Genomic DNA, 46289 nt, shown 5'->3' on the forward strand with positions numbered 1-46289 from the left:
TAGTTTCAATAGAGTCAGTTAGAGAGATATTGGCAGATGAGAAGCTAAACTCCTGATTTGATTCCCTGTTAAGTACAATTAATTCTTTATTTTGAGTATTCATGATTATTACAAATTACATATTAGAGATTGTATTTCTTAACTTCCATAAATCCTGACCCGATTTTACATCTTCTTGTGGAGTATTTTTATCTATGAAATCGTTTACAACAAATAAAGCAGCCAGGAACTCTTCTTCTTTTTCTCGATACACCATGGTATCCATATCTTTCTCGATAAAAGATGTATCAAAAGTTCCACTTTTAAATACTTTGTTTTGAAGAACTGCTTTATCAAAAGGAATAGTTGTTTTCACACCCTTTATATGAAAATTATTCAAAGCTTTCAGAGTTTTATCAATAGCTGCATTTCGGTCTTTAGCATGTACAATAAGTTTCGCAATCATGGAGTCGAAATAAGGTGTAATTTCTGAACCAACTACAATTCCTGTGTCTATTCTCACGCCATCATCCTGAGGTAATCTCAAAGCTTTTATAACACCAAGGCATGGTGAAAAATCAGATTGTGCATCTTCAGCATTAATACGACACTCGATAGCCCATCCATTTAGTTTAACTTTGTCTTGTGTAATCGGAAGCTTCTCACCATTGGCTACTCGAATTTGGAGTTCTATTAAATCCAAACCTGTTATTATTTCCGTTACAGGATGTTCTACCTGAACACGAGTATTCATTTCCATAAAAAAGAAATTCTTATTCTTATCTAATAGAAACTCTACAGTACCTAAACTTAGGTATCCGGCTTCTTTTGCTAGAGCTACGGCTGCTTCGCATATTTTTTTGCGAAGAGTTTCATCCAAAGCTGATGAAGGAGCTTCTTCTAATAACTTTTGATGTTTTCGTTGAATGGAGCATTCCCTTTCTCCTAAATGAATAACATTACCGTGGCTATCGGCTACGATTTGAACTTCTATATGTCGTGGATTTTCTAAATATTTTTCGATAAAAACAGCAGGGTTATTAAAAGCTGCGGATGCTTCTGATATTGCAGATAAGTACATTTGCTTCATTTCCGACTCCTTATACACGATACGCATACCTCGACCTCCACCTCCGGCACAAGCTTTTATGATAAGAGGAAAACCAATCAGCTTTGCAACCTCTTGAGCCTCATCGAAAGTTATAACACAGCCTTTACTTCCTCCTAACATTGGTACTTTCCCCTTAGCCGCAATTTCTTTTGCGATCACCTTATCTCCCATATTTTTTATAACACGGGGTGATGGGCCGATAAATATTATCCCCTCTTCAATACAACGCACTGCAAATTGTGAGTTTTCGGAGAGGTAACCATAACCGGGATGTATTGCATCTATCTTGTTTCTTTTTGCCAGTAAGACTAGACTTTCTATATCCAGAAATTCCGGAATATTACTCTGCTCTCTATCAGGGAAATCCAAGATCTTATCCATTTTTGTTAAGTAATATGCATCAGGTTCTTTCACTGTTCTGATACCAATTGTTTCTATACCCATTTTCTTCGATGTACGAGCTATTCTTACAGCTATTTCACCTCTGTTTGCAATTAGAATGGACTTAATTTTATCTTTTGTTTTCATTATAACTTTACTTTTAAATTAAAGAGGAAGATTCCCGTGTTTACGTTTAGGACGTAATTCTGTTTTACGTTCCAAAACTTTTAAGCAGTTGATTATTTTACTTCGGGTGAATGCGGGATCAATCACTTCATCAATATATCCTTTTTCATCTGCGATATAAGGGTTGGTTACTTCTTCCCGATATTTTAGAGTCAATTCTTTTTTCAAAGCAACAGGATCTTCCGATTCGGCTAATTCTTTTCTATATAAAATAGCAATAGCCCCATCTGGTCCCATTACGGCAATTTCAGCAGTAGGCCATGCAAAACTGAAATCGCCGCCAATACCTTTACTATTCATTACAATATATGCTCCTCCATATGCCTTGCGTAGAATAATAGTTATTTTAGGAACAGATGCAAAAGTATAGGCATATAGAAGTTTTGCTCCATGGCGAATAATCCCGTCATGTTCTTGATCAGTTCCGGGTAAGAATCCGGGAACATCTTCCAATGTTATAATCGGAATATTGAAAGCATCACAGATATTGATAAAACGAGCAGCTTTGACAGACGAATCGATGTCTAGTGTTCCCGCCATAACTTTAGGCTGATTACCGACTATTCCTACTACCTGCCCATCCATTCGGGCAAATGCAGTAAAAATATTCATGGCATGATTCTCGGCAACTTCCAAATAATCACCTTTATCAACTATTAGTTCTACAATATGCTTAACATCATAAGGCTTATCCGGATCTTCAGGAACAATATTTCTTAATCGTTCTTCGGTACGGTTAATTACATCTTTCGATTTTATAAAAGGTGCATCTTCTATATTATTGGAGGGTAAATACGACAATAGTTTCTTAACTCCTAAAATTGTATTTTCATCATCATTATAAACAAAATCTGCTACTCCTGATTTTGTTCCATGCACAGATGCTCCTCCTAAATCCTCGGTGGTAACTGTTTCATTCAAGACTTCTTTTACCACATTCGGACCTGTTACAAACATATAACTGGTGTCGGCTGTCATGAAAATGAAGTCAGTAAGTGCCGGGGAATAAACCGCACCTCCGGCAGCAGGCCCCATAATCACAGATATCTGAGGTATAACTCCGGATGATAATACATTCCGCTTAAAAATTGCAGCATAACCATTCAGGCTGCTGATGCCTTCTTGTATACGGGCTCCTCCCGAATCAATCAAGCCTATTATGGGTGACCCTGTTTTTAAAGCAAGATCCTGTATTTTTGCGATTTTAGAGGCATGCATAGAACCTAATGAACCTCCCAATACATTAAAATCCTGAGAGTAAGCACATACTAATCGTCCGTTTACCCTTCCGAATCCGGTAACGACACCATCACCTAAGGCTTTGACTGTTTTTCCAAACGAAGCATTTGCCGGAGGTGTATAAGCATCCGTTTCTTCAAATGTCCCTTTATCAAAAAGTAATATGATACGTTCTCGGGCAGTCAGCTTTCCTCGCTTATGCTGTTTCTCAGAATATGCTTCGTCGTATTGCTTTGCTAATAATGCCTGACGATGCAAAAATTGTCTGTACGATTTTTTCATTCTTTTATTATTGATTAAGTAATTCTAATACTAATCAGAATCAGACATAACAAAGCCTGATCTCAAATGATCGATCGCTTACAAAAAATAAATTATATGAAGATTTTAAATAGGCACACTCCTACTAATACAACAGAAAGCCTGCTATTCATGTTCTTCAGCTTTATTTCCCGAAAGCTTTAAAACTAATTAATCTTGGCAGGTCTTCTGACTTGCTCCATCTTTGAACGTCCTTCCCATTCTTTGCTCGAACAGTGGATTTGAGTATTGTTCAAAGATGTTGGTGGAGCTTACAGCAGCGGGTCTGTTCAGGATTTGCACCTGATTCCCTTTTCACCACATGCTACGATCGTAGTATGCGGCACCAAAATCTGGATGCTAAGATACCATTTTATTATAAAAAAAGAGATAATAAAACGAATAATGTAAAAGAGTATTATTGTGAAGGAGAGTTTCACGAGCTAAGAGATGAATTAATCCCATCTTTTCTAATCTTTGAATTTCAACTCCAATTTATTCTCTATCTGAAAGATGAGTAGTCTTTGTATAAAAAGTCTAGCTTTGTTGGTTTCCAGACCGCAAGTTTATATTCAACATTTGACTACATCATTTTTCATATTGTATACGAGCAAAATAAGAAGGATCGTCTTTCTTTATTCAGAGTAATATCATTATATCTAATTATATTTCTGATTATTATTAAAATCAGAATGTTATGAAAAGTACGTAAAGTATTCTCTATTTTATTAGAGCAACACTCTGGTAGCGTCAAAGGTTTTATTTTACTGTATTACAATGTTTTACATAGTGGCTCTAAGGGCTTGAAATTATAACTTTATAACCAAAAATTTTCAAGATTATGGGACAGAAAATGAGTAAAAAGAAAAACACGTTTTATTTATCGTGTTATCTGAAAAAATCGAATGCTTTAAAAACAGGAGAAGCCCCTATTTACCTTCGCATTACCGTAAATAAGAAAATAGCAGCAGTTAGCCTACAAATCAAATATAATATTAAAATTAATAGATTAAATATTGGATAATATTTACAGTATTTTCTATAAAATATTTCGTCTTTCTACTAAAGTCACGTATATTAGCATAAGTCATTGGTACAAAATAGAATGCATACAGAACTTGTTTTCGAATTTGTACCGTAGAAACAACTAAATAGCTGATTAAACATAGTTTATGCATTCTGTATCGAAAAGATTATAGTATCGAAGAAGTTGAAGATTGGGCTTCGTGTGGTAACGATCTTAAACATATAGCAGAATTGGTCAATAACTTGTATTTTATTGTTGCCGAGAACGAAAAATCACAAATTGTGGGATTTGCATCTATTCGCAAAGATGGATATTTGCATTCGATGTTTATTCATAAAGATCATCAAAAGCTAGGAATAGCTTCATTGCTCTATCAAGATATTGAAGATTTCGCTTACAGAAATAATATTCAATCAATAACTTCAGAAGTGAGTATAACAGCAAAAGGATTCTTTGAAAAACAAGGGTTTAAAGTGGATGAAGAGCAAATGAGAAAGACAAACGAACTATGTTTAAAAAATTACAAGATGAGCAAAAAGCTTAGTTAAAACTTATTATTTTTATTCTTATATTGAATTGATTAAAGCAGTAAACTGGATATAACAATCTGAAAAACCTCATTAAGCCCATAAAAGAGAACTACGTAGAATAGTATTCATTAAATTCCTAAATAGATATTTCATTTTGAACTAATCCATTCATGGGTTCAGATAATCCGTAATTCCAAGTAACAATTTTGTCTATAGTCTTTTCAACATTGTCAGTATAAGTTGGCTCATCCATAACAAATGGCTCCTCTTTTGAATAGAGATACTCGATTTGTTTTATATTCAAAAAAGGTAAAGAGGATTTTTCTTTCAGGAAAGATTCTAATTCATAGAAATCCGATTGTATACGTACATCTATGTGATTGTTCCATGCTGTTTTATTTATTTCCAAGAAATTTTCATGATATATTTTATTTTTTATAGAATATATGCGAAAGATACGCTCTCTTTATAAACATCAGATTCAATCCATATCCAAGCAAAATGGATGTCCTTCCGGATCAATCATTGTTCGTGAATTTTCGAAATATTGGGAATCGGCAAGCTTTGCACCACATTCTATAGCGTATTTAACCGCCGCCTCAAGGTCTTCAACATGAAAATCCAGATGTAACATTTGTCCTTGTTTTCCAACACTCCAAGGCCACACGGGAGGCTCATACCCTTCAACCTCCTGAAAAGCTATAATAGTGCCTGATGGTGAAGTAATAGCCGCCCAACCATTCGCATGCGGATGTGTCCATACCCATCCAAGTAGGTTGGTATAGAATGCCGCTAGCCTTCCGGCATTAGAGCAATCTATTACAACATTAAACTTTTCAATAGATAGTCTCATAGTTTACAGTCTTTAAATAATTTAAATAAAGGAAAATAGAATCTCCGAATATATATAAAAGTAGCTATCTTTCATAATCTGGAAACCATTTTTAGTACGAGACATCTCGTAATTTCCCAATCATAATTTACAGGATTTTATACTGTAAAATACGAAAATCGGCATATACATAACCATATTGAAGTAGATTTGCTAAAATCAATAGAATAACACGCATCAAAGAGCGGCTATTTAAAATGCCTATAGCGACTTTCGGGAAGAGGGCATCACCGAAACCTCAATGTATTATACTTGATGAGGATACAAGTGGTACATCGGCATATTGCCATGCTTTGTCAAAATCAGCCTTTACTAATTTAGCTTCAGAGTCCCTTTTCTGTGACACTAACGAATTATATAATCCGATCAATGCCCATCCATTCTTTTTCCATATTCGCAGATCCTCGCGAAATATATTTTCCGCCTCTTTCTCTTTTCCGGCTCCAAGGAACACAGCCCCTAAATGGTGTCTGACAGAGAAAAACCAATCGGGAGGTTCGTTATAATTCAGATTATCTTCTATTTGCACTGCTTCTTTGAGCAATGCAATAGCAGGATCGAATTGATTTTTTCTAGCAGCAATTTCTCCAGACAATACCTTCTCTGCAATTTGTACAAGATCTGCTGTAGTATTAATATCCCAAACCGTTATTTGCGCTAAAGAGGTGTCTTTTGCTAATATTTTCAGGGAGTTCAATTCTTTTTGAGCATTCGACAAATCATTTGCACCCAAATAGGCCATACCACGCGCATAATGCCATATAGCATGGGGATATAACAGACCTTTTTGTGGTTGAGGCAAGGAAAAAATAGTATCCCACATTGCAAATTTTACGGCAATATAGAAGGGAATGGCATAATAATGCTGCAATGTGCCCCATCCCGGCTGATCCATAATGTCGGTAGCCGTATGTTCTTGTAGCTTTTTCGCAGCCTTCCATGCAAGTTTTGAGTTCCCCTCAAGACCAGCGGTTGCCGCCAAAAAATGGTAATTATGCGGATAATAGGTGAGCGGATAAACGCCTTGAGCATGACAGGCAGTGGTGTATAGACTATCTACATCTATAGCCCGTAAATTGGAAAGTGTACCGAGATGATAGTCGCCGGTATTAATATAAATATGAGAAGGCATATGTACCAAGTGTCCTGCACCCGGAACCTGTGTTTCCAGTAGTTTTGCACTTGGTAGCGCTTTTTCCGGAGTGGAAGAAGATTCCAGTGCATGGATATAGAAGTGATGTGCACCCGGGTGTATCGGATGGATTTGTATCAGATGTTCTAATACGTCAATCAGTTCCGGTGTCCAGTCTTTGGGCTTTTTTGTTTTTTTCTCATATAAATCCCAAGGGTGTAAATCCATCAACGATTCAACATAAAGTGCTCCAATATCAGGATTAGTAGGATACTGTTCATAGACCTTTTTCATTGCTACAGCATATGCAATATCCAAATGAGATCTATCGTCAGGAGCTTTTGCCTCATATCGGCTTGCCAGAGCTTTAATAAGGGAGATCTCCATCGGCGTACAGTTCCTAGAGAAAGACAGGGCTTTAAGGGTAGCTTCGTATGCGGATTGATAATTTTCGTTTTTCATCGCAGCATTATAATTAGGACCCAAAACGTAAGCATAACCCCAATATGCCATGGCACAGGTTGAGTCTAACCGGCTCGCTTCGTAAAAGGATCTTGCCGCTTCGGCATGATTAAATCCGTAAGACAACATCATTCCTTGATTAAAATAAGCCTGAGCTTCTTCATTATTAGTCGATATTTTGAAGTCGATACCTTCTAATCCCTTGAACAGCGGCGCTTTTTTACCTGAGGTGTACCATTCGTTATCGGTTACTTGCGTGCTATGACAACCAGTCATCACAGAAGTTTTTTCTTTTATCTCTTTCTTGTTATTACACGAAAAGATAAGAAAAACCGAAAGCACGGAAAATATAAATCTGCTCATGTTAATTAGTTGAAAAATTAATATAAAAGGGGAAACAGCAATTATGGACACCAGATTGGTCTTAGCCTACAATCGGATAAAACACTATGATTATTAATCAATTAAACAACGATATATTACAGAATGTTTGCGAAAATAGCGGATTTATCTTCAAATGAGGAAGGCAGATACTGCCAGTTTCAGCCATAGTAATATCCACCTACTTTAGTGTAACTTAAAAATCCATCTTTTCGGTAGATAGCATGCCCTTTTAGCTTTGCCTATAAACAGTCTTTTTCTGAATAGGGTCTACTGACTTTATAGAACAACCCTTCGTCTTACTCCCTTAAAATCTTTTCCATCACTTTCCCTTTAGCTAATTCATCAATCAACTTGTCTAAGTAGCGGATCTTTTGCATCAGTTCATCTTCGATATTTTCTACGCGATAACCGCATATTACACCTGTGATTTTGGAAGCATTCGGGTTAATTTGCGGTGCCTCGGCGAAAAAAGTCTCCAAATCACTATTTTTGTCAATTTGCTGTTGTAAGGATTGTTTATCATAGCCTGTCAACCAGAAGATAACTGTATCCACCTCTTCTTTAGTACGTCCCTTTTTCTCTGCTTTAGCTATATATAAGGGATATACATCTGAAAAGAGTATTTTAAATACTTTTGCTTTATCCATAAAGTTGTCGCTTGTTTACTTCAACGATTCTTTTGCATACCATATTTACACCCTTAGCAAGCCACGGAATCCTCTGGCTGCATAATAAGATTCCGCGCCATTATGATACACAAACACCGTATCATAACGACGATCACAAAAGAGGGCTCCCCCAAGTTTTCTGATACTGGCAGGTGTTTGCACCCAGCTTGATGTTTTGGTGTCGAAATCACCAAGTTGTTGTAACTCCCTGTATTGTGCTTCCGTGAGAAGTTCTATGTCCATAAAATTAGCCATATCCACTGCGTTATTCTCCGGTTTATTTTCTTTTCTCGATTCCAGTGCTTCACGGTCATAACAAAGGCTTCTACGACCTTTGGGGCTTTCTGCCGAACAGTCGCAAAAAATGTATTCCCCTGTTTGGGAGTCACAGCTGATTAGGTCCGGCTCACCACCTGTTCGCTCCATCTCTCCAAGTGACCATAGTTTTCCGGCATCTGCTTCCAATCTGGCTTTTACATTCGCCCATTCAATGCCCGGATGGCGTTGTCTATTTTTCTCAAAACGGGTCTGTAATATCTCCAGTAATGTTTCGCGTTGTTCCGGCGATAGCACGTTTTTATTTACTTTCATAAGAATGAGTTTAACAGGAATACTTTATCTTTCAGTTGCGGATGATTTTGCCGACAGTATTATCTATTGTTGCTTGGAACCTGATAGTTTACCATCCAACAAATTCCAAACTTATCGGTCAGCATGCCATAAAGTTCCGCCCAAAAGGTTTTCTCCAGCGGCATTGTCATTTTGCCGCCTTCGGACAAGCGTCCAAACACTTGTCGTGCTTCATCCGCACTTTCGGTATTGAGTGTCAGCCAAACGTTGTCCCCACGGGTGTTTTTCATGCCCGAAGGACAATCCGCGCCCATCAGGGAAACCTCTTTGCTTATGGGAAGAATAACGTGTACAACACGTTCCCTGTCTGCTTCTGCAACTTCACCTGTGCCTGGAGGAAGGTCTTTATAGTGGGTAAGGAATGCAATCTTTGCAGCGAAAACGATTTCATAAAAGGTAAATGCTTCCGCACACTCACCATCGAAAATTAAATAAGGTTCTGCATTTTTCATAATCTTTTTTGTAAATGTTTATTTACTTATGTCATCTGTTTATTCTCCTTTATACGCTTTTTCTATGATAGCCATATCCAGTTTTTTCATTGGGAGGAACGCTTGTGTAACTCTTTTTACCTTTTCCATATCTGGGTCAGCCATCATCTCGTTCAGAACAGTCGGAGCAACCTGCCACGATACGCCGAATTTGTCTTTCAGCCAGCCGCACACACCTTCCTCGCCGCCATCGGCTGTAAGATGATCCCAATAATAATCTATTTCTGCCTGCGTATCGCAGTTGATGATAAAAGATACCGCTTCGTTGAATTTAAATACCGGACCACCGTTCAGAGCGAGGAACTCCTGACCGTCGAGTGTAAACTCAATAGTCATCACACTGCCAGGTGGCATCTGATGATCTCCTTGCCCTGCCTCAGTATAGCGAATGATCCTGCCGATTTTTGAGCTTTCAAATAGTGAAGTATAGAATTTTACCGCTTCTTCGGCCTGATGATCGAACCACAAGCATGGAATAATTTTTTGTATTGTTGCCATAATTTTTATTCTTTTACATCCATATTGTATTTAAACAAAGCGTACTCTCATAATGTTCTTTTTCACTAATTTATGTTTCTGAGCCAAGCGTGTACAAAACTATGGATGCTATCCTCTTCCTATTCTTCATAATCAACATTGACACCTCCTGCGGATAAACCTAACAGACTATTTTCTTTATTAATGGGCTATAGCGGATAAGAAATAAATAGACGATTTTTGTTTAAATTAAAAAAATAACCTATGATATGGCTTTACAATTGGGGATGTTAGCAGATCGCTATAAATATGAAAATGAGTATCTTGTAATAGTAGAGGAACTATCCAATGAGATTTTTTAACTTTTGATAAAACTGATTGGAAAGATTTATCTTATTGCATCTACGTAATAAGAAATAGTTTAAACTTATATTACAAAAAATAGTAAGAATATAAAGTCGATACAATAAATTCCTATGATAAACGGAGAAAGAGGATGCTCACTTAAAGTATTATTAGCTGCCCTTAATATTCAAAATTTCAGATGCTTTTTCATCCTTCGATACTATTTCCTTAACAGCCTCCACGTCTAATGTCCGAATAGGGCTATTTTTAAATTGATATAAAGTGATCAGATCTCTATTCAGTTCGGGATATAAAGCATAAAAGCTATAGTCACCGGCCGTATAAGTTTTAAATATCCAATACTCTCCATATTTCACACCTTTGATTATTCGTGATTTTCGTTTTACAAAAATCTCCTTCGTATTATCCGGTGTGTAAATCTTTTTACCAGACTCATAAGTCAGTTTTCGAATAGGTAATTGTATATTAACCTTTATTTTTTCTTTTGCTTCTATTGTATCATTATTAAGGTCAATAATAAAGAACTTATATTTTAAGTGAGTTCTTCTCTTAAAATTGAAAGGTTTCATTCCTTGTGTGCGAAATCTATCCATTGCCTCCCTTTGAGTTTGGGCCTGCCTCACCATTCGCGAATGCATATCTAGTTGCGAATAAACAAAAGAAGTAGAAAATAGAACTAATATATTAATAATAAAGAATCTTTTGTAAAGCATAATTTGTAGTTTTATAATAAAGATACTAATAATATTGACTTATATTACCTGTGTTTGTAAGATAAACAATTTTATAAATCCAAAGCTACCAAAATACTATTGAACAAATAATAGTATATTTGCATAAACATCATCAATATGGATAAGATTTCGGAAGATAGGCTATTTCTGAATAATACAAAAGAAGAAATACAGCGCTGGAGTAAGCATTTACAATATTTTCATTATATGCGAGCCAGAGGAGGACATAACTGCGAAGGTGATTCATTTTGTGTTTATTTTAAGTATACAGACTTTGAGGATCTAACCACCAAATTAAGTAAACTTAATATTACTCTAAACCAATTAACCGAGGATCAATTATCATTCGACCCCTTTGCGTCGTATTCTATCGAAGATTTAGATAAAATTAGAATCACTATACCTAATTTCAGTAGGTTTGAACAGCCCCAGTATGTGAAAATATGGGAATACAAAGCACATATATGGGTAATGCCTGATCGTTTCGAAATATCTATATCAGGAACGAAAGACAATAAAATGTATAAAGTATCGGAGCAAGATTTCGAAATATGCCTCCTTTTAGAAAAAGAATTTAGTAATCTAGGTTGGAAATCTATTTTAGACGAGGAAATAAAAGAACAAGCTCATTGCATATCGAAAGAAAAATATCCTGAATTATTCTAATTCAGATATAAACTAAATCTTTGATAGAATTGTTTATATAAAGACACTTAGATATGAGTGTATGTAATTTTACGGTAAAAATAGCAAAGGAAAAACACATTAAATCGCTATATCACAATAATAACCCATTAAGAAACCGATAGGAATATAAAGAATCTACCATAACAGACAACCAGACGATTGTCTGATACTTGTTACTTCTAAAGTCATAAAATACAAGCACTGTAATATTTATTACACCACGTTTGCTAAATATTTTTGAAATTTGTGTATTAACATCGAATAACACTTCAATACAGAGAATTCGATTAATCGTAAAAACGGCAACTAGAAAAACATGAAGAAGTTTCTAAGTCACATACCACAACAATTTGTACTTCCATTATTTATATTGGGAGGTGTTATTGTCGGACTTGGGGCCTACTCGGTATATATGTCGAGAGCATATTCATATTTGTCCGACGAACCTTCGGCATGTATCAATTGTCATATAATGACACCATACTATCAATCATGGAATCATAGTTCACATGCTCAATGGGCAACCTGCAACGATTGTCATGTACCTCACGACAATGTGATCAGCAAATACGCTTTTAAAGCAAAGGACGGCTTATATCATGCAGCCGTATTTACAATGAAAGCTGAACCTCAGGTTATCCGACCACGAGACGAAAGTTATGAAGTAATAATGAATAATTGTATTCGTTGCCATACACAGCTCAATACTGAATTTGTAAAAACGGGAATGATCGACTATTGTGAGGTTCAAGAGGGTAAAGGCAAAGCCTGCTGGGATTGCCATACAGAAATACCTCATACAAAAGTAAGCAATATATCAGCTTCGCCTAATGCTATAGTTCCCCTACCGGCATCTCCGGTTCCTGATTGGTTGAAAAATAAAATGAAAAAATAATATAAAAAATAAAGATCTATGCTTAAGAAATTGACAGAAGCGATAAAGAGGAAACCAATAATTGGATGGGGCATATTTGCCGCAGTCATGGTTGGAGTGTTTTTGTTAGGCCTGTTAGCAGCATCCATAACCGAACGCCGTGCGGAGATAGCTACTTTATACAATAATAAGAAAATAGAAATCTCCGGGATTAATGCACATAACGAGCAATGGGGTGAGAACTATCCTCGTGAGTATAATACTTGGAAAAAGACTCAGGAAATGGATTTCCGCAGTAAGCATCTTGGTAACGCACCGGAAGATATACTTGAACAACGCCCCGAAATGGTCGTTCTATGGGCAGGATATGCTTTTGCTATGGACTATTCTGCTCCTCGCGGACATATGCATGCCATCGAAGATGTTACCGGAACATTACGTACCGGATCTCCCGAAAATGGAGAAGGTGAAATACAACCGGGAACATGCTGGACATGTAAAAGCCCTGATGTACCTCGCATGATGCACGAAGTGGGTATCGCCGAATTCTACAAAGCTAAATGGAGTCAATGGGGAAGTGATATAGTGAATCCGATAGGATGTGCCGATTGCCACGATCCTAAAACGATGAATCTCACAATTACTCGTCCGGGACTGGTTGAAGCTTTCGAACGCCAAGGAAAAGATATCACCAAAGCCACACCTCAGGAAATGCGCTCGTTAGTATGTGCTCAATGCCATGTTGAATACTCATTCCAGGGAGAAGGTAAATACCTTACCCTACCATGGGACAAAGGCATGACAGTAGAAGCTATGGAGAATTTCTATGACAGCATACAGTTTACCGATTATACACATAAACTAAGTAAGGCTCCAATCCTAAAGGCACAACACCCTGACTATGAAATATTCATGATGGGACCTCATGCTCAACGAGGATTATCGTGCGCCGATTGCCACATGCCTTATATGGCCGAGGGTGGAATTAAGTATTCCAATCATCAAATAATGAGCCCTCTTAAAAATATATCAGGAACATGTCAGACTTGTCATCGTGATTCGGAAGAGAATCTTCGGAATTATGTCTATGAATATCAAGATAAAGCATTAGAGATTAGAGATCGCATCGAACAAGAGCTGTCTAAGGCTCACGTCATGGCTAAAACAGCTTGGGATAATGGAGCTACTGATCCCGAAATGAAAGAGTCTTTACAGTTAATACGCCAAGCTCAATGGCGTTGGGACTTTGCTGTAGCATCTCACGGTGCATCATTCCATGCTCCTGTAGAAACACAACGAATATTGGCTCATAGTCTCGACAGAACAATGCAGGCCCAGTTAGAACTTCAGAAAGTATTATTCAAGCATGGGATTGCAGATGTAAAAATGCCTGATATTTCAACTAAAGAAAAAGCTCAGGAATATATAGGTCTAGATATGAAAACGGTAAAAGAAAAGAAAGATAATTGGAAAAAAACAGTGCTTCCTAAATGGATCGAAAAAGCAAAGAAAGAGGGAAAACTAACAGCAAATATTTAAGATAACAATAACTAATTAAAAAGAAAGTGTCAGGACATAATCCGACACTTTCTTCTTTTAAGATATAAGATGAGCGAAGACAAAAGAAGAATGTGGCAATTCCCCTGGCAATATAAAGAGAGTATTGCCTTTGTAGGAGGTATAACTATTATAGGGATCATCTTACAATTAATAATCGGAAAGTTCGATTTCTATCTGCTTTCAGCGCCGGTCAATATAATTATCGGAACAGGAATTATTTTACTACTCCTTCTATTATCCCTTAAACGGAAAAGTGTATTCTACCAATGGCTATCAGGTATTCCTTTCTCAGTAACACTTATTGTAGCGTTGCTTATTATGAGTATGATTATGGGATTGATTCCACAGGTTGTCCGTCTCGATCCTCACGATAATAGTTTTTCTTCCATATTCGGGATAAAACAAATCACGACCTTTTGGCCATTTATATTAGTTTACATTGCAACCCTTCTCTCGCTCGGAGCTTTAATCATCCGTAGACTAATTGCATTCAAAAAACAGGATTATGCGTTTTATCTTAATCATATAGGGTTATGGATTTTATTATTTGCAGCAGGATTAGGTTCTGCCGATATAAAACGATTTGTAATGCATGTGAATGAAGGTGAGGTGGAATGGCGTGTATATAGTGATAGTCAGGATATCATAGATTTACCTATTGCCATCCAATTGAATGATTTCTATATGGAAGAATATTCGCCTAAGCTCACTATCATAGACCGTAATACAGGAGAATCTCAACCGACTAAAAAAGCAGAATACTTTTCTATAGACAATAAACGACCTAAGGGGCAAATTGCAGACTGGGATATAACCCTAAAAGAATATATACATGAGGCTATACGTAATAGCGACAGTACATATCATGAAGTACATATGCCAGGTTCATCTCCTGCTGCATTGGTTACAGCCGTAAATAAGAATACAGGAGTAGAGTGTAAGGGATGGGTATGCGGAGGTAATGTAGCCCAGTTATATATGACTCTCAATCTAGATTCTACGTATTGTATTGTAATGACCCAGCCCGAGCCAAAACGGTTTGTATCTTATATCGATGTATTTACAGAAGATGGAGCCGAGTATAGAGATGTCGAATTAGAAGTAAATAAACCTCTAAAAGTAGGCAACTGGATGATTTACCAATACGGATATGATAACATGGCAGGAAAAATGTCTACCTACAGCAGTATGGAATTAGTATACGATCCTTGGATATATCCTGCTTATCTGGGGATAACATTATTGGCTTTAGGCTCCATATGCCTTTTATGGAGAGGAAACAAGAAAAAAGAATCTACAAATAGTAATATAGCATGACTTGGAGCGAATTTCTTTACTTTGCAATACCCTCTATTATTTGTTGGTTAGGGGCTGCAACACTAATATATAAAAATAGAGCAAGACGGATATCAGAAACACTAATGATTCTCGGTATTCTTATTTTCGCAGCTTTCATCGTAGGTCTATGGATTGGGCAAGCACGTCCGCCTTTACGTACTATTGGTGAAACTCGTTTATGGTATTCATTCTTCTTAGCTCTTATTGGATATCTTACATTCCGTCATTGGAAATACAAGTGGCTATTATCATTTAGCGCGGTTGTAGCCTGCGTTTTTGTTTGTATAAACATTTTTAAGCCGGAAATTCATTCAACAAATCTTATGCCTGCTTTGCAGAGCTACTGGTTTGTACCACACGTTACTGTATATATTTTATCTTACTCTATGTTAGGTGCTGCAACTATTGCCGCCTGCATACAGTTAAACAAGATGAATAAGACCGGGGCTGATGACCGATTGTATCAGTTCATGGATAATATTGTATATGTAGGTTTCGGATTTCTTATGCTGGGGTTACTTATGGGTGCAGTGTGGGCCAAAGAAGCATGGGGACATTATTGGTCTTGGGATCCGAAAGAAACATGGGCTTTTGTTACATGTGCCGCTTATCTTGTTTATATCCATATGCGTATGCAAAGGATAGCTCCACGTTTTACTGTCTGGGTCTTACCTATTGCATTCATCCTGCTTATGATAACATGGATCGGAGTAAATTATCTTCCGGCTGCTCAAAATAGTATTCACACTTATTCGAACTGAGACATTGAGTTAATATAGGCTCTATCCTTTTTTTTAATCAGTGTAAATTATATCTTTGAAGTACTTTAATCAAAGTATTCAATGGCAGAACAACTAGAACTTACGGAACGGCAAATCAATCTCATCCATAAGATCCCATTATTTAGAGGGCTAACGGATGATATGAAGGCAAAGCTATTGGATAAACTTGATTATTCTGTTTCACGCATTCTTAAAGGTGAAGTCATAATCAAGCAAGATACAATATGCTCTCACATGCTTATTCTACTGGAAGGTAAACTTGAGGTCAATATTATCGATATTACCGGAAATTATATAAAAGTAGAGAATATCGTAGCACCAAGGGCTTTTGCCACCCCTCACTTGTTTAACGACAACAATATATTTCCTGCAACATTCTCCGTTGTTGAAGATGGAATACTGTTAAAAGCGACCAAAGAATCTGTATTTAAACTGATCAGCTCAGTACCCGATTTACTAAAGAACTTTCTTAAAGTAACCGGAAATTGCAATGCCTGTACAGTATCACGCTTAAGAATTCTTTCATACAAGAGCATACGCAGCCGTTTTGTTTATTATCTGTTTGAACACAAGATAGAAGATAGCGTTTCCGAAATGAATCACAATCAAACTCAATTAGCTGTATACATTGGTGTATCGAGACCTGCACTGGCTAATGAAATAGCTAAAATGGAAAAGGAAGGATTAATAACAGTCGATGGGGCAATTGTAAAACTACTTTCTTTAACCAAACTATCTCAATACATCTAATAGTTGATCCGATTTATTTTCTAACTTAGCTGCTAATATCTATTACAATACATCCATGAACATAGATAACATAGCTAAATGTAACATCTTTACCGGCTTACAACCTGAAACGATTAAAGACATCTTAGTCTCGGTACAAACAGAGGAACCTTTTTTCAAAAAGGGAGACCTATTAGCCCTACAGGGAGAGCCATGCAACAGGCTTATTATTATAACCAAAGGAAGCGTCAAAGCCGAAATGATCGACCCTTCGGGAAAGGTTGTAAAAGTAGAAGATATATCTGCACCTCAGGCTTTAGCCATACTCTTTTTGTTTGGTAAGAAGAATAAATTCCCGGTACAAGTAACTGCTTGTGAAGATGTCGAAACGCTGATCATTCATAAACAGTCTGTATTGAAGATGCTCACTCAGAATGAACAGCTACTGAAAAACTATCTTGATGTTTCTGCTAATTATGCCTCTGTACTGACAGAGAAACTGAATATAATGTCGTTCCGTACTATTCGACAGAAACTATCCATGTATATCTTAAACTTATCGGAAGGAGAGAACAACCTAAAATTAGACAGAAGCCAGAACGCATTGGCTGAGTACTTTGGTGTTTCCAGACCTTCCTTAGCGCGAGAGTTGCGTAACATGCAAGATGATGGACTTATAAGTGTAGATAACAAGAATATACTAATTGTTGACAGAAATAAACTTATCCATCTAATCAAGTTCTTATAAGAGCATGAGAGGAATCATCAGACATACCTAATAATCCCTCTCCTATAATTTTTCTATATTCTTATATGGTTAACTTGCCAGAAACATCTCTATATCTTTCTCAACTGTAGATATTCCACCAATACCAAAGTTTTCAACAAGTACTTTCGCTACATTCGGAGAAAGGAATCCGGGTAGCGTCGGCCCAAGATGTATATTCTTTACACCCAAATGAAGCAGTGCTAATAATACTATTACAGCCTTTTGTTCGTACCATGCAATATTGAACGCAATCGGTAAATCATTTATGTCTTCCAGTCCGAATACCTCTTTCAATTTAAGAGCAATAACAGCTAATGAATAGCTATCGTTACATTGTCCTGCATCCAACACGCGAGGAATACCACCTATATCACCTAATGGCAATTTATTGTATCTGTATTTAGCACAACCGGCTGTGAGTATAACTGTATCGTTAGGCAAAGCCTCTGCAAAATCAGTATAATAACTCCTACTCTTCATACGACCATCACAACCAGCCATCACAAAGAATTTGCGTATAGCTCCCGATTTTACAGCATCGACAACTTTATCTACTAGGGCCATAACCTGAGCATGAGCGAAACCTCCCACTATTGTACCTTCTTCTATCTGGCGTGGAACTTGTGACTGCTTAGCCATCTCTATAATCTCAGAAAAGTCTTTTTGTGTTCCTTCTTTACGTTCCGCAATATGTTTTGCTCCATCAAGGCCAGCCGATCCTGTTGTAAATATCTTGTGCTTGTATGTTGCATTTGCAGCAGGCGGTACAATACAGTTGGTAGTAAATAAGATAGGGCCATTGAATGCCTCAAAATCCTCTTTTTGCTGCCACCAAGCTCCACCATAGTTCCCTACCAGGTGCTTATACTTTTTCAATTCGGGATAATAGTGAGCAGGAAGCATTTCGCTATGCGTATATACATCTATACCTGTTCCTTCTGTTTGTTGAAGCAATTCCTCAATATCTCTCAGGTCGTGTCCGCTTATCAATATCCCTGGATTCTTACCGACTCCAATATTTACTTCCGATATCTCCGGATTACCAAAACGCCCTGTATTGGCAGAATCGAGTAAGGCCATGGCTTGCACACCAACTTTCCCTGTTTCGAGAGTCAATGCGATTAACTCATCCGCACCTATGTCCTCTCTTGTAATCTGAGCCAAAGCATATTGCATAAATTTGAATAATTCATCATCTGTACTATTCAGATTATAGGCATGCTCTACATAGGCTGCCATCCCTTTTATACCATAATGAATCAATTCTTTCAGAGAACGAATATCCTCATCTTTTGTTGATAAGACTCCTACTTCTTTAGCCTTTGTCATATATTCCGATTCTGCACCGTTCCATGTACAAGCATCAGGCAGATTAGCAGATGAAACGTTTAGCTGTCCGGCTAATTCACTTTTCAAAGCCAAGCCTTGGGTAACTTTCTTCTTAATGGCTTCAAAATCGAAATTGGCATTTGTGATACTAGTAAATAAGGCATCTGTGATAAAAATATCAGCCTCTTTAGAAGCCTTATTTTCTTTTCTCAACAAGTCATTATATACAGCTATTCCCTTTGTAACGAAAAGCAGTAAATCCTGAATATCAGAAACCTCCGGTGTTTTCCCGCAAACTCCTTTAATTGTACATCCTGTTCCTTTAGATGTTTCCTGGCATTGATAGCAAAACATATTCATATCTTTGTCTTTTTAGATTTGAAGCAAAGCTACGAAACATAGTATACCCGAATTTGTATCAAATGTTACAATCAGAGATAAAGTTTTTCAACAAGACGGAAAATATCTCACGGGGGATAAATAAGAATTTTAACTAAAAAGTGACAAACTTGTACTGATTTTACCTCTATTACAGTATAGTAATTCTTACCTAATCGTTGAGTATTATATATAGATAAATTAATTTAATCTGCAAACATATCTAGAATGCAACCATTCTCGGCCCAATAAAGATGAGTATATCCGGCTATCGCATTTTTATATCTCATCAATTTTGCATCTACAGCAGCACCTTTAGCGTTATATTGCTGTACAATGCTGAATGCATCTTTATTCTCTACAGATGAATAATGGAATTCATGTCCTTTCACCGGTATCCCTTTGTACTCAAACTGTCGATATCCCAATTTGAGTTTCATGTTTTCCATACTCGCATTTTGCTTAAATATATCTACCATAGGATATTGTGTCCCATCTTTATCGGCAATGGTAGTTGACAGATACATCATACCACCACATTCGGCGAATAGCTTCCCCCCTGACTCAACATACCTATTGATACTCTGCCGCATCGCTTCGTTAGCAGACAAGTCATTAAGAAACAGTTCCGGATAACCTCCGGGCAAATACACCAGATCGGCATCGGGCAATTCCGTATCTTTTAATGGGCTGAAAAAGGTAACGATTCCTATTTGCTTCAAGTACTCTATATTTTCATGGTATACAAAGTTAAAGGCCTCATCAGAAGCAACAGTAATTCTCATATTTTGAAAAACCTGATCTTTCACCTCTGGAATATCAAATACTACATCACGCCTTGTTATTGAAAGTAGTCTATCAATATTAATATATTTTTCTACTAAAGAGGCAGTATTATCTGCAAATTCGTCGAAACGGTATTCTTTATCAAGGCTTAACCCTAGATGCCTTGAAGGAACTTCTATTGCCGTATTCTTTGGCAGGTATCCCAGTGCTTCTATTCCGACTTCCTGACAAGCCTCTTTCAGAAAATTGTAATGACTCTCGGATGCTACAAAGTTGAAGATAGCGCCAACTATATTTATGTTCTTATAAAAGTTCTTAAAACCATAAAGCATAGCTGCCGCCGAATATGCCATAGACTTAGCATTGATTACCAGAACGACCGGAATATTCAATAATTCGGCAATACGGGCACTACTACCTTCCATTTTATCATAACCATCAAATAACCCCATCACCCCTTCAGTTATATTAACTTCTGATGTTGAAGTATATTTTGTATATATAGACCTTACGTGACACTCTGATGATAAGAATAGATCCAGATTAATCGAATTACGTCCTGAAGCCTGATCATGATATTTTGTATCGATATAATCCGGCCCGCATTTAAACGGTTGAGTTCGAAGACCTCTATTCCTTATAGCTCTCAACAATCCGAGAGTTACAGTAGTTTTGCCGGAGCCGGAAGAAGTCGCTGAAATAAGAAAATGAGAAGAATTTATCATATAACGATAAGTTTTATTTACAAAAGTATAAAAAGCCACGAACCAATTCCAGATTCATTTATTAAATAATTTGTAGAAATTCTTTCTCCTACTATTAAAAAAATTACCTTTGTAACTGTTTAGGTGATGTAAACAGACATCCGTCTTTTACATGAAAAGGGAATCCGGTTAAAATCCGGAACAGTGCCCGCTACTGTGGACTCCTTTAATATATTCTGAACAATTACTTTAGCCACTATTCTTTTTGAGAGAATGGGAAGGCGTTCGGAATGGAGCAAGTCAGGAAACCTGCCAAACTCACAAGTAAATATATATTCTCGGGGTCAGGAATATAATTAACTAACATTATTCTTACATATTTAATGAAAAAGGTGTTTTTTCCTTTATTGCTATCTATAATAGCAGTAACAACTTTTGCTCATGGTGGTAAAAACTTTGAGCCATCTGATATTTTCGCAACGATGCAACCCGGTGATAAACTAGCCATACTCATGGTACACTTTGGCACAACGCATGACGATACACGAAAGCTAACCATAGATATTATTAATGAAAAAGTAAAGAAAGAATTCCCCAACATTGAATTAAGAGAGGCATATACCTCCCGAATAATAATTAAACGGCTAAATGACAGAGGTGTATTAAAAAAGAATCCGCTAGATGCCTTGAAACAATTACACAACGATGGATATACACATATCTTGGTACAAGCCACTACAATTATAAATGGGGTGGAAATGGAATCATTGAATAAAGACGTGGAAGAAGTCAATTCCTTATTTAAGGATATACGCATAGGAGACCCTTTATTGTATTCCCCTCTCGACTATAAGAACGTAATAGACATCCTTACCGAAAATAATGATAAGAAAATAGCTTATGTATGGGTAGGACACGGAACGTATGACGCAACTACAGCGCAATATGCGATGCTCGATTATATGTTAAAATCTGAAGGACATTCAAACTTCTTTGTAGGGACAATAGAAGGTTACCCCGAATTCGACGATACACTGAAACAACTTAAAACATCGGGATTAAAAAAAGTAAAGCTCATCCCCTTCATGTTTGTAGCAGGAGAACATGCTAAAAATGATATTGCAGAAGATTGGAAGAACGATCTCGAAAAAGAAGGGTTCGAGGTAAAAATATCTCTGGAAGGACTAGGGGAAAACATACAGATACAAAACTTATACATTTCTCACCTTAGGTTTATAACAACACATCGTAAACTGGGTATTATGGAAAAGAAGGCTATGTATCAAATAACCGGCGAAAAAATAAAATAATGGAAAAAGGGAAAATAATAGTTGCTGGCATCGGTCCAGGATCACAAGATGATATTACTCCGGCAGTAATCAACGCCATGAAAATATCGGACGTTATAGTAGGTTACAAATACTATTTCCGATTCGTACAAGATATAATCAACCCTGATACACTTTGTATAGATTCAGGAATGAAAAAAGAACGTGAGCGGGCTGAAGAAGCTTTTCGCTACGCTGAAGGTGGCAAAACGGTCTGCGTCATTAGCTCGGGCGATTCAGGCATATATGGCATGGCTCCACTCATTTACGAAATGAGGGAGGAGACCCAGAGTACAATAGATGTCGAAGTCCTACCCGGTATAAGTGCCTTTCAAAAAGCAGCTGCATTGATGGGTGCACCTATCGGTCACGACTTCTGTATTATTTCACTTTCCGACCTTATGACGCCATGGGATAAAATAGAGAAACGAATTATAGCTGCTGCCTCTGCCGATTTTGTAACCGCTGTATATAACCCTAAGAGTAAAGGACGTTACTGGCAATTATACCGCTTAATAGAACTTTTTCAGAAAGACCGTTCTCCAGAAACACCACTCGGTTATGTACGTCAAGCCGGAAGAGAAGAACAAGAAATAAAGATGACTACTCTTGCTGCATTCGATCCACAAGAAATAGATATGTTCACGATTATTATTATCGGCAATTCACAGTCTTATATAGCGAATAATAATATTATCACACCACGTGGCTATTATAGAGAATCGATGAGTGAGGATATAGGTATCGGACAAGATATTATGATCCGTAGCTTCCAGACAATAGAAAGTGAGCTCAAGAATAAGGATATCCCATTAGGCAGGAAATGGGCTTTACTTCATGCCATACATACTACAGCCGATTTTGAAATGGAGAATATTCTCCATACAGACGAGGATGCTGTAGAAACACTTCATAAGCTATTCACTAAGGGGAAAGCACGAACCATAGTAACTGATGTTACTATGGTCGCATCGGGTATCCGCAAAGGAGCTTTAGAGCGACTGGGCGTTGACGTAAAGTGTTATTTACATGACGAACGTGTTGCCTCGTTAGCTAAGAACAAAGGCATTACCCGAACGCAAGCCGGTATCCGTCTAGCTGTGGAGGAACATCCCGAAGCGTTATATGTTTTCGGAAATGCACCTACAGCACTTATCGAATTATGCGAATTGATAAGGAAGGACAAAGCTCATCCGACAGGGATTATTGCAGCTCCGGTAGGTTTTGTTAATGTAAGAGAATCGAAACATATGACCAAGCCTTTTAAAGATATACCGAAGTTGATCATTGAAGGACGGAAAGGAGGAAGTAATCTGGCTGCAACACTTGTAAATTCGATTCTTACATTCGATGATGCAGAACAGTTGAAACCCGGTAGAGATGTATAATATAGAAGACTGGACATGAAATTTTATATCATTGGAATAGACGACAATCGGGAACAATATTTTAGTCCTGAGGTTCTAAATATAATAAATACTCATACAATATTTTCAGGGGGCACACGCCATTATGAAATAATTAAATCTTTTTTGCCTATACCCTATAAATGGATAAATATTACTATTCCTTTAAAAGATGTGTTTCAACAATATGAAGAGTATCGAGAAATAGTCATTTTTGCATCAGGAGATCCCCTTTTCTTTGGTTTTGCCAATACTATACAGCATAAGAAGCCGGATGCAGAAATTATATTGTATCCATATTTCAATTCATTACAATTACTTGCTCATCGAATACTCATGCCATACCAGGATATGCATATTGTTTCACTCACCGGGCGTCCATGGAATAAGTTTGATGAAGCCTTGATTATGGGCTACGATAAGATAGGTGTCTTGACAGATAAAAAAGAGCACACGCCATCGGCTATAGCTTCGAGAATGCTCTATTATGGTTATGACAATTATATAATGTCTATAGGTGAACTCCTTGGAAATAAGGAGATAGAAAACTATTCAACTTATAGTTTGCAAAGCGTAGTCGATAAAGAATTCGCATTTCCGAACAACCTCATACTACAGAAAACGAATCCTCGGGAGCGGCAGTTAGGTATACCTGATAATGAATTTCATCTATTGAACGGTCGGGCCAGAATGATAACAAAGATGCCTATTCGGCTATTATCATTGAGCTTACTCGATCTTCGAAATAAATCCGTATTCTGGGATATTGGTTTTTGCACAGGATCAGTTTCTATAGAAGCTAAGCTCCAATTCCCTCACCTCCAAATATTTGCTTTCGAACAACGTAATGAAGGCGAGGAACTGATAGAATTAAATACCAGAAGATTTGGCACACCTGGTATAAATGCCGTTATAGGTGATTTTACAGAAATTGATATTTCTACTTTGCCAAACCCCGACGCTGTATTCATCGGTGGTCATGGAGGTAAAATGAATGAAATTATAAATATAATTGCGAATATTTTGAATGATGATGGCACAATTGTCTTTAATTCTGTTTCGGATGAGAGCTATACTCTTTTTATAGAGGCATTGACAATTAACAACCTTACTCTATCAGACTCTATAGAAATTAGAATAGACGATTTCAATACAATTAAAGTAATGAAGACCATAAAAAATAAACAATGAGAAAGAATGCGATAATACTCACATCGGAGAGCAGCCTCCCATTAGCTCAGACTATAAAAAGAGAGTTAATAGATACTGATATATATACAAAGGAAAAATTGAACGAAACAATACAAATATCTTCTATCAGAAACTGTATTGCACAAATTTTCAACGAAACCGATGCGATCATATTTATAGGTGCTATGGGGATTTGCATCCGTAGCATCGCACCGTATATAAGGGATAAACATACAGATCCGGCTATTATTAATATTGATAGTACGGGACGGTTTGTTATCTCCGTATTATCAGGGCATGTTGGTGGCGCAAATGATCTGACCAAAGAGATAGCCCGTATTATTGGAGGGGAAGCGATCATAACAACTCAAAGTGATAATACGAACTTATGGTCATTGGACACTATCGGTGAAAAATATGGATGGAAAACAAAATCGAATACGGAGAACTTCAATCATCCGTTAACCACTTTTGTCAACCGAAAACCCACTGCTCTATTACTTGACATTAGAGATGATGGAACTATATATCTCGAAAGGAGTAAGCCCGAACATGTCGATATTTATTATAAATATAGTGACATAAATATGTCACTATATGAATTATTTATCGCAGTTACTCCATACTCTTATCCTCCAGGTATACAAACTATTTATTACCACCCAAAGGTTCTACATTTAGGAATGGGATGTCGTAAAGATTGTAATCCCGATGGAATTGCTCAATACATTGAGAATGAAATTAAATTAAAGAATATTGCAATAGAATCGATAAAAGATATATCTACTATCGATATCAAGAAAGATGAAGCGTTATTAAAAAATCTACAATTCTATTTCGGACAATTGCCTGTACATATATATACAGCTAACGAACTTACAGATATTGATGTACCTAATCCGTCTGAGAAAGTGAAAGAAGTCACATCTGTGAATGGAGTTTCGGAATCAACGGCTATCAGAAGTTCGGATTACGGAATCTTGATATTAGAGAAACAAAAGGGAGTTTTAAGTCAGGGCAATGATTTTACATTCGCCATTGCAATAGACAGGACCGCTATCAGGCAAGGGCATATAGAGATAGTAGGTGCAGGACCCGGCGATCCCGATCTGATATCAGTACGAGGACGCCAGTTTTTAGAAGCTGCCGATCTCATTTTATATGCAGGGAGTCTGGTTCCTAAAGAACTTACCTATTGTGCCAAAGGAGGAGCTATTGTTCGCAGTTCGGCATCAATGGACTTGGAGGAACAGTTTGCTATCATGAAAGAATTCTATGATAAAGGTAATCTGGTTGCGCGTCTTCACACCGGCGACCCGTGCATTTATGGTGCCATACAAGAACAAATGGCATATTTCGACGAACACAATATGGTTTATCACATCACGCCGGGAATATCATCTTTTCAAGCTGCAGCCGCAGCCTTAAAATCCCAATTTACAATACCTGAGAAAGTTCAGACTATTATACTTACTCGAGGTGAAGGGCGAACTCCAATGCCTGATAAAGAAAAGCTTAGTCTATTGGCTCGTTCTCAAAGCACTATGTGTATTTTCCTTAGTGCGACGGTAGTAGACGATGTGCAAAAAGATTTGTTAGAACACTATCCGCCTACTACTCCGGTTGCAGCTTGTTATAAACTAACATGGAAAGATGAACGGATATACAGGGGGCAATTAAAAGATCTGGCTAAAATAGTTAGGGAAAACAACCTTACTCTGACTACAATGATTGTTGTCGGGGACTCAATCGATAACAGAAGAGGTTTGTCTAAACTCTATTCTCATCAATTTAAACATCTATTCAGGAGATAGAAGAATTAAATAATTCTACCCTCTTCATCTATCAACAAAATATTCAATTCCCCTTTAGGCAATAGAGGGGAACATACTTTATGACATTTATCTTTCAATAAAGAAAAGAAAGAGTTTCCTTGTTCGGGAATAATATTCCACAACTGACGAGCCATCGTTATATCTTGGATTGCATCCGCTACATCATCTGCGCATCCTGCTTCTTTTGCTATACCTGATAAGAATTCTTTATTCATTACAACCCTCTTGCTATGAGTATCTAAAGAACCTTCTGCCAGTTTCACTGCTTTTCCGATCATTATACCCATTGTTACACATTTGAAACCAAGTTCAGATGCTATCTTTATCGTCTCTCCTATAAAATTTCCGTAATGAATAAATGCCTGAGAGGGTAAATTAGGATATCTTCCTTTGATAAAACGTTCACTTTTTGCTCCTGAATTTATAACTACCATCTCACAACCCAGCGCTTTTGCAACTAGCATCTCACGACGTATGGATGAAACAAAAGCTTCTGATGAGAATGGTTTTACAATGCCGGAAGTACCTATAATAGATATCCCTCCTACTATACCCAATTTGGGATTAAATGTTCTCAAAGCCAGTTCTTCTCCGTTAGGAACTGATATTGTTATATCCACTCCTGTTTTCAGACTCTTATTTGGCAATTTATCCTGATGATGTCGAAATACTTTATATACTTCCCGTTTCATCATCATACGAGGTGTCTTATTTATAGAAGGTTCACCTATCGCTGAATCCAATCCGGGTAAAGTAACTTTTCCCACACCTCTCCCTTGCAAAAAACGAACTCCTCTATGATTAGTGTTGAGACAAACTGTCGAAACTATTTCTTGCCCATTGGTCACATCAGGATCGTCTCCCGAATCTTTTATAACTGTACTACTTGCATCATTACCATTTATTGTTGTAGAAAAAACAGGGATCCTCACCCATTCTCCATTTGGCAATGTAATGCTAACCTCCGATTGTTCCTCATTTGTAAGTAATGCGATTAGAGCAGCCTTTGTAGCAGCAGTAGCACAGGTACCTGTTGTATATCCGGTTCTAAGCTCAAAGAAATCAGGAAATAATGTTTCTATTTGCTTTCTTAGCCCATTTTCTCCATAAACTGGAATAAATGAAGGTGATAGAGCCGGACGTTTGATCACTAGAACGGGAATATCTAATTTTAAGGCGGAATGTATCTTTTCGTTGAAACCTCCGGATTCGCCACTTTCTTTGGTTATAATAGCCTCTGGTTTTAACTCCTCGAACAAGAGTGCCTCATCCTCACCTTGCTTATAATATATTATCTTTTCGTGTGGAAATTGTTCTTGTAGCGCTATTGAAAGTGAATCTTGTCTTTCTAATATTCGAAACCAACAATTGTGTTTTAGCCAATACGGCTTCAATTTCGAGATCGTATTCACTCCTGTAAGAGCCAGCAGGTTATCAATTTTATTTTTTTCTAAATAATCAATAGCATCTTTATAAGAATCGAACCACAGCAGATTTTCTGCATGCTCGGGATAGTTTCGTTCAAGTCTGATTACAGGGATGCTTAACTGATCGGATACAATTGCAATATTTTGATGTAATGCTTCAGCAAAAGGATGAGCAGCATCGATAATAAGTTTTACGTTTTGTTCGTTACAGAACTTTATCATATTCTCTTTATCCATACCTCCGGTTAAACGAATCGCATGTACACTCTCGACTTCCTGTAAGTTGCCTCTTGTAGAATAATAGTAAGGTTTAGCAGCTTCATCGCATACACGAATAACTCTCCGTCCTTCCGTTGTACCTCCAAATATCAGAATCATTCTATTACTATCTTTTCTAAAAGTTCTTCAATTGTATAAACCGATGCTATACACTTTCCCAACTTTAAAATCCTAATATCATCGCCGACTATTTCGATACAGAAATCGGATTCGATATCACATGAAGCCATTATACCGTTTCTTTGTAGCGCTTTTCTTATCATTGCATACATTTGTCCGTGCCCCAGAATCTTTATCTGTTTTGTATAATCATTCTCAACACGAAACAACCCCGTATGCTGATCCAATATAATGCCTTTACGGGCAAAAAACCGACTAAGGCTTCCATTCAATGATAGATCTTCAGGGGTACCAATACGTATTCCGATTCCTTTATCCATAAGCCATATTTTATCTGCTATTTGCAAAGCCAACTCAAGATCGTGAGTAGATAAGAATATTGTTTTATTCGTTTTTCGTGACAACTGATGCAGAAGCTGCATAATCTCCACTTTACTGGGAAAATCAAGAAACGCTGTCGGTTCATCCAGCAATACAATCGGTGTCTCTTGAGCCAACGCTTTTGCTATCATCACTTTCTGACGTTCTCCGTCACTCAGTGTATGAACCATTCGTTGCCTAAGATTTTCTATCTTAACCAATGATATCGATTTATCCACTATTGCCCGATCCTCTTTGCTAAGTCTCCCCCAAAAACCTGTATAGGGGCTGCGTCCTAAACCAATAAGCTCATGGGTTGTCATATTTTTTATTTCGAATTTATCGGTTAATACGACACTAATCAATGTAGATAATTCTTTCTCTGCATATTCTTCGATCTCTCGATCTTGGATATAAATATCTCCGAATAGCTTTGGTTGAAAAGCAGACAAAGTTCTCAATAAAGTAGACTTACCTATTCCATTCGCCCCTAATAAACATGTTAGCTCTCCGCTGAATATAGAACAATTGACATTTTCAGCAACAACCCTTCTATTTCGCTTGGATGTATAACCTATTGCAAGGTCTCTTATATCTATTGTTTTCTCTCTTTGCATCATCTTAAGCACTTATTTCATTCTTGCGTTTTCCGAAAAGAACAGAGATAACGATAGGTGCCCCGATAAGCGCCGTAACCGAATTGATCGGCAATGCACCTTCGAATCCCGGCATGCGTGCAATCAGATTGCAAAATAAAGCAAGCGAAGCACCTGTTAATGCTACGGCGGGCATCAGTATCCGATGGTCTGACGACATAAAGACAGTACGACACAAATGTGGAACAGCCAATCCCAGAAAAACGATAGGTCCACAATAAGCAGTCACTATAGCTGTAATAACACATGAGCAAGCTATAGTAGACAGGCGGGCACGCTTTATATTCAACCCCAAATTACGCGCATAGTTTTCACCAAGTAACATTAAATTCAATGTCTTTATAAGTAAGAAAGAAATAGGGATAAGTACTAACATAATGCATACAAATGTATTAACCTGGTTACCTGACACCTTCGAAAAACTACCTAAACCCCAAATCACATATGCACGTACATCTTCATCGTTACTGAAAAATTTTAACACCCCTATTATGGCAGAGGCAACATAACCTATCATAACTCCGATAATCAATAGAATAACATTCCCTTTAATTCTTTGAGAGATTGTAATAATAATCGCCATCACAGACATTGCTCCGGTAATAGCGGCAACCGATACGGCAACTTCACCGAAAAATCCGAGCTTGCTAAGTGCAGTACCCGCAATGCTACCCGACAAAAGAATAATAAACGCGACTCCCAAACTCGCACCAGAACTAATACCCAATTCGGACGGACCTGCCAAAGGGTTTCTAAAAACTGTTTGCATTTGCAGTCCGCTAATGGACAAACCTGCTCCTGCAAACAAGGCGGTAATTGTCTGAGGAAAACGTGACTTCCAAATAATATTTTGCCATATATCAGATTCATCAACAGTATTAAATAAGATATTCCAAACAGACTGTATCGGTATAGAGATCGTTCCTAAAATGAGATTTAGGAAGAAGAATACCAGTATAGAAACAAAAATTAAACAAAGAGATATTATTTGACGATTCATTATTTTAGTAATTCGTAATAAACAGGGGTATGCTCCGGCAATAAAGAGGGATGGAATATTTTTATCAAGTCGGCTAACACTATTTCGGGCTCTACCGGGGTATTTTCATAAAAAGGTTTTTCTTTAAGATTACAATAGATTAACCTCTTATTTTTAAACGCCTTAAAGTCAGCATAGCGTGCATCACTTTGTTTTAGTGCTTCGTAACCAAATGGGCCATTATGGCTATTGACCATTCGCCAATAATCGGCATTCGCGCCCTGAGAATAAACAGTCTCAAAATCGAGATAAAACCCTCCCGACTCGTTATCATTCTGCATAAAATAAGAAGCACCGGCATCTCTGAATAATTGAGCCAAATAGCTCTTTCCTCCTACTACATACCAGTTTCCTGAGTGAAGTTCTCCACTAAGGATTGTAGGCTTTTGTTCGGCAGATTCGGCCAAAGCTTTAAGATCATTGTATTTTTGCTCTATTTCTTTAAATTGGATGTTTGCTTTTTCTTCTATTCCCAAAAGCATTGCAGTAAACTTTATCCACTCGACTTGCCCCAATGGAGAACTTTCCTTATAACCAAGAAAACTAACGAGTGGAATACCCAGATTTTTGATAGCGTCGTACCCTCCACGCTTAAAAGGAGAAACTAGTATAATATCAGGATCTAAAGCCATAACCAGTTCACTATCGAACTCACCCTCTATCCCGATCTTTCTGGTTTTAGCGTTTCTCAATTGTTCGTTCATTTGTTTATTAAACAAAAAGCGGGTACTGGTAACGCCAACAACTTTATCAATAGCATCTAACTTAATAAAATTGGACAATTGCAACGTAGTCATACAAATAACTCCCCGCACAGGTATTTCTATTATCTCATAGCCGGAAGGTATACCTGTTCTGTCTGTTCCCCTATTTAATAACGCGTAGCGATATTGTAAGTCACTTTCACCCGATGGATCTTTAATATCTACAAGGCGGTAATTCCCATGATCTGAAATTTTAAAGCCTTTGGCATATCTTATTGTTGCCGTATCTTGATTTATCACCGTAACCTCTTCCGATTTCCTATTTGACTTACAAGATATAAGACCGACAACTATAAGTGTCGTGATAAAATATATTATTTTTTTCATACAGATTTATTTATGAATAATAATAAGAGAGAAGTATGGAAATTTTTGGGAAAGGATTTCAGACTTGTCTTGCGTGTACAACTCTTTATTTACAATTCCTGCATTCTCAAAATAATGAATCGTAATATTTGGAATCTCTATTACAGCCTGCTTTATTACACTTTCGCACTGGGAAGCTTTCATCACAACTAGAGTTTTACCCTTTTCTATCCTATTGAAAAGTTCTTCAAAAGATATAATACCCGGTATAACATTAAGCTCCTCTTCCTGTTTTACTATATGGATATTTGCTAAAGCTCCGCAAGCTATGAAAGCCGGAATACCAGCTATCTGTTGTGTCAAGATATTCCTTGCTATCAAATCTTCTTCTATGTAGTAACTCGATGAATAAAAACCAGCATGTCCTTCTGCTGTCACAGCTATTTCATATCCTTTCCGGTATAAAAAAGCTATTTCATCAGACACCTTACGGTAGCTGTCGATTGCTAAAGAACGATTTTTACTCATAGGAATATCAAACAATTTAATCTTCGATTTGCCAATGCCCAGTTCAAGTAATATATCTAAGGCCCGCGAAGAAATTCTCCCTCCCGAAAGCGATGTAGAAGGACAAAAAATAAAATCTGCCTTTTGTAAAGATTTTAATCCTTTTAAGGATATAAGTTCCGGATCTCCCGGACCAAGAGAAATAAATGTTACATAATCAGACATCTCAAAAACTCATTTTTTAGAGTAACAGATGCTTTTAGAATAGGGTTAAAAGACAACATGGATGCAGTCAGTTAAGTTTTAAGCCTATACCTCGAGCTTTAACTAAATAATTCTGGCAGGTCTTCTGACTTACTTCTTCTTTGAAATGCCTTCCCATTCTTTTGAAACAGTGGCCTGAGTATTATTCAAAGACTTTGGCGAAGCTTACAGCAGCGGGTCTGTTCAGGATTTACACCTGATTCCCTTTTCATTATTTATCCGAGAATACGGAAGAATGACACCAAAACTGGCTACAAAGGTATAATATTTTATTAATTATGCGAATCTGGATTTAGACGTTAAATATTTTATTTTCTTAATATCCTCTCAAAAAACTTCGAAGTGTAACATATGCTACAAATTATCTATCATCACACTCATAACTTTACATCGTAAATTTAAAATACAAGAATCGATGAACGAGATATTTAAAAAAGGAAGTATACTAAACTTAGCTGCATCTGTAGATTACTCGGATGGTGGAATTATAAGTAAACAAGTATTGAAAAGTAATGCGGGTAATATTACTTTATTTTCTTTCGACAAAGGGCAGGGATTAAGTGACCATACCGCTCCGTTTGATGCAATGGTACAGATACTTGATGGTGAGGCGGAAATTAAGATCGGGGGAACACCTGTTGTTGTGAAACAAGGCGAGAGTATTATAATGCCTGCAAATATAACACATGCATTGCTCGCTGTGGAGAAATTCAAGATGTTGTTAACTATGATCAGAGGTTGATTATGAGTGAACTAATAAACAATTCGCAAAAGAGGAAAGAGTTGCTTAAGCACTTAATTCTCCAGCTTCATAACAATGAGGCTCCCGAGGTTGTAAAAAACCGATTGGTAGATTTATTACGCTCTGTTCCATATAACGAAGTGGTAGAAGTAGAGCAAGAACTCATAGCTGAAGGTTTGCCCGAAGAAGAAGTATTGCGTCTATGCGATATTCACACGATGGTATTGGATGGCAGTATAGATACGTCTGCGGCTAAGACAGTACCTCCCGGACATCCGGTAGATACACTTAAACGTGAAAACAGAGCTCTTGAGGAATACATTGATAAAGTAAAAGAGTTGTTTAATAAAGGGAATAAACTAAAAGAGGAAGATGTAAAAGAGTATTTGCTACAACTGAAAGGCGCTTTCAATGCTCTTTCGGATGTAGAAAAGCATTACAAAAGAAAAGAATATCTATTATTCCCTTTCCTTGAGAAAGCCGGAATAACAGGTCCGCCTAAAGTAATGTGGGGTAAACATGACGAAACTCGTGCGTTCCTTAACGCTGCTCATGAAGCTTTATCCTCAAAAGAGCCAATTCTACCGGAAGAAGTCCTGACTCTCATATTAATGGTACTGTTGCCTACCGTAGAAGCTATAGAAGGTATGATAATGAAAGAGGAAGAAATATTACTTCCTATGAGTCTTGATATTTTGACTAATGAAGACTGGTACCAGATTTATACCGAAACTCCACAATTTGGATTTACTCTGTATGATCCACAAACGGAGTGGGTTCCAGAAGGAGCAACTGCTGGTGAACCAATTTATCAATCTGGTGAGGCCATACAACTTTCGTCGGGGAGTTTCAATATAAAAGAACTGGAAGCTTTATTCAAAACATTGCCTATCGATATAACCTTTGTAGATAAGAATGACAAAGTCAAATTCTTTTCACATGGAACAAAAAAAATATTTGACCGGAATCGTTCCATCATCGGACGTGATGTGCGCCTGTGCCATCCTCCGGGTAGCGTACATATTGTAGAACAAATAATCAGCGACTTTAAGAGTGGTAAAGAAAACAAAGCGACATTCTGGATATCTTCGTTTATGGGGCACTTTGTATATATAGAATACACGGCCCTTAGAGGAAATGATAATGAGTATTTAGGTGTGATAGAAGTTACTCAGGACATAACTGAATTGAAAAAGGTTGAGGGAGACCAACGTCTATTATCTTATACAAATAAATAAGAGCCAAATGGATATTACTTTACAGACAAAAGTTGCAGACCTGCTTAAGAATTATCCTGAATTGGAAACTAAATTACTTGAATTATCACCTGCTTTTGCCAAATTAAAAAATCCGATACTCCGGCGTACTGTAGCTAAAATTACTTCTCTACAGCAAGCAGCTGGAGTAGCCGGCATACCACCTGCCCTGATGGTACAAGAGTTAAGAAAAGCTGTTGGATTATCAACTATAGATGTTCAAGATATAGAAGATAGTGGCAATGAAAAATCTGAACCTCCATATTGGTTTGATAAAGAGAAAATAAGAGCAATATTCGATGCTTGTCCGGTTATTGAATCGGGACAAAGTCCTATGCAAGAAATATTAGATTTAGCGAAAGGATTGTCAAAAGATGAAATTTTACAGATTATCACACCTTTTAAACCGGTTCCGATCATAGATAAATTAAAATCTAGGGGATTTACCGTATGGATACAAGATAATAATAACTATTTCACTCTCTTGAATAAAGAAAGGGAATAAGCAACAGCTATATTTTCTTATTCCTCCAAGGCTTGAATACGGATATAATAACCAGGAAAACGTATGACAGACAAAAGGACACAATCTTATATTGATTGAGTCCTTTTCTATATAAAACTTATTTTATTAATCTTCTATATCTTGTCCATTATAACAATGAGTACAAACACATTCCTTTGGTAAACCTATCGATGATACCAAATCTTCAACAGTATTAAATCTTAATGTTGTTATATTGAGTTTTTCACGGATACTGTTTACCATATTTGTATATTGTTCCGAATCCGTGGTAGCATATTTATCCAGATCCTTAGAGTCATCTCCTTCCAGTTCTTTAATAGTCCGTCTGGTGATTAATTCCATTGCTGATTTCGATGCTGTGAAACCCAAGTATGGACAAGTATGTATAATAGGAGGACTTCCGATCCGCATATGAACTTCTTTCGCACCATATCCATAAAGTATATTCACATTATCATTTAGTTGCGTACCACGTACAATAGAATCATCGCAAAAAATAACACGTTTGTCTTTAAGAAGATTACGATTAGGGATTAATTTCATTTTTGCAACCAGATCACGTATATTCTGATTTGCCGGAGTAAAGCTACGAGGCCATGTAGGTGTGTATTTTATAATAGCCCTACGATATGGAATTCCTTTACCTTCTGCATAACCGAGCCCCATTCCTATTCCGGAATCAGGAATGCCGGCTACGTAATCGGCTATCGTATCGTCTTTCTTTGCCATTGTTAAACCGCTTGCATAACGTGCTGCATCCACATTTACGCCTTCATAGTCCGAAACAGGATACCCATAATAAACCCAGAGAAATGAACAAACCTGCATTTTTTTATTCGGTTTTCGCAACTGAGTCATTCGATCTGCTTCAAGCAACAGGACTTCTCCTGGCCCTACATTATATTCAACTTCGAAATCTAGATTAGGAAAACTGCAAGGTTCGCTCGACACAGCATAAGCTCCATATTTTTTTCCTACTAATACAGGAGTACGTCCCCACTTATCGCGTGCTACGATAATACCTTTTTCTGTAAGAATTAGCATAGAACATGATCCCTTGATCTTTTGATAAACCAGCTCAATCCCTTCTAAAAAAGTATCTGCCTGAGATATCAGAAGGGCAATAAGCTCTGTCTGATTGGTTTGCCCTGAATTCAGCTCAGAGAAATGACAGCCCTTTGCGAGCAATTCATTTTCTAGTTCCTCCAGATTATTTACCTTGGCCACCGTGACTACAGCATATTTTCCCAAATGCGAACTGATAAATATCGGTTGAGGATCAGTATCACTAATAATACCTATCCCTGAATTTCCTTTAAACTTGTCGAGATCGGCTTCAAAGCGTAAGCGAAAATAAGAATTTTCGAGATTGTGAATTGAGCGCATAAACTTGCCCTCGTGTAATGTTGCCATTCCTCCCCTGCGCGTACCTAAATGAGAATTGTAATCGGTGCCGTAAAATAAATCCGTAGCGCAAGGTGATTTTGAGATAGTACCAAAAAAACCACCCATTTCTATTATGTTTTCAGTTATAGTTTTTAAGATGTAAAAGTACATGATTTATTTACATCTCACAATTTTGTTCATGTAAGAAAACTACAAATCAACTCGTATAGATATGAAAGAAAAATGATATATTTGTTGTACGATATATACAAGTAGTATATTCATGTTTTTTATTACTGTGGAATTCTTTTTTTGACCTAAATCTACATAACACTATTAAGTGAATTTGTCTGAATATAAAGAGCCTTAGATGAGATACCTCTGCCCGAATAGAGTGGCCTCAACCTATGAGTTAGTATTTTGAACAAATCCTAATATGTATAAAATTTAGTTGACTCAACGTTCAAATATTTAAAATTTTACCATGAAGAAAATTATCTCACTATTTATTATCTCTCTCACTTTAGCAGGATGTGTAAAGCAGCAGACAAAGCCTTCTTCGGTTATTGCAACACCGACACCTGCTCGTGCACAAGGACAAACAGATGTTTTAGCATTGCAGAACGATCCCATACCTACTGTTCGTATAGCATTTATAGGCCTGGGAATGCGTGGTCCCGGAGCTGTGGAACGTATGACACATATACCGGGTGTTGAAATTGTCGCTTTATGCGATGTGGAAGAAAAAAACACGAATAAAGTAAATGCCATGCTCGAAAAGCGCGGATTGGCGAAAGCTCAAGAGTTTTATGGAGATACTTCTGTCTGGCGAAAGGTTACGGCTTTACCGAATGTGGACCTTATTTATATAGCTACAGACTGGAAGAGCCATGCAATGATAGGCATTCAAGCAATGAAAGATGGCAAACATGTTGCTATAGAAGTACCTGCGGCAGTAACAATGGATGAGATTTGGGACTTGATCAATACATCAGAACAGACACGCAAACATTGTATGCAGCTAGAAAATTGCGTTTATGACTTTTTCGAATTGACTACATTAAATATGGTACAACAAGGACTTCTGGGTGATGTTATCCATGGCGAAGGAGCATATATTCATGGATTACAACCATACTGGGGAGAGTATTGGAACAATTGGCGCATGGACTTTAACGAAAACCATCGTGGCGATGTATACCCTACTCACGGACTAGGCCCTGTGTGCCAGGCAATGAATATACATCGTGGCGATAAATTAAACTATCTTGTGGCAATGGATACCAAAGCTATCGGCAACCCTCAATATATTAAAGAGAAAACAGGTAGAGACGCCAAAGATTTCAGAAACGGAGACCATACTTCTACAATGATACGTACCGAAAATGGAAAATCAATTTTAATAGAGCATAATGTCACTTCTCCACGCCCATATAGCAGAATGTATCAATTGACAGGAACAAAAGGTTTTGCCAACAAGTATCCAGTACAGGGGTATGCCTTGGATGGAGGAGAGATAGACTCTACCATTGCAGCTAATCATGAAAACCTGACAGCACATAGTTTTGTGCCTGAAGATGTGAAATCGGCATTAATGCAGAAATACAAACATCCTATCGTTAAGGATATAGAAGAAAAAGCAAAACAAGTAGGAGGCCATGGAGGCATGGACTTTGTTATGGATTATCGTTTGATCTATTGCCTTCAAAAAGGTCTGCCTTTGGATATGGATGTATATGATTTGGCTGAGTGGTGCTGTCTGATACCTTTGACAGAGATATCACTTGACAATAATTCTGCCCCTGTTGAAATACCTGATTTTACACGTGGCGGATGGAAAAAACTGAATGGTTTAAAATTTGCCGAATAAGGCTCATTTACCTATAATATTCTTAAAATAATTGCCATAACTAATAATATTATTATCAGTTATGGCAATTTATATTTTATATATAGCACTATTATTTCGAAACAAGGATATCCACATCATATCCCATAAAAAGCCCACTTTCGAGAACTCCTGTTATTGACTTGAGTTGCCCCTCTAATTTGTTATCTATAGCATCAAACCACGCATCGATAATAAAATTTCCATTCTCTGTTATGACAGGTCCATCTTTTCCTTTTGCCAGCCTTAATTGAACATCTGTTGCTCCAAGATTTTTTATTTCTTGCTCTGCATAGAGTAAGGAGGATGGAAAAATCTCTATAGGTATAGGAAATTTCGATCCCAGTCGCTCCACAAACTTCGACTCATCGACAATAATGAACACCTTTGTACTATTACGAATCAATAATTTTTCCTTAAACATCGCGCCACCTCTGCCTTTTATTAAATTTCGGGCAGGATCTACTTCATCTGCACCGTCAAAGGTCCAATCGGGCTTTTTGTCCAATAAGGTAGTTTGAGGAATTCCCAATTGGATGCAAGCCATAGATATTTCGTGAGACGATGGAATTGCTTGAATCTGTAGATGCTCTTTCTTTAATCTTGCGGCGATTGCGATAAGCGCAAGATATACGGTCGAACCCGATCCTACACCGATAACTTCACCGTCTTTAAGTTTAGCCGATATCTCCTTTGCAACAAGCTCTTTTCCTTCTCTGTTAATTATATTATCTGACCAGCTTAAATTATCAATTATATTGTTTCCCCATTCCATATTAGTATTCTTACAACATTTCTATACATTTTTCGAGTTGTATACTTCGAGAACCTTTGAGTAGGACATAACTGTTTTCTATCGGATTTTTATCCAAAAATTCTTTCAAATCATTCATATCTTTAATCCGTGGATAGTCTGTTTTAACCCTACTAAAATTGTCTCCGATAAATATTGCCTTATTAAATTTGTGATGAGAAACGTAGTCTGCTATTTTTTGATGTTCCATATCCGTATCAGGTCCCAGCTCTTTCATATCACCCAAAATTAGAGTTTTATGGCTTACGTCCATACGATCAAAATTTTCTAATGCAGCAAGCATACTTGTCGGATTTGCATTATATGCATCTATAATTAGCATATTCTTTTCAGTTTCCTTCAATTGTGAGCGGTTGTTAGTCGGTTCATATTCTTCTATAGCCTTGCATATTAAAGAAGATTTCACACCAAGATATTTGCTCACTGTAATTGCAGCCAAAACATTAGGCAAGTTATATTCACCTATCAATCTCGTTTTCACCTTATTACGCTTACTGCCAAATTTCCACTCAAACTCAAGATAAGGACTGATAGACAACACTTTTCCAGAAATAAAGAGATCATCCTCCAACCCATAATGGATAGATGTTATTCCTTCTGCCATCTCACGAAGCAATGCATTATCATAATCGATGAATATCTTACCATCACGTGTTCCACGTATATATTCGTACAGCTCACCTTTAGCCTTAATAACATTCTCAAAAGACCCGAAACCTTCTATATGCGCATGTCCTATATTGGTAATCAGCCCATAATTTGGTTGTGCTATTTCAGCTAGAAGTTTTATTTCTCCTACATGGCTAGCACCCATTTCTACAACGGCTATCTCATGTTCTTTTTTTATCCGAAGTATCGTTAATGGTACACCGATATGGTTATTCAGGTTGCCTTGGGTTGAAAGCACATTATATTCTTGAGATAGAATAGATGTCACCAACTCTTTCGTGGTTGTTTTCCCGTTCGTTCCGGTTATACCTATAATTGGCGTTTTGAATTGTTTCCTATGGTGTTTTGCCAATTCCTGCAATGTTTCCAGGCAATTATTGACCAATATTATATTAGGGCGGGTTGCGTATTTTTCTTCATCTACTATGGCATAGCTACAACCTAAATCTATTGCTTTCTCAGCGTATTCATTTCCATTAAAGTTTGCTCCTTTCAATGCAAAAAAGATAGATCCTTTCGGGCTATTGCGTGTATCGGTAGAAACTTCTGGATATTGTTTGTAAATCTTATATAATTCAGTTATCTCCATGATCATTTAGTATCAAAATATTAGTTTATAAATCAAAACACTATTTGTTACATAATTGTTTTTACTGTATAGTCTATAAGATTATAACTAAGGTGATACGAATGTAAGGCTAATAATTTACACTTCATATACCCCTTAACTTTTTTTACTTTAATATTTTTTACCTTAAAATATACCATAAATATGGTATAAAAATACCTTGTTTTAGCGATTTTACATATATGAAATAGGGCGTATATTTGTGATAGTTAATAACAAAAAATTTTAAAATATAATCTTATGGGAAAAATAGCAAAAAAACTAACTGATCTGATTGGTAATACTCCTCTTCTAGAGCTTTCGAACTATAATAAAAAACATGGACTAAAGGCTAACTTAATCGCTAAACTAGAGTATTTCAATCCGGCGTCAAGCGTAAAAGATAGAATAGCCAATGCTATGATAGAAGATGCTGAAGCATCGGGAATACTAAATTCTGACAGTGAATTGGTAGAACCAACCAGTGGAAATACCGGTATTGGACTTGCATTTGTTGCTGCCGCCAAGGGTTATAAACTAACTCTTACTATGCCGGAAACGATGAGCATAGAACGTCGCAACCTTCTCAAAGCCTTAGGCGCCAATATTGTTTTAACACCCGGGCCTGAAGGTATGAAAGGAGCTATTGCAAAAGCTGAAGAGTTACAGAAGGAAAACCCGAAAGTTGTAATTCTTCAACAATTTACAAATTCGGCTAATCCTGCTGTACACAGACGCACTACAGCTGAAGAGATTTGGCGCGATACAGATGGTAAGGTAGACGTATTTGTTGCAGGAGTTGGTACAGGAGGTACGGTAAGCGGAGTCGGAGAGGTATTAAAAAAATATAATCCGAATGTAAAAATAGTAGCCGTAGAACCGGCCGATTCACCCGTTATATCGGGAGGAAAACCCGGACCGCACAAGATACAGGGTATTGGTGCAGGTTTTATACCTAAAACATATAATTCATCTTTTGTAGACCAGGTTATACAGGTAAGCAACGATGATGCTATCCGTACCAGTCGCGAACTTGCCCGAGAAGAAGGGCTATTAGTCGGTATTTCGTCAGGAGCTGCGGCTTATGTCGCTGCACAGCTGGCAAATAAGGTTGAGTATCAGGGCAAAAACATTGTAGTCCTACTACCTGATTCGGGCGAACGCTACTTATCTACAGTATTGTATGCTTTTGAAGAATACCCGCTTTAATTTTTTATAGGTTATATTGTTTGGTTATCATAAGAGTAATCAGCTACGGCTGGTTACTCTTATTTTTTATCTACAATTCATTGCCAAGATATTACATCTTTATCTATAGTTGAGAAATAGAATTCATATCCTTCACCGGACATGAAACATCGAATATCCTGATAATAGTGTACAACTTTGTCACCTTTTAGTTAAATTATAATTCGGAATGAGTATATTTGAAGATTATCAAATAGAAAGATTGTTAATCTGTTTTTCTGAATTGATACTTGCTCACTTTTATTACTTTTGTAGAAGTAAATTAATTGTTCGACCTGTTCCCTTATTTAACTATTATAATCGATTTATTTGAGCCAGCCTTCTATGACCCAATTACATTATGCCCTAAATAAAGAAAGTATACATCTTCTTGTAAAATCATTCTTGCTTTTACTGATCTGCTTTTCTATAGTGGAGACGACTCAAGCCTCATATAGTCTATATAGGGGCAACAACCTCGATTTGTCTAATAACGCGGTATTGTCTATGCATCAGGATATGGATGGATACATGTGGATAGGAACATATGACGGTTTGAATCTATATAACGGGAAGAGTACTTTCGTATATCGCTCCGAATTAAACAATGAATTTTCCCTTTGCAGCAACATAGTTCACAATATATCGCAGGCTGATAGAGATCATCTTTGGATATCTACCTTCTTGGGCCTAAATAAGTTTTCTTTAAAGAGCAGAAAAGTAGTGGAGTCTTATCCGGAACTGCCCGAAGCAAGGTTGTTAGCTGCCGATGAAAGTGGAAACACGATGGTTATCTGTAAAAGAAATTATATTTCGTATTACATGCCTAAGATTAAGAACTTTATTGATATTCATTTACCAGGAGCAGATATGAATAATGTGAAAGCATTCTTCACTGACGGCAAAAAAAACTTCTTTATAATTACGGCAGACGGAAGTATGAAAATAGTCAATGTCATTGAAGGAACAAAAGTATCTGATATCAGTCTGGGAAGTAAAGATCTTAACCTCCGCCACGGAAATATAATGAATGCCTTTTATGAAGATGGTGTTATATATTATATTACAGCCGACAGGGAATTGTATTTATATGACATTGCTAATTCCAAAAAGACTTATTTGTTAAACTTATCTGCTCTCATAGAGAAATACGGTGCCATATCTAAAGTAACATCTTTTAAAGATAACTTATTCATCGCATTTAGAGAAAGTGGACTGATGAGGCTTGATATGCAAAACAACGACAAGTCAGAACCTATAAATCTAGGAGTCAGAACTTTTTGTTTATTAAAAGATAAAAAACAAGATATACTGTGGATAGGAACAGATGGTCGTGGTGTACAGATGTATTATAAAAGGCATGATCTTTTTGGCAATATAATGTTTGATGATTTACTGCCGGGCACTCAGAAGCCTATACGCTCTATTTATACCGATGAATTTAGTAATTTATGGGTAGGTACAAAAGGTGATGGTATAATGCAAATTAAAAACTACAATCTGCTCAATAATAAAAAAATATCCCAATCCCAGTTTACTTCTTACACTACAAAAAACGGCCTATCCAGTAATCTCGTATTCTGTTTCTTAAGAAGTAAATATCGCAATATTATTTGGATAGGAACCGAAGGTCCTGGCCTTTCTTACTATTCCTATAAAGACAATAAAGTCAAAACTCTATCAGGAAAAGCAGGTACTCAAATAGGACGTGTACACTCTATTTGTGAAATTAATGCCTCTACCTTGTGGATCGCTACAGCCGGTGATGGATTACTAGAGGTCATATTAGAAGACAACAAGTCCGAGTTTTCAATAAAATCAGTTGGGCAGTATATCTTAAAAAAAGGAGATAATGTTTGCAATGAATTTCATTCCATGTCTTATGATGGCAATTCGATTCTCTATGTAGGCAGTAGAGGTGGGTATGGTATAGCCAAATTTAATATTAAGGACAAACAATATGAATTTGTACAAATGGAAAATGCTGAAAATTCAGCTATTGGCGATGTTCTTTCCGTTTATAAAAGTAAAGATTCAACATATTACATCGGAGCTAGTTCAGGCTTGACCCGAATGAGATTTTCAGATGATGGAAGTATTACTATGAAACAATTCGACCGGAGGAATGGGATGATCAATGATATGATACATGGAATATTAGAAGATTTGGACGGATGTATATGGCTGAGTACTAACAAAGGATTGATAAAATATAATCCTCATAACGATTTTTTTCATAATTATTCATCTTCTGATCTGAAGGTTACTGAGTTTTCTGATGATGCTTATCAAAAATGCCTGTATACCGGCAGACTTTTCTTTGGCGGCATAAATGGCCTGACATGGGTAGAGCCCAAGGAGAGTAATTTACAGATCGATTATAAACCGGATTTATATTTTTTCGACTTAAATATATCGGGTGAAAGTCATACATTAAACGATTATTTAAACTCTAAAAACGGTTATCTGGAGTTACCGACCAGTACCTCCATGTTTACCATTTCTTTTGTCGCTTTAGATTATATCAATGGAGAGAATTACGAATACTCGTATATATTAGACAATTACAACACTGAATGGACTGATCTCCAGAAGATAAATAAAATAACTTTTACAAATCTTCCTTATGGAGACTATACCCTGAGAGTAAAGTATAAAAGTGATGTATTCGACTCTGAAGCAAAATACTATAGCCTACATATCAGAAGAATGCCTCCATGGTATCTTACAAGTTGGGCATATATGGGCTATGTCTCTTTATTTGTACTAGCCTGCATTCTCACAATAAATATAATTCGCAAAAGAATACTCAACAAACAAAAACAAATAGCCCGAAAAATAAAAGAAGAACAAAAAGACAAATTACTAGAAGCAAAATTGAATTTCTTTACTAATGTTACACACGAGTTTTGTACTCCGCTTACAGTTATCAATGGAGTTAGTGATCATGTTGAGAGATTTGCCACAGCTGATAATAACCTAAGAAAGTATACCAGCGTTTTGCGTGACAATGTGAATAGTCTGAATAATCTTATCCAAGAGATTCTTGATTTCAGGAAAATGGAAGAAACTAAGTTCGACCTTGGTAATATTGAAGAAGTTTCTGTATCTGACCTTGTAAATAAGCATTTAGGATGGTTTACACCCATCGCTGAACAGAAAAGGATTAAAGTTGATGTTTCTATCTCGGATGATTTGGTATGGAATGTTGATCTGGCCGGTTTTAATAGAGTTCTGGTTAATCTAATTTCTAACGCATTTAAATACACAGTGGAAGACGGTTTAGTTAAAGTTTCATCATACATAAAAGACAATACATTAGAACTGAAAGTATATAATACAGGGAAAGGCATAGACGAATCCATGATACCATTCATATTTGAACGCTACCATGTCCTTGACAATATGACTCCCGGAACATCTTTGATTTCATCTAGTCATGGTATAGGGCTATCTATTTGCCGTGATATAATAGAAGCTTTACAAGGAGAAATCAAGGTAAGTAGTGTGGTTGGAGAGTTTGCTGAATTCGTTGTGACGCTACCATATATTCCAGTGACAACAAATAATATTGTTTCCAGCGAAGATATTACTAATTCGTCTTCAAACACCTCCTCTATATTAGAGAACCTCAGCGCTAAGAAACAACCTGAAAGACCAACTATTCTAGTAGTAGATGATAACAAAGATATAGTTTGGCTAATTTCTGATATGTTGTCTAAAGATTTTGACATAAAGGGGGCCTACAATGTTGAAGAAGCTCAGAAAATGATCGAATCTCAGAGTCCCACTCTTATCATAACAGATATTATGATGCCTGATATTGACGGAATGGAATTTATAAATAGGCTAAAAGCTGATAAATTCACGAAACACATTCCTCTAATTATAATATCAGCTAAAATAAGTGAGAAAGAACAGGCTGCCGGTTTTAACATTGGGGCAGATGCTTATCTGACTAAACCCTTCTCTGCAATAGTACTCAGTTCAGTTGTAAACAGACTGCTTGCCGTAAAAACAGAACTTAAAGATTATTATTATTCTCCTGAAAGTGCTTATGAATATTCTGATGGACAATTGATCCATCAAGAAGACAAAGACTTTATGGACTCTGTGACTTTAATAATCACTGACAATATAGAATCGGAGAACCTCCGTCCCGAATTCATTGCTGATAAGTTAGGTATGAACACGCGTAATCTTTATCGGAAATTCAAAAAAATAACAAGCCTTTCTCCTAATGATTATATTAAAGACTATCGATTTATATATGCCGCAAAACTTCTTATAGCTACTAATCTCACTATTCAGGAAATAATATATAAAGTAGGCATCACCAATAAGTCATATTTCTACAGAGAATTCTTTAAAAAATACAATATGACCCCTAAGGAATATCGGCAAAAAAAATAAGATTCTAGGTATATTCCCTAAAAAAAGTATCTTAATCAGCTTTTAATTGATTAAGATACTTTTTTTGACTAATAGGATACCCTTATTTTCTAATCTATTCCTTAATATTGACATGTTAATATTTATTAAGCTTTACTTAACGAGGAAGGATTCCCCTCTTTGATTTAACGATTAGGAGCTTGACTACAATAATGAGTAACTACATAATTTACCAAATTAATGCTCAATTTAATAAGATATTTTACAATACTAGGATTCATTTTTTCTTCTGAAAATTTGGAGCTTAAGCCTATTTTATTAGAGAGAGAGAGAGAGAGAGAGAGAGAGAGAGAGAGAGAGAGAGAGAGAGAGAGA

At 36.8% G+C, this 46289-nt stretch carries 40 protein-coding genes and 3 riboswitches; of the genes, 19 read left to right on the forward strand and 21 right to left on the reverse strand.

Annotated elements, in window-relative coordinates; translation table 11 throughout:
• Window positions 1-115 precede the first annotated feature (115 nt).
• Together JGH11_RS05700 and JGH11_RS05705 are read right to left on the reverse strand one after the other, a co-directional pair.
• Window positions 116-1618: an acetyl/propionyl/methylcrotonyl-CoA carboxylase subunit alpha gene (locus tag JGH11_RS05700; RefSeq protein ID WP_201110609.1), complete on the reverse strand. Its 1503-nt coding sequence runs from the start codon at window positions 1616-1618 to the stop codon at window positions 116-118.
• An 18-nt stretch (window positions 1619-1636) separates the two neighbouring features.
• Window positions 1637-3178 (reverse strand): acyl-CoA carboxylase subunit beta, encoded by a 1542-nt coding sequence (locus JGH11_RS05705; RefSeq protein WP_201110610.1) that lies wholly within the window; start codon window positions 3176-3178, stop codon window positions 1637-1639.
• Between the two features lie 179 nt (window positions 3179-3357).
• Window positions 3358-3562: riboswitch (cobalamin riboswitch) on the reverse strand.
• A 475-nt stretch (window positions 3563-4037) separates the two neighbouring features.
• Here JGH11_RS05705 and JGH11_RS05710 point away from each other — a divergent pair.
• Both JGH11_RS05710 and JGH11_RS05715 read left to right on the forward strand, forming a co-directional pair.
• The gene (locus JGH11_RS05710; protein ID WP_201110611.1) at window positions 4038-4220 is read left to right on the forward strand and encodes a hypothetical protein; all 183 of its coding nucleotides are present in this window, start codon (window positions 4038-4040) and stop codon (window positions 4218-4220) included.
• A 176-nt stretch (window positions 4221-4396) separates the two neighbouring features.
• Window positions 4397-4771, forward strand: a complete 375-nt coding sequence (locus JGH11_RS05715; protein ID WP_370567568.1) for a GNAT family N-acetyltransferase — start codon at window positions 4397-4399, stop codon at window positions 4769-4771.
• A 118-nt stretch (window positions 4772-4889) separates the two neighbouring features.
• On the opposite strand, the gene JGH11_RS05720 is transcribed toward JGH11_RS05715, so the two are convergent.
• The 8 genes from JGH11_RS05720 to JGH11_RS05755 all read right to left on the reverse strand — a co-directional run bounded on the left by JGH11_RS05720 (window position 4890) and on the right by JGH11_RS05755 (window position 10968).
• On the reverse strand, window positions 4890-5162 hold the full coding sequence (locus JGH11_RS05720; RefSeq protein WP_201110612.1) for a hypothetical protein: 273 nt from the start codon (window positions 5160-5162) through the stop codon (window positions 4890-4892).
• 72 nt (window positions 5163-5234) lie between these two features.
• Window positions 5235-5606, reverse strand: a complete 372-nt coding sequence (locus JGH11_RS05725) for a VOC family protein (protein WP_201110613.1) — start codon at window positions 5604-5606, stop codon at window positions 5235-5237.
• A 277-nt stretch (window positions 5607-5883) separates the two neighbouring features.
• Window positions 5884-7602, reverse strand: a complete 1719-nt coding sequence (locus JGH11_RS05730; protein ID WP_201110614.1) for a M48 family metallopeptidase — start codon at window positions 7600-7602, stop codon at window positions 5884-5886.
• 317 nt (window positions 7603-7919) lie between these two features.
• A complete protein-coding gene (locus JGH11_RS05735) occupies window positions 7920-8270 on the reverse strand; it encodes a DUF2200 domain-containing protein (protein WP_201110615.1) in 351 nt (116 codons plus the stop codon).
• A gap of 45 nt (window positions 8271-8315) precedes the next feature.
• The gene (locus tag JGH11_RS05740; protein WP_370567567.1) at window positions 8316-8864 is read right to left on the reverse strand and encodes a DUF4256 domain-containing protein; all 549 of its coding nucleotides are present in this window, start codon (window positions 8862-8864) and stop codon (window positions 8316-8318) included.
• A gap of 77 nt (window positions 8865-8941) precedes the next feature.
• A complete protein-coding gene (locus JGH11_RS05745; protein WP_201110617.1) occupies window positions 8942-9373 on the reverse strand; it encodes a VOC family protein in 432 nt (143 codons plus the stop codon).
• Window positions 9374-9412: 39 nt separating this feature from the next.
• Window positions 9413-9910 (reverse strand): VOC family protein, encoded by a 498-nt coding sequence (locus JGH11_RS05750; protein ID WP_201110618.1) that lies wholly within the window; start codon window positions 9908-9910, stop codon window positions 9413-9415.
• Window positions 9911-10404: 494 nt separating this feature from the next.
• Window positions 10405-10968: a hypothetical protein gene (locus JGH11_RS05755; protein WP_201110619.1), complete on the reverse strand. Its 564-nt coding sequence runs from the start codon at window positions 10966-10968 to the stop codon at window positions 10405-10407.
• Between the two features lie 138 nt (window positions 10969-11106).
• On the opposite strand from JGH11_RS05755, the gene JGH11_RS05760 reads away from it, so the two are divergent.
• From JGH11_RS05760 to JGH11_RS05790, 7 genes are all read left to right on the forward strand, one after another.
• Window positions 11107-11655, forward strand: a complete 549-nt coding sequence (locus JGH11_RS05760; protein ID WP_236263878.1) for a hypothetical protein — start codon at window positions 11107-11109, stop codon at window positions 11653-11655.
• A 337-nt stretch (window positions 11656-11992) separates the two neighbouring features.
• Window positions 11993-12571: a cytochrome c nitrite reductase small subunit gene (nrfH, locus tag JGH11_RS05765; protein ID WP_201110620.1), complete on the forward strand. Its 579-nt coding sequence runs from the start codon at window positions 11993-11995 to the stop codon at window positions 12569-12571.
• A gap of 18 nt (window positions 12572-12589) precedes the next feature.
• Window positions 12590-14089, forward strand: coding sequence for an ammonia-forming cytochrome c nitrite reductase (nrfA, locus tag JGH11_RS05770; RefSeq protein ID WP_201110621.1), 1500 nt, complete (start codon window positions 12590-12592; stop codon window positions 14087-14089).
• A 69-nt stretch (window positions 14090-14158) separates the two neighbouring features.
• Complete coding sequence (locus tag JGH11_RS05775) at window positions 14159-15427, forward strand: cytochrome c biogenesis protein ResB (RefSeq protein WP_236263879.1); 1269 nt, start codon at window positions 14159-14161, stop codon at window positions 15425-15427.
• Window positions 15424-16209: a cytochrome c biogenesis protein CcsA gene (gene ccsA / locus JGH11_RS05780; RefSeq protein ID WP_201110622.1), complete on the forward strand. Its 786-nt coding sequence runs from the start codon at window positions 15424-15426 to the stop codon at window positions 16207-16209. Before JGH11_RS05775 ends, ccsA begins: the two co-directional genes overlap by 4 nt.
• Window positions 16210-16290: 81 nt before the next feature.
• A complete protein-coding gene (locus tag JGH11_RS05785; protein WP_201110623.1) occupies window positions 16291-16980 on the forward strand; it encodes a Crp/Fnr family transcriptional regulator in 690 nt (229 codons plus the stop codon).
• A 55-nt stretch (window positions 16981-17035) separates the two neighbouring features.
• Window positions 17036-17707, forward strand: coding sequence for a Crp/Fnr family transcriptional regulator (locus JGH11_RS05790; RefSeq protein WP_201110624.1), 672 nt, complete (start codon window positions 17036-17038; stop codon window positions 17705-17707).
• A 69-nt stretch (window positions 17708-17776) separates the two neighbouring features.
• Here the strand turns inward: JGH11_RS05790 and hcp are convergent, their stop codons facing one another.
• Window positions 17777-19417, reverse strand: coding sequence for a hydroxylamine reductase (gene hcp, locus JGH11_RS05795; RefSeq protein WP_201110625.1), 1641 nt, complete (start codon window positions 19415-19417; stop codon window positions 17777-17779).
• 224 nt (window positions 19418-19641) lie between these two features.
• A complete protein-coding gene (locus tag JGH11_RS05800) occupies window positions 19642-20946 on the reverse strand; it encodes a cobyrinate a,c-diamide synthase (protein ID WP_201110626.1) in 1305 nt (434 codons plus the stop codon).
• A gap of 104 nt (window positions 20947-21050) precedes the next feature.
• A riboswitch (cobalamin riboswitch) is annotated at window positions 21051-21257 on the forward strand.
• Between the two features lie 51 nt (window positions 21258-21308).
• Here JGH11_RS05800 and JGH11_RS05805 point away from each other — a divergent pair.
• From JGH11_RS05805 to cobM, 4 genes are read left to right on the forward strand one after another with little or no spacing between them, the layout of a single operon-like run.
• Window positions 21309-22235 (forward strand): sirohydrochlorin cobaltochelatase, encoded by a 927-nt coding sequence (locus tag JGH11_RS05805; RefSeq protein ID WP_201110627.1) that lies wholly within the window; start codon window positions 21309-21311, stop codon window positions 22233-22235.
• Window positions 22235-23641, forward strand: a complete 1407-nt coding sequence (cobJ, locus tag JGH11_RS05810; RefSeq protein WP_201110628.1) for a precorrin-3B C(17)-methyltransferase — start codon at window positions 22235-22237, stop codon at window positions 23639-23641. The genes JGH11_RS05805 and cobJ overlap by 1 nt, the downstream gene beginning before the upstream one ends.
• A 15-nt stretch (window positions 23642-23656) precedes the next feature.
• Window positions 23657-24850, forward strand: a complete 1194-nt coding sequence (cbiE, locus tag JGH11_RS05815; RefSeq protein ID WP_201110629.1) for a precorrin-6y C5,15-methyltransferase (decarboxylating) subunit CbiE — start codon at window positions 23657-23659, stop codon at window positions 24848-24850.
• Window positions 24847-26664 carry a precorrin-4 C(11)-methyltransferase gene (cobM, locus tag JGH11_RS05820; RefSeq protein WP_201110630.1) on the forward strand — a complete coding sequence of 606 codons (1818 nt, stop codon included), beginning with the start codon at window positions 24847-24849 and terminating at the stop codon, window positions 26662-26664. Before cbiE ends, cobM begins: the two co-directional genes overlap by 4 nt.
• A 5-nt stretch (window positions 26665-26669) precedes the next feature.
• On the opposite strand, the gene cbiD is transcribed toward cobM, so the two are convergent.
• From cbiD to JGH11_RS05845, 5 genes are read right to left on the reverse strand one after another with little or no spacing between them, the layout of a single operon-like run.
• Window positions 26670-28490, reverse strand: a complete 1821-nt coding sequence (gene cbiD, locus JGH11_RS05825; RefSeq protein WP_201110631.1) for a cobalt-precorrin-5B (C(1))-methyltransferase CbiD — start codon at window positions 28488-28490, stop codon at window positions 26670-26672.
• Window positions 28487-29491 (reverse strand): ABC transporter ATP-binding protein, encoded by a 1005-nt coding sequence (locus tag JGH11_RS05830; protein ID WP_201110632.1) that lies wholly within the window; start codon window positions 29489-29491, stop codon window positions 28487-28489. The genes cbiD and JGH11_RS05830 overlap by 4 nt, the downstream gene beginning before the upstream one ends.
• 1 nt (window position 29492) lies before the next feature.
• A complete protein-coding gene (locus tag JGH11_RS05835) occupies window positions 29493-30527 on the reverse strand; it encodes an iron ABC transporter permease (RefSeq protein WP_201110633.1) in 1035 nt (344 codons plus the stop codon).
• Window positions 30527-31657 carry an ABC transporter substrate-binding protein gene (locus tag JGH11_RS05840; RefSeq protein ID WP_201110634.1) on the reverse strand — a complete coding sequence of 377 codons (1131 nt, stop codon included), beginning with the start codon at window positions 31655-31657 and terminating at the stop codon, window positions 30527-30529. Before JGH11_RS05840 ends, JGH11_RS05835 begins: the two co-directional genes overlap by 1 nt.
• Window positions 31658-31663: 6 nt before the next feature.
• A complete protein-coding gene (locus tag JGH11_RS05845) occupies window positions 31664-32368 on the reverse strand; it encodes a precorrin-2 C(20)-methyltransferase (protein ID WP_201110635.1) in 705 nt (234 codons plus the stop codon).
• 96 nt (window positions 32369-32464) lie between these two features.
• Window positions 32465-32668: riboswitch (cobalamin riboswitch) on the reverse strand.
• 154 nt (window positions 32669-32822) lie between these two features.
• Here JGH11_RS05845 and JGH11_RS05850 point away from each other — a divergent pair.
• From JGH11_RS05850 to JGH11_RS05860, 3 genes are read left to right on the forward strand one after another with little or no spacing between them, the layout of a single operon-like run.
• Complete coding sequence (locus tag JGH11_RS05850; protein ID WP_201110636.1) at window positions 32823-33149, forward strand: cupin domain-containing protein; 327 nt, start codon at window positions 32823-32825, stop codon at window positions 33147-33149.
• A gap of 2 nt (window positions 33150-33151) precedes the next feature.
• Entirely contained in the window at window positions 33152-34387 is a 1236-nt protein-coding gene (locus JGH11_RS05855) for a DUF438 domain-containing protein (protein ID WP_201110637.1), read from the forward strand.
• A 7-nt stretch (window positions 34388-34394) separates the two neighbouring features.
• A complete protein-coding gene (locus tag JGH11_RS05860) occupies window positions 34395-34910 on the forward strand; it encodes a DUF1858 domain-containing protein (protein WP_201110638.1) in 516 nt (171 codons plus the stop codon).
• Between the two features lie 126 nt (window positions 34911-35036).
• On the opposite strand, the gene JGH11_RS05865 is transcribed toward JGH11_RS05860, so the two are convergent.
• Window positions 35037-36443, reverse strand: a complete 1407-nt coding sequence (locus JGH11_RS05865; protein ID WP_201110639.1) for an amidophosphoribosyltransferase — start codon at window positions 36441-36443, stop codon at window positions 35037-35039.
• Between the two features lie 358 nt (window positions 36444-36801).
• Here JGH11_RS05865 and JGH11_RS05870 point away from each other — a divergent pair, with 358 nt between their 5' ends.
• Window positions 36802-38187, forward strand: coding sequence for a Gfo/Idh/MocA family protein (locus tag JGH11_RS05870; RefSeq protein WP_201110640.1), 1386 nt, complete (start codon window positions 36802-36804; stop codon window positions 38185-38187).
• Between the two features lie 91 nt (window positions 38188-38278).
• On the opposite strand, the gene rpiA is transcribed toward JGH11_RS05870, so the two are convergent.
• Both rpiA and murF read right to left on the reverse strand, forming a co-directional pair.
• Window positions 38279-38980, reverse strand: coding sequence for a ribose 5-phosphate isomerase A (gene rpiA, locus JGH11_RS05875; RefSeq protein ID WP_201110641.1), 702 nt, complete (start codon window positions 38978-38980; stop codon window positions 38279-38281).
• Window positions 38981-38990: 10 nt separating this feature from the next.
• Window positions 38991-40277 carry a UDP-N-acetylmuramoyl-tripeptide--D-alanyl-D-alanine ligase gene (gene murF, locus JGH11_RS05880; protein WP_201110642.1) on the reverse strand — a complete coding sequence of 429 codons (1287 nt, stop codon included), beginning with the start codon at window positions 40275-40277 and terminating at the stop codon, window positions 38991-38993.
• 279 nt (window positions 40278-40556) lie between these two features.
• Here murF and cysK point away from each other — a divergent pair, with 279 nt between their 5' ends.
• Window positions 40557-41504, forward strand: coding sequence for a cysteine synthase A (cysK, locus tag JGH11_RS05885; RefSeq protein WP_201110643.1), 948 nt, complete (start codon window positions 40557-40559; stop codon window positions 41502-41504).
• 363 nt (window positions 41505-41867) lie between these two features.
• Window positions 41868-45935 (forward strand): hybrid sensor histidine kinase/response regulator transcription factor, encoded by a 4068-nt coding sequence (locus tag JGH11_RS05890; protein WP_201110644.1) that lies wholly within the window; start codon window positions 41868-41870, stop codon window positions 45933-45935.
• A gap of 164 nt (window positions 45936-46099) precedes the next feature.
• Here the strand turns inward: JGH11_RS05890 and JGH11_RS20150 are convergent.
• Window positions 46100-46289, reverse strand: a 190-nt coding sequence (locus JGH11_RS20150) for a hypothetical protein (RefSeq protein WP_236263880.1), incomplete at its 5' end; no start/stop codon positions are given.

The sequence above is a fragment of the Dysgonomonas sp. Marseille-P4677 genome, assembly GCF_016652235.1.
Taxonomy (GTDB): domain Bacteria; phylum Bacteroidota; class Bacteroidia; order Bacteroidales; family Dysgonomonadaceae; genus Dysgonomonas.

Bases quoted from the DNA above. Each gene is read 5' to 3' on its own strand.
- JGH11_RS05855 (WP_201110637.1), top strand. From the start codon at position 33,152: ATGAGTGAACTAATAAACAATTCGCAAAAGAGGAAAGAGTTGCTTAAG.
- JGH11_RS05830 (WP_201110632.1), bottom strand. From the start codon at position 29,491: ATGATGCAAAGAGAGAAAACAATAGATATAAGAGACCTTGCAATAGGT.
- JGH11_RS05805 (WP_201110627.1), top strand. From the start codon at position 21,309: ATGAAAAAGGTGTTTTTTCCTTTATTGCTATCTATAATAGCAGTAACA.
- JGH11_RS05835 (WP_201110633.1), bottom strand. From the start codon at position 30,527: ATGAATCGTCAAATAATATCTCTTTGTTTAATTTTTGTTTCTATACTG.
- JGH11_RS05785 (WP_201110623.1), top strand. From the start codon at position 16,291: ATGGCAGAACAACTAGAACTTACGGAACGGCAAATCAATCTCATCCAT.
- JGH11_RS05725 (WP_201110613.1), bottom strand. From the start codon at position 5,606: ATGAGACTATCTATTGAAAAGTTTAATGTTGTAATAGATTGCTCTAAT.
- JGH11_RS05840 (WP_201110634.1), bottom strand. From the start codon at position 31,657: ATGAAAAAAATAATATATTTTATCACGACACTTATAGTTGTCGGTCTT.
- nrfH (WP_201110620.1), top strand. From the start codon at position 11,993: ATGAAGAAGTTTCTAAGTCACATACCACAACAATTTGTACTTCCATTA.
- cysK (WP_201110643.1), top strand. From the start codon at position 40,557: ATGGGAAAAATAGCAAAAAAACTAACTGATCTGATTGGTAATACTCCT.
- JGH11_RS05845 (WP_201110635.1), bottom strand. From the start codon at position 32,368: ATGTCTGATTATGTAACATTTATTTCTCTTGGTCCGGGAGATCCGGAA.
- JGH11_RS05745 (WP_201110617.1), bottom strand. From the start codon at position 9,373: ATGAAAAATGCAGAACCTTATTTAATTTTCGATGGTGAGTGTGCGGAA.
- rpiA (WP_201110641.1), bottom strand. From the start codon at position 38,980: ATGGAATGGGGAAACAATATAATTGATAATTTAAGCTGGTCAGATAAT.
- JGH11_RS05710 (WP_201110611.1), top strand. From the start codon at position 4,038: ATGGGACAGAAAATGAGTAAAAAGAAAAACACGTTTTATTTATCGTGT.
- hcp (WP_201110625.1), bottom strand. From the start codon at position 19,417: ATGAATATGTTTTGCTATCAATGCCAGGAAACATCTAAAGGAACAGGA.
- JGH11_RS05755 (WP_201110619.1), bottom strand. From the start codon at position 10,968: ATGCTTTACAAAAGATTCTTTATTATTAATATATTAGTTCTATTTTCT.
- cobJ (WP_201110628.1), top strand. From the start codon at position 22,235: ATGGAAAAAGGGAAAATAATAGTTGCTGGCATCGGTCCAGGATCACAA.
- ccsA (WP_201110622.1), top strand. From the start codon at position 15,424: ATGACTTGGAGCGAATTTCTTTACTTTGCAATACCCTCTATTATTTGT.
- JGH11_RS05705 (WP_201110610.1), bottom strand. From the start codon at position 3,178: ATGAAAAAATCGTACAGACAATTTTTGCATCGTCAGGCATTATTAGCA.
- cbiE (WP_201110629.1), top strand. From the start codon at position 23,657: ATGAAATTTTATATCATTGGAATAGACGACAATCGGGAACAATATTTT.
- JGH11_RS05735 (WP_201110615.1), bottom strand. From the start codon at position 8,270: ATGGATAAAGCAAAAGTATTTAAAATACTCTTTTCAGATGTATATCCC.
- JGH11_RS05870 (WP_201110640.1), top strand. From the start codon at position 36,802: ATGAAGAAAATTATCTCACTATTTATTATCTCTCTCACTTTAGCAGGA.
- JGH11_RS05760 (WP_236263878.1), top strand. From the start codon at position 11,107: ATGGATAAGATTTCGGAAGATAGGCTATTTCTGAATAATACAAAAGAA.
- JGH11_RS05800 (WP_201110626.1), bottom strand. From the start codon at position 20,946: ATGATAAATTCTTCTCATTTTCTTATTTCAGCGACTTCTTCCGGCTCC.
- JGH11_RS05730 (WP_201110614.1), bottom strand. From the start codon at position 7,602: ATGAGCAGATTTATATTTTCCGTGCTTTCGGTTTTTCTTATCTTTTCG.
- cbiD (WP_201110631.1), bottom strand. From the start codon at position 28,490: ATGATTCTGATATTTGGAGGTACAACGGAAGGACGGAGAGTTATTCGT.
- JGH11_RS05775 (WP_236263879.1), top strand. From the start codon at position 14,159: ATGAGCGAAGACAAAAGAAGAATGTGGCAATTCCCCTGGCAATATAAA.
- JGH11_RS05850 (WP_201110636.1), top strand. From the start codon at position 32,823: ATGAACGAGATATTTAAAAAAGGAAGTATACTAAACTTAGCTGCATCT.
- JGH11_RS05860 (WP_201110638.1), top strand. From the start codon at position 34,395: ATGGATATTACTTTACAGACAAAAGTTGCAGACCTGCTTAAGAATTAT.
- JGH11_RS05750 (WP_201110618.1), bottom strand. From the start codon at position 9,910: ATGGCAACAATACAAAAAATTATTCCATGCTTGTGGTTCGATCATCAG.
- JGH11_RS05890 (WP_201110644.1), top strand. From the start codon at position 41,868: ATGACCCAATTACATTATGCCCTAAATAAAGAAAGTATACATCTTCTT.
- JGH11_RS05700 (WP_201110609.1), bottom strand. From the start codon at position 1,618: ATGAAAACAAAAGATAAAATTAAGTCCATTCTAATTGCAAACAGAGGT.
- cobM (WP_201110630.1), top strand. From the start codon at position 24,847: ATGAGAAAGAATGCGATAATACTCACATCGGAGAGCAGCCTCCCATTA.
- JGH11_RS05865 (WP_201110639.1), bottom strand. From the start codon at position 36,443: ATGGGTGGTTTTTTTGGTACTATCTCAAAATCACCTTGCGCTACGGAT.
- murF (WP_201110642.1), bottom strand. From the start codon at position 40,277: ATGGAGATAACTGAATTATATAAGATTTACAAACAATATCCAGAAGTT.
- nrfA (WP_201110621.1), top strand. From the start codon at position 12,590: ATGCTTAAGAAATTGACAGAAGCGATAAAGAGGAAACCAATAATTGGA.
- JGH11_RS05790 (WP_201110624.1), top strand. From the start codon at position 17,036: ATGAACATAGATAACATAGCTAAATGTAACATCTTTACCGGCTTACAA.